At 35.3% G+C, this 57,671-nt stretch carries 51 protein-coding genes, 3 pseudogenes and 2 riboswitches (2 of these 56 cut by a window edge); of the genes and pseudogenes, 35 read left to right on the top strand and 19 right to left on the bottom strand.

Features of this window, described 5'->3' with window-relative positions; genetic code table 11:
- Both gabD and PQF83_RS23105 read left to right on the top strand, forming a co-directional pair.
- A protein-coding gene (gene gabD / locus PQF83_RS23110) for an NADP-dependent succinate-semialdehyde dehydrogenase (protein ID WP_000358101.1) crosses the window boundary here: on the top strand, positions 1–789 show its 3' portion. Its footprint begins 663 nt before the window's first position; the window shows 789 of its 1,452 coding nt (coding positions 664–1,452); its start codon lies beyond the left edge, outside the window; it ends in the stop codon at positions 787–789.
- A 47-nt stretch (positions 790–836) separates the two neighbouring features.
- Positions 837–1,160: a DMT family transporter gene (locus PQF83_RS23105; RefSeq protein ID WP_000263254.1), complete on the top strand. Its 324-nt coding sequence runs from the start codon at positions 837–839 to the stop codon at positions 1,158–1,160.
- A 40-nt stretch (positions 1,161–1,200) separates the two neighbouring features.
- On the opposite strand, the gene PQF83_RS23100 is transcribed toward PQF83_RS23105, so the two are convergent.
- Positions 1,201–2,430 carry an aminopeptidase gene (locus tag PQF83_RS23100; protein ID WP_000007360.1) on the bottom strand — a complete coding sequence of 410 codons (1,230 nt, stop codon included), beginning with the start codon at positions 2,428–2,430 and terminating at the stop codon, positions 1,201–1,203.
- Positions 2,431–2,546: 116 nt separating this feature from the next.
- Positions 2,547–3,629 (bottom strand): polysaccharide deacetylase family protein, encoded by a 1,083-nt coding sequence (locus PQF83_RS23095; protein ID WP_001233722.1) that lies wholly within the window; start codon positions 3,627–3,629, stop codon positions 2,547–2,549.
- A 536-nt stretch (positions 3,630–4,165) separates the two neighbouring features.
- Here PQF83_RS23095 and PQF83_RS23090 point away from each other — a divergent pair.
- Positions 4,166–4,873: a hypothetical protein gene (locus tag PQF83_RS23090; protein WP_000875618.1), complete on the top strand. Its 708-nt coding sequence runs from the start codon at positions 4,166–4,168 to the stop codon at positions 4,871–4,873.
- A 52-nt stretch (positions 4,874–4,925) separates the two neighbouring features.
- Here the strand turns inward: PQF83_RS23090 and PQF83_RS23085 are convergent, their stop codons facing one another.
- Positions 4,926–6,122, bottom strand: coding sequence for a NupC/NupG family nucleoside CNT transporter (locus PQF83_RS23085; protein ID WP_001200499.1), 1,197 nt, complete (start codon positions 6,120–6,122; stop codon positions 4,926–4,928).
- A 201-nt stretch (positions 6,123–6,323) separates the two neighbouring features.
- A riboswitch (purine riboswitch) is annotated at positions 6,324–6,425 on the bottom strand.
- A 121-nt stretch (positions 6,426–6,546) separates the two neighbouring features.
- Between PQF83_RS23085 and rlmD the strand changes: the two genes are divergently transcribed.
- The 5 genes from rlmD (at position 6,547) to PQF83_RS23060 (ending at position 12,741) form a co-directional block, all read left to right on the top strand.
- The gene (gene rlmD / locus PQF83_RS23080) at positions 6,547–7,923 is read left to right on the top strand and encodes a 23S rRNA (uracil(1939)-C(5))-methyltransferase RlmD (RefSeq protein WP_000105049.1); all 1,377 of its coding nucleotides are present in this window, start codon (positions 6,547–6,549) and stop codon (positions 7,921–7,923) included.
- A gap of 96 nt (positions 7,924–8,019) precedes the next feature.
- Complete coding sequence (locus PQF83_RS23075) at positions 8,020–9,009, top strand: tRNA dihydrouridine synthase (protein WP_000566689.1); 990 nt, start codon at positions 8,020–8,022, stop codon at positions 9,007–9,009.
- Positions 9,010–9,323: 314 nt separating this feature from the next.
- Entirely contained in the window at positions 9,324–11,342 is a 2,019-nt protein-coding gene (locus PQF83_RS23070) for a GAF domain-containing sensor histidine kinase (RefSeq protein WP_000947565.1), read from the top strand.
- Positions 11,343–11,419: 77 nt separating this feature from the next.
- On the top strand, positions 11,420–11,938 hold the full coding sequence (locus PQF83_RS23065; protein ID WP_001251709.1) for a DUF1456 family protein: 519 nt from the start codon (positions 11,420–11,422) through the stop codon (positions 11,936–11,938).
- Positions 11,939–12,033: 95 nt separating this feature from the next.
- On the top strand, positions 12,034–12,741 hold the full coding sequence (locus tag PQF83_RS23060; RefSeq protein ID WP_000233732.1) for a M48 family metallopeptidase: 708 nt from the start codon (positions 12,034–12,036) through the stop codon (positions 12,739–12,741).
- A gap of 224 nt (positions 12,742–12,965) precedes the next feature.
- Here PQF83_RS23060 and PQF83_RS23055 read toward each other — a convergent pair whose 3' ends face one another.
- Together PQF83_RS23055 and PQF83_RS23050 are read right to left on the bottom strand one after the other, a co-directional pair.
- Positions 12,966–13,661: a GNAT family N-acetyltransferase gene (locus PQF83_RS23055; protein WP_000217569.1), complete on the bottom strand. Its 696-nt coding sequence runs from the start codon at positions 13,659–13,661 to the stop codon at positions 12,966–12,968.
- Positions 13,662–13,675: 14 nt separating this feature from the next.
- Positions 13,676–14,785: a mandelate racemase/muconate lactonizing enzyme family protein gene (locus PQF83_RS23050; protein ID WP_000704455.1), complete on the bottom strand. Its 1,110-nt coding sequence runs from the start codon at positions 14,783–14,785 to the stop codon at positions 13,676–13,678.
- Positions 14,786–14,877: 92 nt separating this feature from the next.
- On the opposite strand from PQF83_RS23050, the gene PQF83_RS23045 reads away from it, so the two are divergent.
- A complete protein-coding gene (locus PQF83_RS23045; protein ID WP_000972842.1) occupies positions 14,878–16,149 on the top strand; it encodes a hypothetical protein in 1,272 nt (423 codons plus the stop codon).
- Here the strand turns inward: PQF83_RS23045 and nhaC are convergent.
- On the bottom strand, positions 16,138–17,559 hold the full coding sequence (nhaC, locus tag PQF83_RS23040) for a Na+/H+ antiporter NhaC (RefSeq protein ID WP_000711545.1): 1,422 nt from the start codon (positions 17,557–17,559) through the stop codon (positions 16,138–16,140). The genes PQF83_RS23045 and nhaC overlap by 12 nt on opposite strands.
- A gap of 293 nt (positions 17,560–17,852) precedes the next feature.
- On the opposite strand from nhaC, the gene PQF83_RS23035 reads away from it, so the two are divergent.
- Together PQF83_RS23035 and PQF83_RS23030 are read left to right on the top strand one after the other, a co-directional pair.
- Positions 17,853–18,968, top strand: coding sequence for a M20 peptidase aminoacylase family protein (locus PQF83_RS23035; RefSeq protein ID WP_000853525.1), 1,116 nt, complete (start codon positions 17,853–17,855; stop codon positions 18,966–18,968).
- 213 nt (positions 18,969–19,181) lie between these two features.
- Positions 19,182–19,790, top strand: a complete 609-nt coding sequence (locus tag PQF83_RS23030) for an SAM-dependent methyltransferase (protein WP_001005629.1) — start codon at positions 19,182–19,184, stop codon at positions 19,788–19,790.
- A 47-nt stretch (positions 19,791–19,837) separates the two neighbouring features.
- Here PQF83_RS23030 and ahpF read toward each other — a convergent pair whose 3' ends face one another.
- Positions 19,838–21,364 carry an alkyl hydroperoxide reductase subunit F gene (gene ahpF / locus PQF83_RS23025; RefSeq protein WP_000599492.1) on the bottom strand — a complete coding sequence of 509 codons (1,527 nt, stop codon included), beginning with the start codon at positions 21,362–21,364 and terminating at the stop codon, positions 19,838–19,840.
- A gap of 14 nt (positions 21,365–21,378) precedes the next feature.
- On the bottom strand, positions 21,379–21,942 hold the full coding sequence (gene ahpC, locus PQF83_RS23020; RefSeq protein WP_000924422.1) for an alkyl hydroperoxide reductase subunit C: 564 nt from the start codon (positions 21,940–21,942) through the stop codon (positions 21,379–21,381).
- A gap of 588 nt (positions 21,943–22,530) precedes the next feature.
- Here ahpC and mtnK point away from each other — a divergent pair.
- The 5 genes from mtnK (at position 22,531) to PQF83_RS22995 (ending at position 28,576) form a co-directional block, all read left to right on the top strand.
- Positions 22,531–23,760 carry an S-methyl-5-thioribose kinase gene (gene mtnK, locus PQF83_RS23015; protein WP_000033261.1) on the top strand — a complete coding sequence of 410 codons (1,230 nt, stop codon included), beginning with the start codon at positions 22,531–22,533 and terminating at the stop codon, positions 23,758–23,760.
- A 12-nt stretch (positions 23,761–23,772) separates the two neighbouring features.
- Positions 23,773–24,816, top strand: a complete 1,044-nt coding sequence (mtnA, locus tag PQF83_RS23010; RefSeq protein ID WP_000392482.1) for an S-methyl-5-thioribose-1-phosphate isomerase — start codon at positions 23,773–23,775, stop codon at positions 24,814–24,816.
- A gap of 52 nt (positions 24,817–24,868) precedes the next feature.
- Positions 24,869–25,510 carry an L-fuculose-phosphate aldolase gene (locus PQF83_RS23005; RefSeq protein ID WP_000926545.1) on the top strand — a complete coding sequence of 214 codons (642 nt, stop codon included), beginning with the start codon at positions 24,869–24,871 and terminating at the stop codon, positions 25,508–25,510.
- A gap of 253 nt (positions 25,511–25,763) precedes the next feature.
- Positions 25,764–26,351, top strand: a complete 588-nt coding sequence (locus PQF83_RS23000; protein WP_000928931.1) for a hypothetical protein — start codon at positions 25,764–25,766, stop codon at positions 26,349–26,351.
- Positions 26,348–28,576: a hypothetical protein gene (locus tag PQF83_RS22995; protein ID WP_000120377.1), complete on the top strand. Its 2,229-nt coding sequence runs from the start codon at positions 26,348–26,350 to the stop codon at positions 28,574–28,576. The genes PQF83_RS23000 and PQF83_RS22995 overlap by 4 nt, the downstream gene beginning before the upstream one ends.
- 49 nt (positions 28,577–28,625) lie before the next feature.
- Here PQF83_RS22995 and PQF83_RS22990 read toward each other — a convergent pair whose 3' ends face one another.
- The 3 genes from PQF83_RS22990 to PQF83_RS22980 are packed head-to-tail and all read right to left on the bottom strand — an operon-like array spanning position 28,626 to position 31,636.
- Positions 28,626–29,633, bottom strand: a complete 1,008-nt coding sequence (locus PQF83_RS22990; protein WP_000613088.1) for a FecCD family ABC transporter permease — start codon at positions 29,631–29,633, stop codon at positions 28,626–28,628.
- Positions 29,630–30,670 (bottom strand): FecCD family ABC transporter permease, encoded by a 1,041-nt coding sequence (locus PQF83_RS22985; RefSeq protein ID WP_000823048.1) that lies wholly within the window; start codon positions 30,668–30,670, stop codon positions 29,630–29,632. Before PQF83_RS22985 ends, PQF83_RS22990 begins: the two co-directional genes overlap by 4 nt.
- Before the next feature lie 48 nt (positions 30,671–30,718).
- The gene (locus tag PQF83_RS22980) at positions 30,719–31,636 is read right to left on the bottom strand and encodes an iron-hydroxamate ABC transporter substrate-binding protein (protein WP_000732578.1); all 918 of its coding nucleotides are present in this window, start codon (positions 31,634–31,636) and stop codon (positions 30,719–30,721) included.
- 331 nt (positions 31,637–31,967) lie between these two features.
- Between PQF83_RS22980 and PQF83_RS22975 the strand changes: the two genes are divergently transcribed.
- Positions 31,968–33,017: an NAD(P)/FAD-dependent oxidoreductase gene (locus PQF83_RS22975; protein ID WP_272792345.1), complete on the top strand. Its 1,050-nt coding sequence runs from the start codon at positions 31,968–31,970 to the stop codon at positions 33,015–33,017.
- 195 nt (positions 33,018–33,212) lie between these two features.
- Here the strand turns inward: PQF83_RS22975 and PQF83_RS22970 are convergent, their stop codons facing one another.
- Complete coding sequence (locus PQF83_RS22970) at positions 33,213–33,581, bottom strand: hypothetical protein (RefSeq protein ID WP_000235473.1); 369 nt, start codon at positions 33,579–33,581, stop codon at positions 33,213–33,215.
- A 181-nt stretch (positions 33,582–33,762) separates the two neighbouring features.
- Between PQF83_RS22970 and PQF83_RS22965 the strand changes: the two genes are divergently transcribed.
- From PQF83_RS22965 to PQF83_RS22940, 6 genes are all read left to right on the top strand, one after another.
- Positions 33,763–34,002: a helix-turn-helix domain-containing protein gene (locus PQF83_RS22965; protein WP_001004507.1), complete on the top strand. Its 240-nt coding sequence runs from the start codon at positions 33,763–33,765 to the stop codon at positions 34,000–34,002.
- A 236-nt stretch (positions 34,003–34,238) separates the two neighbouring features.
- Positions 34,239–34,754 carry a hypothetical protein gene (locus PQF83_RS22960; RefSeq protein WP_000051521.1) on the top strand — a complete coding sequence of 172 codons (516 nt, stop codon included), beginning with the start codon at positions 34,239–34,241 and terminating at the stop codon, positions 34,752–34,754.
- 20 nt (positions 34,755–34,774) lie between these two features.
- Entirely contained in the window at positions 34,775–35,224 is a 450-nt protein-coding gene (locus PQF83_RS22955; RefSeq protein ID WP_000432501.1) for a spore coat protein, read from the top strand.
- Positions 35,225–35,386: 162 nt separating this feature from the next.
- Positions 35,387–36,055: a hypothetical protein gene (locus PQF83_RS22950; protein WP_001004282.1), complete on the top strand. Its 669-nt coding sequence runs from the start codon at positions 35,387–35,389 to the stop codon at positions 36,053–36,055.
- 237 nt (positions 36,056–36,292) lie between these two features.
- Complete coding sequence (locus PQF83_RS22945; RefSeq protein WP_000434741.1) at positions 36,293–37,558, top strand: hypothetical protein; 1,266 nt, start codon at positions 36,293–36,295, stop codon at positions 37,556–37,558.
- Positions 37,559–37,983: 425 nt separating this feature from the next.
- Positions 37,984–38,364: a hypothetical protein gene (locus PQF83_RS22940; protein ID WP_000424100.1), complete on the top strand. Its 381-nt coding sequence runs from the start codon at positions 37,984–37,986 to the stop codon at positions 38,362–38,364.
- A gap of 27 nt (positions 38,365–38,391) precedes the next feature.
- On the opposite strand, the gene PQF83_RS22935 is transcribed toward PQF83_RS22940, so the two are convergent.
- A complete protein-coding gene (locus tag PQF83_RS22935; RefSeq protein ID WP_000862960.1) occupies positions 38,392–39,024 on the bottom strand; it encodes a cyclase family protein in 633 nt (210 codons plus the stop codon).
- Positions 39,025–39,110: 86 nt separating this feature from the next.
- Positions 39,111–39,223, bottom strand: a riboswitch (SAM riboswitch).
- Between the two features lie 149 nt (positions 39,224–39,372).
- Between PQF83_RS22935 and PQF83_RS22930 the strand changes: the two genes are divergently transcribed.
- Positions 39,373–40,482: a PRK06851 family protein gene (locus PQF83_RS22930; RefSeq protein ID WP_000147495.1), complete on the top strand. Its 1,110-nt coding sequence runs from the start codon at positions 39,373–39,375 to the stop codon at positions 40,480–40,482.
- A gap of 121 nt (positions 40,483–40,603) precedes the next feature.
- A complete protein-coding gene (locus PQF83_RS22925) occupies positions 40,604–41,386 on the top strand; it encodes a nucleotidyltransferase domain-containing protein (protein WP_001208934.1) in 783 nt (260 codons plus the stop codon).
- 13 nt (positions 41,387–41,399) lie between these two features.
- On the opposite strand, the gene PQF83_RS22920 is transcribed toward PQF83_RS22925, so the two are convergent.
- A complete protein-coding gene (locus PQF83_RS22920) occupies positions 41,400–42,701 on the bottom strand; it encodes an MFS transporter (protein ID WP_001183120.1) in 1,302 nt (433 codons plus the stop codon).
- Positions 42,702–42,844: 143 nt separating this feature from the next.
- Complete coding sequence (locus PQF83_RS22915) at positions 42,845–44,371, bottom strand: FAD-dependent oxidoreductase (protein WP_000199956.1); 1,527 nt, start codon at positions 44,369–44,371, stop codon at positions 42,845–42,847.
- Positions 44,372–44,952: 581 nt separating this feature from the next.
- Between PQF83_RS22915 and PQF83_RS22910 the strand changes: the two genes are divergently transcribed.
- Positions 44,953–46,038 (top strand): fatty acid desaturase family protein, encoded by a 1,086-nt coding sequence (locus PQF83_RS22910; protein ID WP_000661225.1) that lies wholly within the window; start codon positions 44,953–44,955, stop codon positions 46,036–46,038.
- A 51-nt stretch (positions 46,039–46,089) separates the two neighbouring features.
- Here PQF83_RS22910 and PQF83_RS22905 read toward each other — a convergent pair whose 3' ends face one another.
- The 3 genes from PQF83_RS22905 to PQF83_RS22895 all read right to left on the bottom strand — a co-directional run bounded on the left by PQF83_RS22905 (position 46,090) and on the right by PQF83_RS22895 (position 48,512).
- Positions 46,090–46,782: an amino acid ABC transporter permease gene (locus PQF83_RS22905; protein ID WP_000461541.1), complete on the bottom strand. Its 693-nt coding sequence runs from the start codon at positions 46,780–46,782 to the stop codon at positions 46,090–46,092.
- 91 nt (positions 46,783–46,873) lie between these two features.
- Positions 46,874–47,668, bottom strand: coding sequence for an ABC transporter substrate-binding protein (locus tag PQF83_RS22900; protein ID WP_000823738.1), 795 nt, complete (start codon positions 47,666–47,668; stop codon positions 46,874–46,876).
- A 121-nt stretch (positions 47,669–47,789) separates the two neighbouring features.
- Complete coding sequence (locus PQF83_RS22895; RefSeq protein ID WP_000616944.1) at positions 47,790–48,512, bottom strand: amino acid ABC transporter ATP-binding protein; 723 nt, start codon at positions 48,510–48,512, stop codon at positions 47,790–47,792.
- Positions 48,513–48,722: 210 nt separating this feature from the next.
- On the opposite strand from PQF83_RS22895, the pseudogene PQF83_RS28620 reads away from it, so the two are divergent.
- The 9 genes and pseudogenes from PQF83_RS28620 to PQF83_RS22855 all read left to right on the top strand — a co-directional run.
- A pseudogene (locus tag PQF83_RS28620) lies at positions 48,723–49,073 on the top strand (HAMP domain-containing protein); the annotation flags it as partial.
- On the top strand, positions 49,065–50,015 hold the full coding sequence (locus tag PQF83_RS22890) for a methyl-accepting chemotaxis protein (RefSeq protein WP_404978333.1): 951 nt from the start codon (positions 49,065–49,067) through the stop codon (positions 50,013–50,015). The pseudogene PQF83_RS28620 and the gene PQF83_RS22890, both read left to right, overlap by 9 nt.
- 153 nt (positions 50,016–50,168) lie before the next feature.
- A pseudogene (gene argR, locus PQF83_RS22885) lies at positions 50,169–50,617 on the top strand (arginine repressor).
- Between the two features lie 268 nt (positions 50,618–50,885).
- On the top strand, positions 50,886–52,118 hold the full coding sequence (gene arcA / locus PQF83_RS22880; protein ID WP_000682336.1) for an arginine deiminase: 1,233 nt from the start codon (positions 50,886–50,888) through the stop codon (positions 52,116–52,118).
- Between the two features lie 30 nt (positions 52,119–52,148).
- Positions 52,149–53,147 (top strand): ornithine carbamoyltransferase, encoded by a 999-nt coding sequence (gene argF, locus PQF83_RS22875; RefSeq protein ID WP_002163765.1) that lies wholly within the window; start codon positions 52,149–52,151, stop codon positions 53,145–53,147.
- Positions 53,148–53,246: 99 nt separating this feature from the next.
- The gene (gene arcD / locus PQF83_RS22870; protein ID WP_000503407.1) at positions 53,247–54,662 is read left to right on the top strand and encodes an arginine-ornithine antiporter; all 1,416 of its coding nucleotides are present in this window, start codon (positions 53,247–53,249) and stop codon (positions 54,660–54,662) included.
- A gap of 37 nt (positions 54,663–54,699) precedes the next feature.
- Positions 54,700–55,662 (top strand): carbamate kinase, encoded by a 963-nt coding sequence (gene arcC / locus PQF83_RS22865; RefSeq protein WP_000113961.1) that lies wholly within the window; start codon positions 54,700–54,702, stop codon positions 55,660–55,662.
- A gap of 201 nt (positions 55,663–55,863) precedes the next feature.
- Positions 55,864–56,553, top strand: coding sequence for a Crp/Fnr family transcriptional regulator (locus tag PQF83_RS22860; protein ID WP_001081907.1), 690 nt, complete (start codon positions 55,864–55,866; stop codon positions 56,551–56,553).
- A gap of 155 nt (positions 56,554–56,708) precedes the next feature.
- Positions 56,709–57,392: pseudogene (locus tag PQF83_RS22855) on the top strand (ABC transporter permease).
- 122 nt (positions 57,393–57,514) lie between these two features.
- On the opposite strand, the gene PQF83_RS22850 reads toward PQF83_RS22855, so the two are convergent.
- Positions 57,515–57,671 carry the final stretch of an FAD-binding oxidoreductase gene (locus PQF83_RS22850; RefSeq protein ID WP_000814875.1) on the bottom strand. The gene runs 1,178 nt beyond the window's last position, so the window shows 157 of its 1,335 coding nt (coding positions 1,179–1,335); its start codon lies off the right edge, out of view — the gene reads right to left on this strand; its stop codon occupies positions 57,515–57,517.

Genomic DNA, 57,671 nt, shown 5'->3' with positions numbered 1-57,671 from the left:
GAAGATGGGCGTGTTCGAAAAGTGTCCTTTACAGGATCAACGGAAATTGGGAAAGAGTTAATGGCTAGTGCGGCACAAACGATGAAAAAGGTTTCACTTGAGTTAGGTGGTCACGCACCGTTTATTGTTATGAATGATGCAGACTTAGATAAAGCAGTAGAGGCAGTAATCGGTTCGAAATTCCGTAACGCAGGACAAACGTGTATATGTACAAACCGAGTATTTGTTCAGGAAGAAGTGTATGAAGCGTTTGTAGAGAAGTTTCAAAAGGCAGTAGGGCAGTTAAAAGTAGGGGACGGTTTCAGTGACGGAACGACTGTAGGACCACTTATTGACGAGAATGCAGTTTCAAAAGTACAAGAACATATTGAAGATGCTATTCAAAAAGGTGGAACAGTTTTATATGGTGGCCAAAAGGTTACAGAGCTAGATGGACACTTTATTCAACCAACTGTAATTGGATTAGCGAATGATACGATGCTTTGTATGAATGAAGAAACATTTGGACCAGTTGCACCTGTTGCGAAATTTAAAACGGTTGAAGAAGTAATTGAACGTGCAAACAATACGCCATACGGTTTAGCAGCGTACATTTTCACGAAAGACATTAGCCAAGCATTCCAAATTAGTGAAGCACTAGAGTATGGTATTATCGGTTTAAATGATGGCCTCCCATCAGTTGCACAAGCGCCGTTCGGTGGCTTTAAAGAGAGTGGCATTGGTCGTGAAGGAGGTCATTTCGGTATCGAGGAATATTTAGAAATTAAATATATTTCATTAGGACTATAAGTAGTATACTAGAATCTCTATAAGGTAACAGAGAAGGAGATTCTAGTATGGTATATTGGCTATTATTACTTGTAACAATTATTTTTGAAGTAGCTGGAACAATTGCGATGAAGTTATCAAACGGTTTAACAAAGCTCATTCCAAGTGTACTTATTTTTGTATTTTACGGAATTTGTTTCAGCGTGTTCGCCATCGTTGTAAAAAAGATTCATTTAAGTATTGCTTATGCAATTTGGTCTGGTGTTGGGACGTTACTTATTACGATTATTAGTGTGTACTTTTTTAAAGAGCACATTAGCCTATTCCAAGCATTTTGTATTCTTTTCATCGTGTTAGGAGTAATTGGGCTTAAGGTTTCATCTGCATCATAAAAGGCTATCTTCCAGTGTGGAAGATAGCCTTTTGCTTTTATTAAAACGCCCAATTACCTTTACGGAAGATTGGTTCATGTCTGCCATCAGCTGTAATGCCGTCGATATCAAGCTCAGCTGATCCAATCATGAAATCTTCGTGTGTAATACTAGCGTTTGCGCCATTTTCAGCAAGTTCTTCTTTAGACATCGTTTTTCCGCCAACTAAGTTAAATGCATAAGCATTTCCGATTGCAAGGTGGCAAGATGCGTTTTCATCAAATAGCGTGTTGTAGAATAAAATATTTGTGTTTGAAATTGGTGAATCATGAGGTACTAAAGCTACTTCTCCTAAGAAGTGAGAACCTTCATCTGTTTCTACTAAATGTTTTAAAGCTTCTTCTCCAACTTCAGCTTTATAATCTACGATACGTCCGTTTTCAAATGTTAACGTGAAATTATCGATAATGTTACCTGCAAATGCTAACGGTTTTGTACTAGATACTTGGCCATTTACACCTGTTTTAAGTGGCATTGTAAACACTTCTTCAGTTGGAATGTTCGCCATAAATGGTACGTTCTTTTCATTTAAGCTACCAGCACCAGCCCATACATGTTTTTCTGGAAGTTCGATCGTTAAATCTGTTCCAGGACCTGTATAGTGAAGAGCTTTATAATGCTTTTCGTTTAAGTAATCAACTTTTGTATGTAATGTTTTATCGTGTTCTTTCCATGCTTCCACAGGATTTTCTAAATCAGCACGAGTAGCTTTGAAAATAGCATCCCATAGTTTTGCTTCTTGTTCTTCTGGTGCAACGTCAGGGAATACTTTCGCAGCCCATTCTTTCGTAGGAACAGAAATGACACACCAGCTTACTTTATCAGCTTGTACGTAATCACGGTATACTTTCATTGCTTCACCAGCTACTTTATGAGCTGTTGCGATACGCGTTGGTTCTACACCTTTTAATAAATCAGGGTTTTCTGCATAAATAGACATAAATGCAGCGCCTTCTTTTGCTAATTCTTCACGAGCGTGTGCTTTCCAAGATGGGAACTCAGCGAATGCTTCTTCAGGAGCTAGATCGAACTTTAAGCGTGTTAACGTCTCATCATTCCAATCCACATATACGTGTTTTGCACCAGATTTATATGCTTTTTCTGTAACGAGGCGTACAAATTGTACAGCTTCAAGAGGTGCGCTAATTGATAATGTTTGTCCTGGTTGAATATTAACACCAACATTGACTGCAAGGGCAGCATATTTCTCTAACGTTTGTTCAAATGACATATGTATAATCTCCTTTAATTTGAAAGATTTCTTACTATATATAATACAAGAAAATTCAAAAAATATATATAAATATAGCGTAAAAAGAGAGCTCAAAATATATTGAGCCCTCATCGTTATTTAATCGAAGAAGCAAACTGTTCTACGGTCGTCGTATGGTGTATGCGAACACGCTTCATTTTTAACAATTCATCGGGTTCACCTTTTGTAATGAATTTTCCGGGTTTTGTTGTCGTCGCAAATTGATAATATTTCTTCGTTTCTGCAACGACTTTATCATCTACATGACCGAATGGATAAGCAACTGCGATAACGGGCTTACCTGTTATTTTTTCTAGCTTTTCTTTCGATTCCTTTAATTCTTCTTCATAGTTTGTAATCTTCGGCAAGTCTGCATGTGTAGCAGTATGAGATTGCACTGAGAAAATGCCGGAATCGACCATTTCTTTTATTTCAGAAGTAGACAGTGATCCTTCTCCATCAACGTTATCAACAATCATATATTCTGTTGCCGCCGGTTTAAATGTATCGTCTTTTAGCTTTTGTAAAACATGGAATGCATTCATATTATTTTTCATACCGTCATCAAATGTAACAAAGATAGGTTTATTTACTTTATTAATATCACCCCAACGTTCAAAAGTTAGTAATGTATAGCCGTTGTCTTTTAAATATTTCATTTGGGCTTCAAAGTTAGCAGGTGAGACGAATAAATCTTTAATGCCTTGTCCGTGATAATCATCGATTGCATGATACATAAGAACGGGAACCTTTTGTTCGAAAGTAATAGCAGCTTTTGTGAGTGGGATGCTTTTCCCATCTTCTTTTATTCCTATTGCTTCAATTTGGAACTCACCGCGTTTTCCTTCAAATTCTTTTATGTCAAAAGGAAGTGAAAATTGCTTCTCCTTTTCTTTAGAAGAAAAAGATTTAGCAATTTCCTTCCCATCAGCTGTTCGCCAAATTTTATATTGTACTTCACTTAAAGTATCTTTTATATCTGTCATATGAATAGTAGTATTTGTAGATTCGTGTGTAATGGGCTGATAAGAAATTTTACCTTGTTCTTGCACAGTTTCTGTTTGTTTCTTAACTTCTTGAACCCTTTTCTCTTTTTTAGGTTCCTGGTTTACATTGCTAGTATTACAACCTGCTAGAATGGCAGATGTGCATAAAGCGATTGCTGCATATTTTCTCATAAAATCACCTTCTATTGTGTATTATGTTACATATTTATATTTAAAATCCCCACCGCTGTAAGAGAGGTGGGGACATACCCTTGTTCATCATAGCATTTGGAGAAAATGAGGGGAATATGAATTTTAGGAGGCTATTAAGGTAATAGATTAGTGACTTTGAATAGAGGTATTTTTTTGTTTCTTATTAGAATTAATAATAATATAACCTACTACAAAGATAAGAGGAATAATGAAGACATAGATAGGCATTCCCCATACATAATAGCTTTTTAGGGTTAAGACTAGTAAATGTAATAAATCGGCAAGTGCGTGAATTTTCATAAGGTCCTCCAATTAGTTTTTTTACAAATTATAACATTCGAAGTTTATTATTTGTATAATTTGGAAAGTAATTTAAGCTAATTTTAAAGTAATAAGACTTATGAATATGCAATTTTGTATATTGTTAATGAATTTTATTGAAATATAAGAATTTTAGACTATAATAAGAACGCTATAAAATTAAGTAAGAATGATGTACGGAGTGGAGAACAGAAATGAAATATAAAAAAATAGTATATATCCTTTTCATATCGCTATTTATAGTCGGTTGTCAAAGTGAAGTAAGTAAAGCAAACAGTGTGGAAGAGTATATTCCAGCGCATCTTATGAACGCGGAAGTTACGGCGGATATTATGACGCTAGAGATGGATCCAGATACTTTTAAAAAGGTAGGGAATATTGGTCAAAGAATGAGAGAGCATCTAGTGAATAATATGGAATGGTATTTAAAATACGTAGAAGAGCATGCAGAGAAAAAAAGTTTTCCATATCATCCTAATTTCGGTGTTACAAAAGAAGAGTATGAGTTTGTACTGAATGCAATTGATCAAAGTAAATTGGTTAATACAAAGGATGGAAAGCTGAAATTCAAGAAAAAAAGTGATCATGAAGTAGAGATTTTCTCAAATGAAAGTATAAAGCTTCTTAAATATATAGTTATTGATATGGAGAAGAATACAGTAAAAACATCTCTAGGCGAATGTGAATATTTTGGAGAAATATTGGCATCGCCAGAACAGAAGTTAACTGGTCCTTGGCACGGAAAACAATGGATGTTAAAAAAAGATGACTTAATATATATTTTTTCTTTAGGGAAAATGGAGACAAGAAATAAATCCATTATTGATATTTCGGTGAAAGGTAAATATAAGGGAGAAATTATTAATAAGGAAGAGGCATTAGAGTTTTCTTCAGTTTCTTAAATGATGATAATAAAAAATCACCTTGCTGTCTAAGCGAAGGTGATTTTTTTTATTAAATAAACAATCCAGCGATTGTCGCAGATAAAATAGAAGCAAGTGTTGATGCAAATAGCATTTTCCAACCAAATTTAGAAACAACGCTTCCTTGTTTTTCAGAAAGGGCACGGATTGTACCAACGATTGCACCAATTTGGCTAATACTTGCGAAGCTAATTAAGAATACTGTAACGATTCCAACTGTACGTGGAGATAATGTTGATGCAACACCTTTTAAATCAAGTATTGCTACAAACTCGTTTAATACAATCTTCGTACCCATAATACCACCAGCTGGGATAATATCTTGAGTTGGAATACCCATTAAGAACGCGAATGGAGCAAGTATATAACCGAAGATTTGTTGTAACGTAACAGCATATCCCATTGCACCTGAAGCGGCACTAATTACGTAGTTTACAACTTCCATCACACCGATGAAGGCGATCATTAATGCGGCAACGATACCAGCTACTTTTAAACCGTCAAGTGCACCGTTAATCATTGCACCGATAAAGCTGTCTCCGAATAAAGTACGATCAAATTTCTGAACTACTTCGTCTTCTTTTTTCGTATCAACAGGTGTTAATAACGAACAAACGATTAAGCTTGAGAATAAGTTTAACGGAAGAGCTGCTAGTACATATTTCGCATCTAACATCATTACGTATGATGCTGTAACAGAGGCAGAAACTGAACTCATTGCAGAACAACAAATGATAAACATACGGTTTTTATTGAAATGTTGTAAATCATTTTTAATAACGATTAACGCTTCACTTGAACCAAAGAATACAGAGTTTACTGCGTGGAATGATTCAACGCGTGGTAAACCAGTGATTTTTGAAATGGCACCGCCGACAACGCGAACGATGAATGGTAAAACCCCTAAGTAACTAAAGATAGAAAGTAGTGCTGAGAAAAATACGATAATTAATAGTACGTTTAAGAAAAAGACAAAATCTCTTTGAATCCCATTAAAGAGAAAATCGACACCTGTCGTACCAAGTTTAATTAGTTTGTTGAAAACTTTACCAATGAAAATAATGATTTGTTGACCAATCTTTGTGCCAAACATAAACCAACCGATTAAAATTTGAAAACCAATCATAATAGCAATTGCACGGAAGTTGATTTTACTTTTGTTGTTTGACAAAGCAAAACATAAACCTAAAACGACAAGAATACCGATAATGCTCATTACATATTGCATGTAGTTGCCCCTTTCAGAAGTTCGTATAAAGTTTGTACATAAAACGCTCGTTATATTACTAAAAATAAAACAAGGAGGTTTTATGTCATACGTAAGATGTCTGACCTTTTAGAAAAATAAAAATAAAAAAAGACCCATATGGATTCACTTTCATCTATGAGAGAAAGCTAATCAATATGAGTCCTTTTTGCACATGGGCTAATATTCATTAGTTTTCCCCATAGTCCAGCAATTTAAGGTTGCCGGGTAGAAACTCTCGATCCATATTATCGAGTATATATGAGGTAACATCGTCCGTATTAAATTAGTAGTAGCGTAACATTAACGGAGAACTATCGTCAATAGCTTTTTTTCTTCCAATAGAAATAGACCATATAAGTATGATAAAATGTAACGCAGTGTTATGAAAAAGAGAGGTCGGAAAATGAGTACAAAAATGACGCCACCAGTTGAAAAAAACGAGTTTATAGATGTAGTATTTGAAGATTTAACACATGATGGTGCCGGTGTTGCGAAAGTAAAAGGCTATCCTATTTTCGTTAAAAACGGATTACCAGGTGAAGAAGCACAAATTAAAATTATTAAAGTAAAGAAAAACTTCGCATTCGGTCGTTTAATGAAGCTTCATACAAAGAGCCCATATCGTAAAGATGCAGAATGCCCAGTGTACAATCAGTGCGGCGGTTGTCAGCTTCAGCATTTAACATATGAAGGACAATTACAAGCGAAAGAAAAACAAGTACGCGACGTTATGCAGCGCATCGGCGGATTAAGTGATGTTCCTGTTCATCCTGTACTTGGCATGAAGAATCCGTGGGTATACCGTAACAAAGCACAAGTACCAATTGGAGAACGTGAAGGTGGACTTGTAGCTGGATTCTATCGTCAAGGAACGCATGACATCATTAATATGGAATCGTGTTTAATTCAAGCAGAAGAAAACGATACATTAATTCAAGAAGTAAAACGTATTTGTGAAAAACACGGGATTTCAGCGTACAATGAAGAGCGTAACAAAGGAACACTTCGCCACGTAATGGCTCGTTACGGACAAGTAACAGGGGAAATTATGCTTGTCTTCATTACTCGTACAGCAGAATTGCCAAACAAGAAAGCAATCATTGAAGAAATTGCAGCGAAATTCCCTGAAGTAAAATCGATTGTTCAAAACGTAAACACGAAACGTACAAACGTAATCTTCGGAGACAAAACGACAGTACTGTACGGATCAGAATATATTTATGACTTTATCGGTGACATTAAATTTGCGATTTCAGCACGTTCATTCTATCAAGTAAACCCAGAACAAACGAAAGTGCTGTACGATAAAACGTTAGAATACGCAAAATTAGATGGTAACGAAACAGTAATTGATGCCTATTGTGGAATTGGATCAATCTCCTTATTCCTAGCACAAAAAGCGAAAAAAGTGTACGGCGTTGAAATCGTCCCGGAAGCGATCGAAGACGCAAAGCGTAACGCAGCACTAAACAACATGACAAACGCTGAATTTGGTGTAGGAGAAGCAGAAGTAGTTATTCCAAAATGGTATAAAGAAGGCGTAATCGCTGACACAATGGTCGTAGATCCACCGCGTAAAGGTTGTGATGAGGCACTACTTAACACAATCATCGACATGAAACCAAAACGCGTTGTATACGTATCATGTAACCCAGCAACATTAGCACGTGACTTAAAAGTACTAGAAGAAGGCGGATATAAAACGCAGGAAGTACAACCTGTTGATATGTTCCCGCATACGACTCATGTAGAGTGTGTAGCTTGGCTTAAGTTGGTATAATAGGAAAGCAGTTGATATAGGAAAATCTATACCATCTGCTTTTTGGTTTATTGAGAGTTTGAAATTGTATTCATAGTGAGAGGATTTGAATTTGAAATGATAGATAATTTTTGGCGTGATTTACCACGACCATTTTTCGTACTTGCACCAATGGAAGATGTGACAGACGTTGTTTTCCGTCACGTAGTAAGTGAAGCTGGTCGTCCAGATGTATTCTTCACAGAGTTCACAAACTCAGATAGCTATTGTCATCCAGAAGGTATGAAAAGCGTACGTGGTCGTTTAATTTTTACAGAAGATGAACAGCCAATGGTGGCACATATTTGGGGAGATAATCCTGAATATTTCCGTCAAATGAGTATTGGTATGGCAGAGTTAGGATTTAAAGGTATTGATATTAATATGGGTTGCCCTGTGCCAAACGTAGCATCAAGAGGAAAAGGTAGTGGCCTTATCTTGCGTCCAGACGTTGCGGCAGAACTTATTCAAGCCGCAAAAGCGGGCGGATTACCTGTCAGCGTAAAAACAAGACTTGGCTTTAAAGAGTTAAGCGAGTGGGAAGATTGGTTAACGCACATTTTCAAACAAGATATTGCAAACCTTTCTATTCACTTACGTACAAGAGAAGAGATGAGCCAAGTAGATGCACACTGGGAGCTAATTCCGGAGATTAAAAAATTACGTGATCGTATTGCACCAAATACGCTCCTAACGATAAACGGAGACATTCCTGACCGTAAAACTGGGCTGGAACTTGCTGAAAAATACGGCATTGATGGCGTAATGATTGGACGAGGAATCTTTAAAAATCCATTTGCTTTCGAAAAAGAACCAAGAGAGCATAGCAGTAAAGAACATCTAGATCTTTTAAGACTACAACTTGATCTTCAAGATCAATATGCAGAAGTATTACCAAGATCCATAACAGGATTACATCGCTTCTTCAAAATTTATGTAAAAGGCTTCCCTGGGGCTGCTGAACTACGAAATCAATTGATGAGCACGAAGTCAACGGATGAAGTACGCGCATTGCTTAATAAGTTTGAGGCGAGTGTTAGTGAGACACAGGGTAGTGAAACGGTGTAACTTTTGAAAGTTAGAGGGATGGAGTGTAGTAATTTTATTAGTGTAAGGTGAACCGTATCAGAAGTAAGTGAGGTATTCTATATAAAACAAGGGTAAGAAAAGAATACAGGAGAAAATGGTAGGTTGATCTTGATTTTCACTGATATTAGCATGTTTATTTTATCCCGCTATTTGCAGGCAGTAAAACTCCCACCTCAAAATTCTGCTAGTGCAAAGGGGTTAGGTTGGATTCAGGCTGATAATAAGTGGGGGATGAATCACCCCTCACTTATTAAAGTTGCACTTTATTACGCCTATAATTGGAGGCTATGCAAATGTTAAGTGATCAAACGAGATATTCTAGGCTCGCGAATATAACCAAAATAATAAATACAAAATTAGAACTACGTGAAGTATTGCAGCGTGTAACAATGGCGATATCAGAGGAGATTGTTAGGTGTGACGCTGTTGGAATTTATTTACCTGAAGAAGATGGAACATTTAGAGGGTTTGCAGGAAAACCAGAGACCATAAATGGCGTAATGCTCGATACTCAAGTAATTGACCCTGAAGTAGACTTACTGGCAAAAGAAGTTATTGAAACTAAAAAAACCATCTATATTCCTGATACCTCAAAGGATCATCGACCGGATCCGAGACCAGTCGATGCGTTCAAAATTAAGTCTTTATTAGCTCTGCCTATCTCATTTGGGCAAGAGTTATTTGGTCTTGTTTTTTTATTTGATTATGGAGTTCCAATGAACTTAACAGATTCAGAAATTCAAAGTGTTGAAGCTTATGTAAACATGGCGGCGGTCGCCATTCAAAACGCAAAAAATTTAACCCAAAAAGAAAATCTTATTGCCGAGAAGCAGCTGTTACTAAATGTTACCCGTGATTTATCAATGTGTTCCTCAATACAGGAGAGTTTTGATAAATGCTTTTTTTACTTAGGACAGATTTTAGAGAGTAAAAACATGGCTGCCCACCTTTTAGATCCGCTAGACAAAACAACGATTAAGACAACGAAGTTAAGCTCGGGCTGTGATTGGATAGAAGCAGATTGGATGGAGAAAAGCTATGAAGCCAAGATTCAAGAGATTATTCGAACAAAACATATAGATAGTAAGGGTTTACTGATGATGCCATTGGTTTCAATGGGAGAAGTATTAGGGGTAATCGTCGTTGGCAAAGAGGAAAAAACTCATAATTACGATGATTCCCGAATTCAACTGGCAAAATCTATCGTTGATGCCACAGCTCCTACGTTTTCAAACTTGTTATATATGGATCAACTTGAAAGCATGGTGGAAGAACGAACGAGAGAACTGGCTGCTGCTAATGAAAAAGTCACAAGTGTGATTGAAAGTATTACGGATGGATTCTTGACTTTGAATAATAAATGGGAATTTACTTATGTAAATAAACATCAACATTTCCCACAAAGAAAAACAGCAAAAGACGTATTAGGTAAGAATATATGGGAGGTCTTCCCAAGTAGCGTAGATACAGTTATATATAAGGAGCTTCATCGTGTAATGTCAGAGCGAACTACAGTTCATTTTGAATTTTTTTCTACCTCTGATGAATATTGGCATGAAGTTATTGCATATCCGTATGATGATGGTATTTGTTGTATTTGTAAAAACATAACAGAAAAAAAACAATATGAGCAGGAATTGAAAAGGTTATCCAACATAGAGTTAATAGGGCAAATGGCGGCAGGTATCAGCCACGAGATTAGAAATCCAATGACAACAATACGAGGATTTTTGCAGTTATTAAAAGAAGAGAATAACTATGAGAAACATAATAACTACTTTAATTTAATGGTTGAAGAACTTGACCGTGCCAATTCTATTATTACTGAATTTCTCTCAATAGGTAATACAAAGAAATCAGATTTGCAGATGTTAGATTTAAACTCAATTATCCACGATATTATTCCTTTAATAAAGATAGATACGCATAATCAAAATAAATATATTCAAGTCGATACAAATGACGTTCCAGCATTACTTTTAAATCGTAATGAGATACGGCAATTATTAATGAACCTATACCGTAATGGCTTAGAAGCGATGAGTACAGGGAAAACTCTAACCATTAGCACCTATAAGGAAGGGCAAAATTGTGTGGTGCTTGCAGTGCGGGATGAAGGGAAAGGTATCAGCCCTGAAGTATTAGAGAAACTGGGGACTCCATTTTACACAACCAAAGATAATGGAACTGGATTGGGATTAGGCGTATGTTATGCCATTGCTACCCGTCATAATGCAAAAATAGAAATTCAAACAGGATCGGAAGGCACTACCTTTTTTGTTAAATTTAATTATGAAAATAATAAAAAATAATCTTATTTAGATTAGTTACGGTAAACTGTATTACAAATAAAAAGTTAAAAATAATCAACATTTCAGGAGGAAACCCAATGGCAATGAGCAACAACGATATATTAAAAAGAGTAAGATATGCTTTAGATATAAAAGATATAGATATGGTAGAAATTTTTAAACTTGGCGGAATGGAAGTAACGAAAGAAGACGTAGTTGATATGCTTACAAAAATAAAGAGAGCGCCTCAGCACGAACCTGAAAACCCTGATGTGGAAGAAGATGAGTACGTAAAAACATGCGATATGATGATGTTAGAGGCATTTTTAAATGGATTTATTACTTTAAAAAGAGGTAAGCAAGATCCGAAACCAGGGCAACCGGCACCTGTACAAAGCAAAGAAAGTGCGAATAACCTTCTTCTAAAGAAAATGAAAATAGCACTATCTTTAACGAGTGAGGATGTACTTGATATATTAGATAGCGTAGGCGTTACGGTGACTAAGGGAGAACTAGGCGCTCTATTAAGAAAAAAAGGCCATAAAAATTACAAAGAGTGCGGCGATAGATACGCAAGGAATTTCATTAAAGGATTAGCTGTAAAGTATAGAGGATAATGATTCCGTTAAAGCGGTAAATGATATAATAGGTAGAGTAGGACGTTTGTATCCTACTCCTTTTTATTTGTAAAAATAATATGCTAGGTGAGGAAATGGTACATACATATTTAGGCGAAACAATTAATTTTCATATAACTTATAAAAAGAAAAAATCGGTGCGTTTTTTGGTGGATTCTTACGGGAATGTTGAGGTGCAAGCTCCAAAAGGGACACCTGTTGAATATTTAGTCCAGTTGCTAGAAGAGAAGTGGGATTGGATTCAGACAACACGTAAGGAAATGGCGGAGCGAGCGCGTGGACCACAGGAAAAGGATTATGATCAAGGAGAAGGCTTTTTGTATTTAGGAAGTACGTATCCGATACAGATTTCCCAAGATGCAAGCATTGAGCAAGACAATGCAATTTTTGAAGGGGATAAGCTACATATTTATGTGAAAGAGCTAAAGGATGAGAAAATACAACAAGCTTTAAAGCGATTTTACTATAAACAGTGTAAGTCATTAGTAGAGAAGAGTATTAAAGCACATCAAAGTAACTTTAAAACAAAACCGCGTTCTATTCGTATTACAGATAGTAGTCGTACGTGGGGCACTTGCGATTCAAATTTACAGCTAACATTCAATTGGAAGCTAGCGATGGCACCACAGCGAGTAATTGATTATGTAGTTGTTCATGAAATGTGTCATATGGTTCATTTAAATCATGATCGCTCTTTTTGGCGTCTTGTCGGGAAAATCATGCCTGATTATAAGGAAATGGAGAACTGGTTAGCGTTATCTAGTTGGAAGATGACGGTTTAGTGGTGCACTTATTGTCAATCTTTGTCGGTAAGTCGATATATTTTGGAAATCGCTGATATATTTGGAGTTGCGCCGATATATTTTGGAAATCGCTGATATATTTGGAGTTGCGCCGATATATTTTGGAAATCGCTGATATATTTGAAGTTGCAATCGATATGTTCAAGGAAGAGAAAGCAAAAGGAGATGTCACAGCAGACATCTCCTTTTTTCTAGCGTAGCAATTATCGCCCAAACTTCACAACAAAATCTCCATCCACCTTCTCCATCTCATACCCGCGATACCCCTCCGAAAGCAACGCCTGCTGTCCACCAGCATTGGTCATTGGAATGCTCTTAATATCGGTCCAATCCCTTTCATTGTTCCCACTTAATTCCTTCACAAAAACATACCGCAGACTCCCACCATACTTTTCCTTCAGCGCAGCAATCTCCATCCCTTGCGCAAACTTATCCTTCAAACTTGGAATGTTAAAAGGGGCAACGGTGCAGCACACATAATCATATTTGCTGTTTTCTTTTTGTAATTCGTCCATGATGACTGTTGCTAATATTTTTTGTATCCCATTTCCGCGGTAGTTCGGATGAACGTTTGAGATTTCTTGATAGATGACGCGGTGTAGTTCACTTTCTGGTAAGCCGATATCAAGTCCTAAATGTTCATCGTCGATAGGAGGGACGAGTAGGGCGCGAAATGCGATGAGTTCGTTTTTGATAAAAGCACCGATCATCATGCCATTTCCTTCTAGAATGTATTGAAATTCTTCTTGTGAAAGTGGTTGTAAACGGCTTTTATCTTCTAGTGCTTCAACTACAATGTTCTGTAGTAATAAAATTTGTTCGATGTGCTCTTTGGATAGTAATGTAACATGAAATGGATCGTTATTTTGTTTTAATGATCCTTTGTATAGAACTGTCATGCATTAGTCCTCCTTTAGCGTACAACGTCTTGAAATACAGTTAGTTCTTGTAGTGTATCTTCGTTTATTTCAATGCCGAGTCCTGGCTTTTCGTTTAAGCGAATAAATGGTACATCGTAATGTAAGTTTCCGATGTCTTTCGTGAACTTTAACGGACCTGTAAGTTCAACGCTCGTAATGATTTTCTTTGAGAAAGCGACATGGAATCCTGCGGAAGAGGCAACAGATGATTCGACCATTGATCCCACTTGGCATTCAATGCCGGCCATTTCTGCTTGATGAGCGAGTTTTACAGCGGGATATATGCCGCCGCATTTCATTAGTTTTATATTTACTTTATCAGCCGCGTCTAATTTAATGATTTGGCGCATTTCACGAGAACCTTTTAATCCTTCATCAATCATAAGCGGAAGGTCTGTTTTCGAACGAATGTGAGCCATTGCGTCAATATCGTCTGCGATGACAGGCTGTTCAATCCAGTCGATGTTTACATGACTTAATGAACGAAGTGCTGTTAATGTGTTTGCACTATTTTTCCACCCCTGGTTTACATCAACACGAATTGCGATGTTATTTCCTACACGCTCACGTACTGCTTCAATTCGTTTTACATCTTCTTTTACATTTGTACCGACTTTCATTTTGAAAGATTGGTAACCATTCTGAATCATAGAGGCAGCTTCTTCAGCCATTTCTTCTGGATCTGCGATACTTAATACGTGAGTGATAGGAAATTCTTCATGGTATCGTCCACCAATTAATTGATATACAGGTTGATTTAATTTTTTACCCATTATATCGAAACAAGCGATATCAATGGCAGCTTTCGCAGTAGGAACACCGTAAATTGTGTTATCCATCATATCGTGTATTTTCTCGATATACATTGGATTTTTCCCGATAAGAGCAGGAGCTAGTGTATGCTTTAAAGTATGGAAAGTACTTTCCCAAGATTCGCCTGTAACGTGATCATCAGCGACGCCTTCACCGTAACCGATAATGCCTTCGTCTGTTTCCATTTTGACAATAATAGAAGGCATATCAGAATAAGAACCGTAACTAATAACAAACGGATCGCGAAGCGGTAAACGAATTGCATAAAGATGAATAGCTGTAATTTTCATTAGGTAGAGACCCCTTCCTGTTTACAATGGTTTTGTACATTTGATATAGTTGACGTTAAATAGTCGTTAATTAATGATAAGGAGTTAGAGAAATGATGATAAAAATTGCAGTTGTCGGTTCAAAAGAGTTTATGGAGACACTTTTACCTATTGCTCATAAACTAGAAGAAATAGAAATTGATCCATATGTTTACCTTCATCCGGCAGAATCTTCTGAACTATTAAAGCGTTTAAAGCCTTGTGATTTCATCTTTTTCTCAGGTGCTTTACCTTATTATATGGCAAAAGAAATAAGAGAACAATTACGAATTCCAAGTACGTACTTACAGCAAGACGAGACGACTGTCGCATCTTCTATTCTTTCTGTCATGTATCACCAAGGGGTTCAACCACATAACATTTCAATTGATTTAGTAGACCGTTCATTCATTATAAATGTGTTCCATGATATTGGCATAAAAGAAAGTCCACAAGTGTTTGATTATGAAAATATGCTGTGGAGTAAAGATGAAATAAATAGAGTTATTGATTTTCATGTAGCTAAATATCAATCTGGAGAAGCTCATTTAGCTTTAACTAGTATTCACGCTGTCTATGATGAACTTCAAAAAATAGGTATTCCTTCAGAACGTATGATAGATCCGAAGCAATCTATTATACATGGGCTAAAAGATGCAAAAATAAAAGCTGAGTTAGCAAGAAGCCATTCAGCTACTGTTGGTGCTTGTATTATTTCTTCTTTAGAATTACGAGATGGTTTGCTTGAGCAATTAGATGTTATTTCAAAAGAACTACGTGGTTCATTTAAAACAATTGATGAAATGACGTTCATTTTATATACGACTCGTGGTGATATTGAATCCATTATAAAAACAAATACGATGAATAATTTATTTGCGAGTATAGAAGGAACGATAGCTATTGGATTTGGTTACGGAAAAACTGTGAAAGAAGCGGAGCAAAATGCTAAAATCGCCCAAGGTTTCGCGAAGAATAATCCAATAGACCACTGTTTTTATATACTAACAAGTGATAAAGAACTATTTGGTCCGTTCCCGAAAGAACAGAGAGTACAAAGTTTGAAAAATGATAATCCGGAACTAATGAAAATAGCGAAGGAAACGAAACTTAGCCCAGCAAATTTATCAAAAATCATTCAATTTAGTCAATCGCATCCGTCATTAAAGTTTACAGCAGCTGACCTTTCTGAGTACTTACAAGTGACTCGAAGATCGACAGAAAGGTTGTTAAAGAAATTAGTTGATTACGGGTATGCTCATATTTGCGGCGAGGAAATGCCTTATCAACAAGGGCGTCCTCGCGCAATATATGAACTGAATTTACCGTTATCTTTAAGCTTCTAATTGAGTGTTTTGTTTTTTTAGTAGTTCTGCTTTTTCAATGTCAGATAGTTTCGTAATTGTGAGACCAGTTATACCGTAAATGATCGAGATAATAGGTACGATGAAATTCAATATAGCATAAGGAGCATATTCGAAGGCACCTACGCCAAGTGTTGCGAGTATAAATACGCCGCATGTATTCCAAGGTACGAAAACAGAAGTTAATGTTCCGCCATCTTCTAATGCTCTGGATAAATTTTTAGAATGTAGTCCTTTTTCTGTGTATGCATTCGCGTACATTCTTGAAGGAACAACAATCGAAATATATTGTTCAGAGCAAGTAAGATTTGTTGCAAAGCAAGATGCGATAGTTGAAGCGATAAGTCCTTTTGCTGATGTCGCTAATTTTAAAATTTGATTTACAATGGAGCGAAGAATACCTGTATGTTCTAATACTCCTCCGAAAGTCATAGCGACAATTGTCATAGAGACGGTATTCATCATAGAGCTTAAACCACCACGATTAAATAGCTCGTCTACTAGCTTGTTGCCAGTGTCTATGACAAATCCACTTTGGAGTGCAGCGACAGCTGATGAGACAGAACCACCTTGAATAAAGACTTGTGATAAAAATCCTAAAATAATACCTACGAGAATAGCTGGTATAGCAGGAACTTTTTTAGCGACCAATACCATAACAACTACAGGTATGATTAATAGGAAAGGTGAGATAACAAAGTTTTGTTGCAATACTTGTAATGTTTGCTCGATGCTTTTTGCATCGATATTGTTAGCACCGAAGCTTCTTCCTAAGAACGCGTAAACGATAAGAGTAATAATTAAACCTGGAATTGTAGTAAATAACATATGACGAATATGTGTGAATAAATCTGTATTTGTTAATCCTGCGGCTAAGTTTGTTGTGTCTGAAAGCGGTGACATTTTATCGCCGAAATAAGAACCGGAAATGATAGCACCGGCAACCATCGGAGCTGGGATTCCCATACTTAGGCCAATACCCATTCCTGCAACACCAATTGTTCCCATTGTAGACCAAGAGCTACCAATAGCTAATGCAACAATAGAACAAATAATTGTAATTGAAACTAAAAATAGTGATGGTGTTAATAGATTTAAACCGTAATAAATCATTGTTGCGACGATTCCACCACCAATCCAAGCACCGATCGTTAAACCTACTAGAATAATGATAACGATAGCGGGTAATGCGAGGCGAATTCCTTTATACATTGCTTCTTCAATGTCGTTCCATTTGTAACCGTAACGCCAAGCGACGATGGAAGCAACGGTTGTACCGATAATAAGTGGGACGTGAGGGCTTTGTTTTAATACAACAATTGTGACCATCATAACTGCAACTGTAATGATAATAGGGATCATGGCTACACCAAAAGGTATTTCTTTTTTCATAAATGTCCTCCTTGTTATGTATGTTTGTTTGTATTTTTAGAATTGTCGTAAAATAGACGTTTATTAGGTTATGATAACTAAAAATATATGTAAGCGTCAACATAAAAGACAGAAAATAAGTAATATTCTAGTTGTTTGTTTAGTTTGTAATATAGATGTAGAGTAAGCTTTTTTAGTGTTTAAAAATAAACAATTGACTTTTTTCTTAAAATTCAATATGTTCATAAAAACATCTGTTTTTCATAAGTATAATTAACCTGAATGGTTTGGAATTTGGGAAGGAGAATGTAGCTTTGAAAACATTAGAACTACAAGAGCGTTTAACTGAAATTTTTCAGCATTTACATGAAAACCCTGAAGTGAGTTGGAAAGAGTATGAAACGACAGCGTATATTACTAACTTTTTAAAAGAAGAAGGAATTTCATATAAAATATTTGATGATTGCCCAGGGGTGATTGCTGAAATTGGAAGCGGAAATCCTGTTATTGCAATTCGCGCTGATATGGATGCACTTTGGCAAGAAGTGAATGGAGAATTTAAAGCGAATCATTCGTGTGGTCACGATGCTCATATGACGATTGTAATGGGACTTATTTTACAATTAAAGAATATGAGATGGAAAAGTGGTACAGTTAGATTTATTTTTCAGCCAGCAGAAGAGAAAGGGAATGGCGCTTTAAAAATGGTAGAGAAAGGTGCTGTGGATGATGCGGATTTCCTATTCGGTGTTCATTTGCGCCCGATTGAAGAACTATCTTTGAAACAAGCTGCCCCATCAATTCGTCACGGAGCAGCAGGATTTTTAGAGGGTACGATTCATGGAGAAGATGCACATGGAGCACGCCCACATCAAGGGATAAATGCGATTGATGTTATTTCCATGATTAATATCGGTTTGAAAAACATATGGCTACCACCGCAAAGTTCCTATTCAGTAAAGATGACGAGGTGCCAAGCTGGTGGTGATAATTTAAATATTATTCCGGGTAACGGGCATTTTAGTTTAGATGTCAGAGCGGAGGGTAATACATTATTAGAAGAATTGAAGAAAAAAATAGAGCATGTCATAGAATCAGCTGCATCGATGGGATCGAAAACTTCATATGAGTGGATTGATCTCGCGCCAGGAGCTGAAGTTTCAGAAGAAGCTGAGCGATTTATGCGTAAAGGCATTCTTGAAGTGTATGGGGAAGATAAATGTACGGGACCACTTTATACGACAGGAAGCGATGATTTCCATTACTACACAGTGAAGAGACCACATTTAAAAGCTGTCATGCTTGGATTAGGAGCAGACCTACAACCTGGATTACACCATCCGTATATGAAGTTCGATCATAGTTGCATTATGGATGGGGTAGAAATATTAAAACAAACTGTATTGAAAGTGTTAGAAGACAGGGGCTAGGGAGCTCCTGTTTTTTGTAGAAATTTGTCGTTAAGTCGATATCCTTTGTCGAAACGTCGATATATTGAAAAAATCGTTGATATATTTGAAATTACGATAGATATATTGAGAAAATCGTCGATATAATTTCACGTACCTATTAATTTGATGAAAAATGAGCATCCAGTACATGGTGTATAATAATAAGTACCATTTCTTAATAGGAGAAAACGAATGAACGAACAATATTACGATGCAGTTTTACATATAAAAACAGTCGGTGAGCAAAAAGGATTTAACAAGTCTATGCATTATCATCGTTATGAACCGACGCCGTATAGCGGATTAGATGAGTTATTGAATCAATATGAAATACGAAGTAGCGACCGAATTGTAGACTTTGGATGCGGAAAAGGGCGATTAAACTTTTATATGCATCATAAATGTGGTGCTTCAGCAGTTGGAATTGAAATGAATGAAGAGTTTTATAAAGAAGCGATGGATAATCGAGATCGTTATGCACGAAAGGCACGAAACAGTAAGGGGAAAATTCAATTCCAATGTTGTTTAGCGCAGGAATATGAAATTGATCCACGCGATAACCGTTTTTATTTCTTTAATCCATTTTCTGTACAAGTGTTTATGAATGTAGTAAATAACATTTTGCTTTCAGTAGAAGAAACGGGGAGAGAAGTGGATATTATTTTGTATTATCCTTCTGAGGACTATATTTTCTTCTTAGAAAATCAGACTGCGTTTGAGCTGAAGAAAGAAGTTAGATTGCCAGGTGCTTATGAGAAGAATGGGAATGAGAGATTTTTAATTTATACATTAAGATTATAAAAAAGCAGGTGCCAAGGCACCCGCTTTTTTTACTCACGTCTATATAATTAGTTACGGATTAAGTAATCAAATGCACCTAAAGCTGCGTTTGCACCTGAACCCATAGAGATGATGATTTGTTTGTACGGATTATTTGTACAGTCACCTGCAGCAAACACTCCTGGTACGTTTGTAGCGCCGTGCTTGTCTGTTACGATTTCACCGCGAACGCGTTCAACTGTTTCGCCTAACCAGTCTGTGTTTGGAACAAGACCGATTTGTACGAATACACCTTGTAATTCAACGTGATGAACTTCTTCAGTTTCACGATCGATGTAAGAAATACCGTTTACTTTATCAGTACCAGTAATTTCTTTTGTTTGAACGTTTTTCAGAACAGTTACGTTTGGTAAGCTGTTAAGACGTTCTTGTAATACAGCATCAGCTTTTAATTCTGGCATGAATTCAAGAACAGTTACGTGCTTAACAATACCTGCTAAGTCGATAGCTGCTTCAATACCAGAGTTACCTCCACCGATAACTGCTACGTCTTTTCCAGTGAATAATGGACCGTCACAGTGTGGGCAGTATGCTACACCTTTATTTTTGAACTCAGCTTCACCTGGTACGCCAACATTACGCCAGCGAGCACCTGTTGAAACGATTACGCTCTTACTTTTCAGAATAGCGCCGTTTTCAAGTTCCACTTCAATAAGTTCTTTTTTCTCTAAACGTTTCGCACGTTGTAGATTCATTACATCGATGTCGTATTCTTTAACGTGCTCTTCAAGACTTGCTACTAGCTTAGGACCTTCAGTGCGTTTTACGCTGATGAAGTTCTCAATGCCCATAGTATCCATTACTTGACCGCCGAAGCGCTCAGCAACGATACCAGTGCGGATTCCTTTACGTGCTGCATAAATTGCTGCACTTGCACCAGCAGGGCCGCCACCAACAACAAGAACATCGTATGGATCTTTATCAGAAAGCTCTGATGCATCTGGACCGTTACCCATTTTAGCTAAAATTTCTTCAAGTGTCATACGACCGCTGCCGAAAGATTCGCCGTTTAGGAAAACTGTTGGTACTGCCATGATGTCTTTGCTTTCTACTTCCTCTTTGAATGCAGCGCCATCAATCATAGTATGTGTAATACCAGAGTTAAGAACGCTCATTACGTTAAGAGCTTGTACAACATCAGGACAGTTATGACAACTTAGGCTGATATAAGATTCAAAATGATATTCGCCTTGAATGTTTTTAATTTGATCGATTAATTTTTGTTCAACTTTTGGAGCGCGTCCACTTACTTGTAGTAAAGCTAACACTAATGAAGTAAATTCGTGTCCTAATGGAATACCAGCGAATACGACACCAGTGTCTTCACCAGGGCGGTTTACGCTAAAGCTTGGTGTTCTCTCTAATTCAACTTTTTCTACTGTAATCTTAGATGACATAGTAGCTAATTCGTCTACTAGAGCTAACATATCTTTAGATACGTCATCGTCTCCTGCGCTTACTTTAAGTAAAATATCGTTCTCCATTAATTGAAGATATTGGGATAGTTGTGTTTTTATATCTGCATCTAGTATCATTTTGATCGAACTCCTTAGATTTTGCCTACAAGGTCAAGGCTTGGTTTAAGTGTAGCAGAACCCTCTTGCCATTTAGCTGGGCAAACTTCACCTGGGTTGTTACGTACGTATTGAGCTGCTTTAATTTTGTTAACAAGAATGCTTGCGTCACGGCCGATACCGTCAGCATTGATTTCCATAGATTGGATAACGCCGTCTGGATCGATGATGAATGTACCACGAGCAGCAAGACCTTCTTCTTCCATTAAAACGTTGAAGTTTGTAGTGATTGTGCGAGTTGGGTCACCAATCATGATGTACTCGATTTTACCGATAGTTTCTGAGCTATCATGCCATGCTTTGTGAGTGAAGTGAGTGTCTGTAGATACAGAGTATACTTCAACGCCTAACTCTTTAAGAGTTGCATATTGGTTTTGTAAGTCTTCAAGTTCAGTTGGGCAAACGAATGTGAAGTCAGCTGGGTAGAAACAAACTACACTCCATTTTCCTTTTAAACTTTCGTCAGTAACTTGGATAAATTCTCCATTATGGTAAGCATTAGCTTTAAACGGTTTTACTTCTGTGCCGATTAATAACATATTAAAATTCCTCCTAAATGTTGGTTTTGAGCATCAAAAAATAGTGTGCTCATAAAATATATTTTTTAATTAACTATAATAATTCTAATTCGATATTAATTATCATATAGAAGTGGTTATTTTGTCAAGCGAATAAACGAACTTTATATCAATTTAATTAATATTTATTCTCAATTAAGGATAACAGGGAATGGAAAGGTAATTTTAAGTTTATAAATTTTCAATGAGTGCTTGAATGAGTAGTGTGTATGTTAGAGATATGATGTAAGTATAAATTCTTAGGAAGGAAATATTTCTTAGAAGTTGTCTTTTTGAAAAGGAACTGCGTATTTCTATTTTACAAAGAATTGTGTGATAAATAAAATAAAATGAACTAGAATCTTTTTGAACAATTTTTGTCCTCTCAAATATATAATTAGGAAGCATATTGCAATGATATAGAAACATTGACTCAAGATATTAACAAGATATAATAAAACCTAGATATACATTTCAAAAAGAAGAACATATATTATAGGATGAAAGATTTAATCCTATTATTTTTTATAGCTTTTAGAAAACGCTTACAATTAGTGTGGAGGGGAAACCATGTCTAAGTTCACGAAGTATTTTTTAATGGAAGCTAGCGATGTGATTGTATATGTGAAAGAGAAATTATGTAAGTTTGAACATGCAAAGGGGTTACAGTGTAAAGAAATAGGCGATGGTAATTTAAATTATGTATTCCGCGTTTGGGATGAACAGAAGAACATTTCTGTCATTGTAAAGCAAGCTGGGGATACAGCACGTATTTCAGATGAGTTTAAGTTGTCGACGAATCGTATTCGTATAGAATCAGATGTTTTGCAGTTAGAGGAAGAGTTAGCACCTGGACTTGTTCCGAAGGTGTATTTGTTTGATAGTGTGATGAATTGTTGCGTAATGGAGGATTTATCGGATCACACAATATTACGTACAGCACTTATAAATCATGAAATATTTCCGAGGCTTGCGGATGATTTAACTACCTTTATGGTAAATACACTCTTATTAACATCGGATGTTGTAATGAATCATAAAGAGAAGAAGGAGCTTGTGAAGAATTATATAAATCCTGAGTTATGTGAGATTACAGAAGAACTCGTATACGCTGAGCCATTTACAAATCATAATAAGCGTAATGAGTTATTTCCGTTAAATGATGGATGGATTAGAGAACATATTTATAGTGATAAAGAGCTCCGTATAGAAGTAGCTAAACTTAAGTTTTCTTTTATGACGAATGCACAGGCGCTTATTCACGGTGATTTGCATACTGGTTCTGTTTTTGTAAAAAATGATTCCACAAAGGTAATCGATCCTGAGTTTGCCTTTTATGGACCAATGGGATATGACGTTGGGAATGTAATGGCGAATTTAATGTTTGCTTGGGTAAATGCAGATGCAATGATGTCAGCTGGAGCTGAGAAAGATACGTATATGGATTGGTTACAATCGACAATAATAGAGGTAATTGATTTATTTAAGAAGAAGTTTTTAGACGCTTGGGATATTCATGTGACAGAGATTATGGCGAAGGAAGAAGGCTTTAACGAAATCTATTTACAATCTGTATTAGAGGATACGGCTGCGGTGACGGGACTTGAGTTAATTCGTCGTATTGTTGGGCTAGCAAAAGTAAAAGACATTACTTGTATTGAGAATGAGGAAGCACGTGCTAGAGCGGAACGTATTTGTCTTCAAGTAGCGAAGAAATTTATTTTACGAGCGAATCAATATAAAACAGGTACAAGCTTTGTAGAAACGTTAAAAGAACAGTCAATGCACTACGCGAAGTAAGGGGAGAAGATGATGGAAGAGCAATTAATACCAATCCAGTGGAAAGATGATGCTTTAGTTTTATTAGATCAAACATTATTACCGAATGAGGTTGTCTATGAATCTTTTAAAACAGCTGAAGGTGTGTGGGATGCCATTCAAGTAATGAAAGTAAGAGGTGCGCCAGCGATTGGTGTTTCAGCAGCTTACGGGGTGTATTTAGGAGCCAAGGAAGTTACTCAAAATACGGTGGAAGAATTGATAGAGGAAGTAAAAAAGGTATGTGCATACTTAGCAACATCAAGACCGACAGCAGTAAACTTATTTTGGGCACTTGAAAGAATGGAGGCAGTCGCGACAGAGAACGCACACTTATCAATCGCCCAGTTGAAAGATAGATTACTAGAAGAGGCAAAAGAGATTCATAGAGAAGATGAAGAAATTAACCGTCACATTGGAGAACATGCACTAACATTATTCCATGATGGAATGGGAGTATTAACACATTGTAATGCAGGTGCGTTAGCGACGACTAAGTATGGTACTGCGACAGCTCCAATGTACTTAGCGAAAGAAAAAGGATGGGACTTGAAAATCTATTCAGATGAGACACGTCCTAGATTACAAGGTTCAACGTTAACAGCATTAGAATTGCAGCGAGCGGGAATTGACGTCACTGTCATTACAGATAATATGGCAGCTATGGTTATGTCACAAGGGAAGATTGATGCGGTAATCGTTGGATGCGACCGTGTGGCAGCAAATGGTGATATAGCAAATAAAATTGGGACATTAGGCGTATCTATTTTAGCGAAATACTACAACATTCCGTTTTATGTAGCAGCACCAACACCGACAATCGACTTAAAAACACCGACAGGAAAAGAAATTCCGATCGAGGAAAGGGATGCTTCTGAAGTGATTAATCGCTTTGGGCAATATTCTGCTCCGAAAGAAAGTAAAGTATATAATCCAGCATTTGACGTCACGCCACATGAAAATGTAACAGCGATTATTACGGAAAAAGGGATTGTAAAAGCACCGTTTACGGAAAACTTAAAAAAGCTATTTCAATAAGTAGATAGATACAAAGTCAGTCATCATAAGCTTCATACTTAGGGGGATGTATATGTTATTACAAAAAGAGAGAGAAGAAATTGTAGCGTATGGAAAGAAAATGATTTCTAGCGGTTTAACAAAGGGGACAGGCGGTAATATTAGTATTTTCAATCGGGAGCAAGGTCTTGTTGCCATTAGCCCAAGTGGTTTAGATTATTATGAAACGAAGCCTGAAGATGTAGTTATATTAAACTTAGATGGCGATGTAGTAGAGGGAGAGAGAAAACCATCAAGCGAACTTGATATGCATCTTATTTATTATAGAAAGCGTGAAGATATAAATGCGCTTGTGCATACACATTCTCCTTATGCAAAGACGATTGCATCATTAGGATGGGAACTGCCCGCAGTATCGTATTTAATTGCTTTCGCAGGCCCAAATGTTCGTTGTGCACCGTATGAAACATTTGGTACGAAGCAATTAGCAGAGGCTGCTTTTGAAGGGATGATTGATCGCCGTGCCGTTTTACTTGCGAACCACGGTTTAATTGCAGGTGCAAATCATATAAAAATGGCATTTACCGTTGCGGAAGAAATTGAGTTTTGTGCGCAAATTTATTATCAAACGAAAAGCATTGGGGAACCGAAGCTATTGCCAGAAGACGAGATGGAGAATTTGGCGAAGAAGTTTGAAGGGTATGGGCAGCAGTAGTTAGCTATGGAGTGTTTTGTCTATTGCGATAGATTCGGAAAAGGATCTATTGCAGTAGATTTTTTTATAAATATTAAATCCTTTTAAGGGAATAATTTAATTTAATGATATAATGAGGTAAATATTGTAACTTTTATTAAGGATAGAGAAGCATAAAATATAAGTAGTTTAGAAAAGTATATACATATTTTGGGGAGAATAACTGATAAAGTGAAGAGAATGAAGGGATGGATAAGGTTTGGGGAATAGTGAAATGTTAATGAATCAATTATTTCAGGGAATACAGTCTACTAATGATAGTTTGGAAGAAAAGATTATTTTACCGAATTTGACTGGCGGATATGATTTGAAAAGCAGAAGCGGAGAAGTAGTCGCGGAGTATCAGCCGTCTCCTGTTGAAGGTGGTGGCGTTATAATGGATGGTCATGGAGAAACAATTGCTCGTGTTCAAGAGAATGCGTATGATGGAACGACCTTTGATTTTGGAGGTGGACATACCGTTTCTTCTAGCCAAAATATGTATGGTGGGGAAACTTTTCATGATAATGTTGAAGGGATAATAGGGTACTCACAGCCTAATAGTTCGGGTGGCTTAACAATGAATACAGCTACGGGAGAAAAATTATATGATATGAACTCGAATCCACTAGGGGAAGGGATGACAATTGATACAAGTCCAGAATTCATATCCCCGAATATAGATATAGATGTGATTGATACTACTCATTTGGACGCTTTAGATGTAGTGAATAGTGTTGTGGATATAACGGATGCGGGTTCTATTTTGTCTACGTCTGTAGATGGATTAGATATTTTAGATTTGTTGGGGAATCTGTTTTGAGTTATATAAAAGAAAAAGAGCAAGCTGATAATCCAGTAGAGCTGTATTTAGAAACCAAAAAACAATTATATGAGCAACTTACTCATAATGTAGCAGAAGAAATTGAATCTTTTGTCGAGAGAGTAGGAGAGGCACTTTTCCAAAAAATTCATGAAAGTATTGAAAAACGGAATAAAATGCTAGAAGAAGAAGTCTTTAAGCCTTTACAAAATCCAGATAATAAAGAAATGTATTCACAATATATTACCCGTTTTTTTCAATTAACTCAGGTGGGCGAAATTAGAGATGAGCTGAAGGGGATACTAAATTTTCCATATTTAGGGAAAGTGTATTATGAATTTCTTGAAGAAATATCAAAAAATCAACATGGACATTTATTTAAAAAATTATATTTTACAGGTAATGTTTTTGAGGGGTTAAAGAAAAGAATGAACCTTTCAATGGATACCACGATTAAAAACTTTCAAAATTACTATGAGGCATATGGTCAATATACAGAATTATTAAGAGATATACAAAGTAGGCTTCCAGGGAAAAAATTTGTGCAGCTTGTATCACAAATAATGGCATCGTTAATTATGGGGTTTGGAGGCTCCTTCTTAGTTAAAGGACTTGCAAAATTATTAGACCCAGATGCTTTAAAAATAGTAAACGCGCAAGAGAATGTACGACAAATGTGGGATAAATATAATGAACAGTTGAAGGTGGATCTGGAACAATTAAAAACCCATTATAAGTATGTTCAATTGAGTTTATATGGTGGCGCATTTGTAACTGTTAATAAGCAGCTGAAAAAGAGTGGCATAGAATTTCAAAAGTTATATTTGCAAGATAACGTTTATAAATTGCAATTAATTAAAGGTGAGCAAGGACAGGTAGTAACATGGGCAATAGAAACGATTTCTCATATACAATCTTTATTACAGAAAAAAGAAATTGACAAAGCAGTCCAAGTATCTAACCAGTTTTATCAACACGTTAGCAAGTATCCAATTATGGAACGAACAATTATAAAGAATGGGAAAAGTATTAAATATTATGCGAACTTATTAAAATTTGCAGCGCTTATGTGCAAATCGTTAGAACTATGCGAAAAAGAAAAGGATACTTTTATCACCTTTACTGCAGAGTTATTTAAACAATTACCGATGGTAGTTCATGATCATGATCTTAGGAATTTAGGTTTGATGACAAAGACTGAGTTTACAATGAAATTTTTGCATCATGGTTTGAAAGAGAATCAAAAATTAAATCTGATTTTGGACTATGAAATGCGTATGGTTAAACGAAAAGATGAGCATGATTTATATCCTGGTGAAGAATTAAAAGAGTTTAGCTCTTCTCAATACCTTGCTACTTTACTTGCTCGATTTATGAAATCGAAGCGTCAGAAAGTAAATTCTTTTTACCGAATATCACAAAATAAAGAGGTACCATTCGCTGTTATGATTAGTTTGAAAAGATTGTATAAAAAGACACAGGGATGGGATTCTTTCTATAAATATTTACTCGCTTGTACAACTAATGAAAGACTTTCAAAGACCTTCAATAAGGTGAAAGGTGTACTACAGGTTATAAAAAAAGATAAAAGAATCTATATTCCACTTGGCATGGTTATATTGATGCTATTTGGTATAAGTGGAATGTACTTGATGAAAGAGGACAATAACAGTGCTTGGCATGGAGAGAAAATAGTATGGCGTAGTAATGGAGAGAAGAGTTCTTCTCAAGAAAATACTACTCTTGCAAAAGAATCGGATGCAGATAAGTCAATTCCATCAATATCGGTGAATGATAGCGCTGGTTCTTCTTATAATTTTAAAGTTAAAACAAAGCAAGAACTAAAACAGGTTCTAGAAACAGCTTTAATTGACGGGAATTTGGGACCATTTGGATTGAATGTGATTGGACAAGAACAATCTGCAGTGAAACAAGAATTTGGTACACCTGATGCTTTACAGGAAGCAAAGTGTACAGCTTGTGATGCAGCTAATACTGTTACTTATGGTGATTATAACCTGGATATGTTTCCTTCAAAAGTTAAAAAAATTTGGTTACATATGAATATTCCTGTAAATGAGTTAAAGAGTTGGTTAGGTGAGCCGTATGGAATAGAAGAAGGGATAGATAGTGATGCCCTTGTATACCGCAAGGAGGGCTACGCTATCTATTTCAGTGTCGCTGATGGTTTTGTAAAACGCGTTGATATGTATAAAGGTGAATAAAATGCTGGAGATAAAAATACCCTCAAGATTTCATTCTTGAGGGTGTTTTTTACGCCTTCTTAAGCAACAAATACATAAAGTAAGGAGCACCAATTAAAGCGACAACAATACCTGCTGGGATACCGTTAGGTTCAACGATATTTCGTCCGATTGTGTCTGCTAATAGTAATAGCCATCCGCCGATTAAAAGGGCGATAGGCATGAAGATTTGATGCCTTGGACCTACTAAAGATTTTGCAATGTGAGGAGCCATTAGTCCAATAAAGCTAATTCCTCCTGTTACGGAAACAGCTGCAGCTGCAAGCGCAACGGCCGCCACTAATAAGTATCTGCGTTCTTTTTCAATTTCAATTCCAACGCCAATTGCGACTGGTTCGTTTAATGCTAGAATGTTTAATCGGTTTGCTTTATAGAAAACGAACGGAATGAATACGATTAACCATGGGAGCATTGCTAAAACGAAGATCCAGTCATCTCCCCAAATATTTCCGGCAATCCATTTGGCGATAAAGTCCACTTTCATACGATCTGCGGATGAAATAAGGACGATCATCATTCCAGATAGTGCAAATGCAAAACCGATACCGGTTAATGTTAATCGCACCGGCTGAAGTCCAGTTGATTTACTATATGAAAATACGTAGATTAGAACAGCTGTCAGAAACGCTCCGATAAATCCAACGATAGGTAGTAAGTAAAGAAATGAACCTACATCTATTGGAAAGTATAAGAAGAAAATAGCAACAGCAACACCGGCCCCAGAGTTGATTCCGAGAATACCAGGTTCAGCTAAATCATTTCGGGTAATTCCTTGCAGAATAGCTCCTGATAAAGCGAGAGCCATACCAGCTAATAATGTAATGATAATTCTAGGTAGCCTTAAAGAGTATAAAACGAACTCCTCTTTAAAAGTTCCTTGTCCCATTAACGTTGGGAGTAGTCGATCATAAGATAAAGATGCTGAACCGAGCCCCATTCCAATTACAATAGTTGTAATGGTTAGTATAAGTAAAGCGAGTATGATAAGACGTTGTTTTCTTAGAATAGATGGTATCATGAGAACATTTTTCCTCCTTTACGTACAATGAATAGGAAGAATGGTAATCCTACAATTGCGACAATAGCAGCAACTGGTGTTTCGTACGGAGCGTTAATGGTACGTCCGATTGTATCTGCAAGTAGCATAAAGGAAGCCCCAGCAATTGCTGACATCGGTATAACAAATCGGTAATCTGGACCGACAATTGGGCGTACCATGTGAGGTACCATTAAACCGATAAATGCCATATTTCCGACAAGTGCTACAGACGCACCTGCAAGTAAGATAATAATGATAAATAGAATGGTTTTAATAACAATAATTTTTTGACCGAGTCCAATAGCCACTTCTTCACTGAAACTAAGAACTGTCAATTTTTTTGCTAGTAAGATAGCGATAAAGATACTAATTGAAATGACTGGAATAATAACTTTCAATTGGCTCCAAGTAGTTCCAATTACGCCTCCAGCAGTCCAAAGTGATACATCTTGTGAAATTTTGAAGTAAATGCCGACTCCTTCTGAAATTGCGAGTAGAAATGCTGAAACGGCAGCACCAGCTAATACAATTCGAAGAGGGGAGAGACCGCCTTTTTTCACCATACCAATTCCAAATACCATAATTGCACCAACTGCAGCACCGATAAAGCAAGCTAATGTTAAGTAAAGATAGCTGATGGAAGGATTGAAAGCAAGTGTTAGTGCAAGCGCAGCATTTGCTCCACCAGATAGCCCGAGTAATCCAGGATCTGCAAGTGGATTTCTTGTTAATCCTTGCATAATTGCTCCAGAAACAGCAAGCCCAGCTCCTACAAAAATAGCGGCAACTTCACGGGGCAAACGTATTTCGCGAATGATAGATATTTTATCCCCTTTAGCGGAGGAAGTGAGTGCTGACCATACGTCTTTTATTGAAGTATCTGCAGCACCTAATACCATTGCTACCATAAAAATAAGAAAGAATGCAATTATGCTTAAAATTAATTTGTATGTAAAAGCTATAGAACGTGTATTGTCATGTTCTTTTGTCATTCGTTTCACATCTTTTCTTTTCATAGAATAAAGGAAGAGGAATTCTTAAAATAAGAATTCCTCATGTTTGTATTATTTACCAAGAAAGCTCTTCTTGAAGAAGTCTAGTTGGAAATCTAATGTAAGTGGATCGTTGAAATAGAATTCCATCATGTTTGCTTCGTATACACGATTATTTTTTACTGCTGGGATGTTTTTATATGATTCTGTCTCTTGGAATGAGTTATCAGTATCTTTGTTTTTACTTACGATTAAGTAATCACCAGCAAACTCAGGTAATACCTCAGTAGATAATGCGTAGTAACCTTCTTTTAATGCTTTTTCTTTTACTTTTTCAGGCATTTTTAATTTCATTTCTTGGTACAGAATTTCTGTTCCGCGGCCCCAGTTCTCGCCGTATACATAAAGCTGTTTGTTGAAGTTTTCTACAACAGAAACTGTAGCATCTTCACCGATTTTTGCTTTAATTTCTTTACCAGCTTCTTGTGCACGTTTCTTGAAGTCATCAACCCAAGTTTTTGCTTCTTTTTCTTTGTTTAATAACTTACCAATTTCTAAATGCTGTGTTAAGTAATCAACTTTTCCGTAAGTGTATGTTACAGTAGGAGCGATTTTCTTTAACTTATCAACATTTTTAATATTTGATAAACCGATGATTAAATCTGGATTTAGTTCAGCGATTTTTTCAACATTTTCATCTGATACTTCAGCAACGTCTTTAAGTTTGCTATCAAAACGTGGGTTTTGTTTAGACCATGAATCTACCCCAACAAGATTTACACCTAATGACATTACGTTACCAGCGAATGATGATAAAACAACAACGCGTTTTGGATTTGCAGGAACTTCTACTTTACCATTTTCAGATTGGTATGTAATGGTTTCTGATTTACTACCTTTTGCATCGTTCTTTTTGTCTGTAGAGCCATTGCTACAAGCGCTCATAACAAGGACGAAAAGAACTGTTAGTGAAATAAATAACTTTTTCATCGTCTGTCTCCTTTAAATAGATGATATGTGTATACAATAATTTGTTTAACTGCAATCTTTTTGAAAGAGTAGTGGTAATACAAAATGTTTATTAAAAATTTTGAATGTGAGATGTCACAATATAGTATTAACCATACTAATAAAAGAAGATGTAATCTCAAATTTTCTAATTATTAACAAATTGATAATGATTATCACTATTGATTCATTAAATAATATAATTTTATCTAGTTGTATTGTCAATAGTAATTTTAATTGTAAATTTTGCGGAAACAGGTTATATTTTATTGAGAATGATAATCAATGATTAGTAGCTGAGGAGTGAGCACGAATGAATCGAGAAGAATTGTTTGATGTAACTGTGATAGGCGGAGGACCTGCAGGGCTTTATTCAGCTTTTTATAGTGGACTCAGAGAAATGAAAACGAAAATAATAGAATTTCAACCACAGCTAGGTGGAAAAATACATGTTTATCCAGAGAAGATGATTTGGGATGTAGGAGGACTATTACCAGTTACAGGTGATAAATTAATTGAGCAACTTGTACAACAAGGGTTAACATTTCAGCCGGAAGTTGTATTAAATACAAAAGTAGAATCGATTATTCGTAATAAAGGTGGCACTTTTACGTTAAAAGCAAACGATGGAAAAGAACACTTTTCAAAAACAGTTATTGTGGCAACTGGAAGTGGTATATTGAAACCACAAAAGTTATCAATTGAAGGTGCTGAGCGATTTGAAGTATCGAATTTAAATTATACAGTGAAGTCTTTAAAGCGTTTCAAAGATAAAACGATCATTATTTCCGGCGGAGGAAATTCTGCCGTTGATTGGGCAAATGAATTAGAACCAATCGCGAAAAAAGTATATGTAACATATAGAAAAGAAGAATTATCTGGTCATGAAGCACAAGTGAAGCAACTGCTGAACAGCTCAGCTGAGTGTTTCTTTCATACATCGATTACAAAATTAATTGCTGGTGATAGTCATGAAGCGATTGAATATGTAGAATTAACGAATCATGAGACAGGTGAAGTTTCTCATTTACCTATTGATGAAGTTATTATTAATCATGGATATGAACGTGACATTACATTATTAGAAAATAGTGAGTTAGACGTTGCGATTATAGATAATTTTTATATTGCAGGGAATGCAAATAGTGAGTCTTCAGTAGACGGATTATATGCTGCTGGGGATATTTTAAAGCATGAAGGAAAATTACACTTAATTGCGGGAGCATTCCAAGATGCTGGAAATGCTGTGAATAAAGCGAAACAATTTATTCAGCCAGATGCAAGTGAGTATGGAATGGTTTCTTCGCATAATGAGGTATTTAAGAAGAGAAATCGAGAATTGATTAAGCAGATGATGAAATAGTAAAGGAACAAGTATACCCCCATTTACTTCTCTATTCGAATGACGAGAGAGGTAAATGGGGGTTTTCCTGTTTACTATATTTTCAATCATTATAATGACACCGGTTTCATCAGTTCATGTGACATGAACGTTTTATTTATAAATCTCCCTAGAAAATAATGAATCTATGTTTTGCTGACGCAGAACTGTATTACATTATGCTGTTCCTTTAGCTCGTTCGTTAGGAAATGGCATGTTTAATATAGAAGCAATGTACTGTTTTCCATGCATTCGAGCTAATGATTCTAATATTTGGCGAACACGTTTTGTAAGATGACCTTGTTTTTTTATTTCCTCACAATATGCGTCATAGAAAACGTATTTAGCCCAAAGGAAATCATCTTGTTGGAATAAGAAATGATTTTTGTACCATTCTCCAATTGTATGGTAACAATTGTTTTCCTGTATTGCTACGCTTTGAGAAAGAATACGATCAGATAAAGATGCAGTTAAATGAGAAATTGTGTTTTCTGTTTCAATTTGTAATGTTTTTTCTAACATTGTAATGATGTGACGAGTAGCCATATGTTAACTCTCCTTTGTGTAAATGGGTAATACCATTCTATATTTAAAAAATTCTTACTATATACTATTATACAATATATGGAATGCATCTACCTGCTTTTTAGGTTGCATTTACAAAATCTTTTTTATTTGTTTACAAAAATAAAGTAAGATACAGTATATAGGAAAAAATAATAAAGGAATGAACGAGTTGTATATAACAGTAGAAGAAGCTGCGGAGTATTTGAATTTACCAAAGTCGTATATTGAAGAGTTAATTCAGCAAAAGAAAATTCGTGCACTATTTGATGGAGAGCAATATTTATTAAATAAAGAACAATTCAATACACATTTAGAACAAATGGAGAAATATAAGCAATTAGTGGAAGAAATATTGAACGAACCAATTCCAGAAGATATGGATGTTAAAGACGAAGATTAAACTATGGGAAATCCCTTATGAAGATATGCAGAAATGTATCTTCATAAGGGATTTTTTTGTTTAAAGATATTAAAAGCATAAGGAGTTCTTAGCCTTTCCTCAAATTTTGATAGGTAGTAGTCTACCATGTTAAAAGCATATTTTTTTCTAGCTAGGACAAACATAGAGAACGTAACCTGTACAGATACATATACTATCAGTGCAAAAGCTTATAAATTAATGGAAGGGGTTTTCTCGTGAGTTTATTTCATTGTGATTTTTTGAAAGACTTAATTGGATCTTTTGTGAGAGTAAACAGGGGTGGTCCAGAATCTCAAAAAGGAACAATAATATCAGTATGTCCGGACTACTTCGTATTGCAGAATGAAAAAGGTGAACTTTATTACTATCAACTTAAACATCTAAAGAGTATCACAAAAAATGCGAAAGAATGTGGATCAAGTGATTGCGAGTGGGAAGATTGCGCCTGTGCAGAAGACTTTGAAGAACTGCTTGAAAGTTTCAAATATTGCTGGGTGAAAATTAATCGCGGTGGTCCAGAGAAAGTGGAAGGCATTTTACAAGATGTTTCTTGTGACTTCGTAACATTAATCGTAAAAGAAGAAATTATCTTAATTGCAATAAAGCATATTAAAAGTGTTAACTATAATGCTTTAGCTTGTGGAGAGAGCGATGAGAGCGACGATAGTAAGGAAAGTAGCAATAATTCAGGTCGTGCTCGTGCACAAAGACAATCAAGTAGAGGAAGATAATAAGAAAGGGGGATACGAAATTGGAGAATGTATTATGTTGTGACCAAATTAAATGTTTAGTTGGTGAGACTGTCAAAGTAAACCTTCGCGGACCAGAAAGTCGAGTTGGTGAGCTTGTATCGTTAGGCAAAGATTATCTAACGTTACAATTACCACATGGTGAATTAGTATATTATCACTTGAAGCATGTGAAGAGTCTAGTTAAGAAAGTAAAAGAAAGTAAATGTGGTGATTGCTATAGTTCATGTTTCTGCTCTGATGAGGATACTTTTCTAGATATATTAAAAGACTTGAAGTATAAGTGGGTAAAAATTAATCGTGGTGGTCCAGAATGTGTGGAAGGTTTGTTAAGTGAGGTACACCATGGCTGCATTACACTAGTAAACTGCGATGAAGTGATTTATGTAGTTAAGTCTCATATTAAGAGTGTGAGTCAAGTAGTTAAATGTAAAAAGAATGAAGATGAATAATGTTTAATAAATAAGAGGGGCATTATGAGGGAAAGAGAAGAACAATTTCTTATTTCAATAGTATGAAAAGGAATTACTTACTATTAAAACAGAACTTTGCCCTGATTATTTTTTTAGAAATGAAAGACAGGAAAGAAGAAATTCATAGGAAGGAGGATATAGATGAATGAGTTAAACAAAAGTATTGGAGAAAATATATATGTTAAATTAATTGGTGAAAAAAGGTTTAAAGGTGTATTAATAGACGTAGGAAATGATATCGTTGTTCTTTACAATGGACAAGACTACGTATATATATCTTTATACCATGTACAATATTATAAATTTTTACGATCACATGATGAAGAAATCTTAAAACCAGATGTGGATTCTGTAATTAAGAGAGAGTCACCTTCAATTTCTTTGAGGAAAGTATTAAGTACTTCCAAAGGGATTTTTACGGAAATTTATGTAGCAGGAAATGCTCCAATACATGGGTATGTTACAAGTGTAATGAATGATTATATTGTTTTTTATAGTCCAGTTTATAAAACTGTATATATATCTTTAAAACACTTGAAATGGTTAATTCCGTATAAAGAAAATCAAGTGCCTTACGCCCTCAATAAAAATGAACTCCCCGTGAATCCCTTAAATATTACGTTAGCTCGAACGTTTGAAGAACAACTTATTAAAATGTCTGGAAAAATTATGGTGTTCGATTTAGGTGAGGAATATAATAAAATCGGAAAGATGGCGAAGATTGATGAAGGGCATATTGAAATATTAAAAGCGCGTGATGCGAAAATGTATGTAAATATTCAACATGTAAAATCTGTCCATTGTCCGTAAGTTAATTGAAAGGGCTGGCTTTTTCTTTTATATGCAGAAGAAAAGGTCGAGCCTATTTGTTTAGCTTGATCTGAATATGAGGGGAAAAATGAATTGAATATAAATATGTTAGTATGGCTGTTGAAGAGGAAATTTTGTACTAAATTATAAAGAATATGTACGAGCTATCTTTTGATGTATTCAATTTATTTTTTTGAGGGAGAACTGCTTAACTAATATATTAAAGGGGTTTTGTTGGTGGAGCAGTTTCCAAATTCGTTATCGATTACATTACTTGGTAGTGCTGGTGGAGCAGCAAAAGCAGTTTTAGCGATTTTAAATCAAGCGATAGTAAATGAAAAAGACCCGATTTATGAAGTGATAAAGAATGTTACATTTTATTTGGTTGATATAAAACAAAAAGATAGGACGTATTATGACGAGTTGTTTCCAAATTTGGAAGATCAATTGTTTTTATCCGAAATAGATCTCCAAGATGTAGTGACATTTAAAAAACATTTAAAAGAAAGTAGTACGAGCGTTGTGATTGATGTTTCAGGGGCAGATACGATCAGAGTATTAAGCTGTTGTAATGAACTTGGAATTTGTTATATTAATTCAGCTTTGGAAAACGAGGCAGTAGATCAGGACGATAGTTTAATCGGCTTTCAGCTTACGGAAAGATATACGAGATTTGAGAAGGAAAAAGATAAATTTAAAAATACAAAAGCAATTATAGGCTCAGGTATGAATCCAGGTGTCGTTCAATGGATGGTTGTTGAACTTATGAAGGAACGCCCGAATGAAAAGCCAAGAGCATGCTATATAGTAGAACATGATACGTCATTTTTGAATGATACAGCACTTATAAAGCCTCATACACTGTATGCTTCATGGGCAGTAGAGCGATTTCTAGATGAAGCGATATGGAGTTATCCGATGTATATGAGTCATCATCGTCCTCTTTACTTTTATGAAGATGTATATGCTTCAGAGTATAAAGTAAAGTTGGGAGAGAAAGAATTTTATGGTTGTTTGATGCCGCATGAGGAAGTTTTAATTTTAGGGAAAAACTTTAACATGGAAGTAGGGTTTCTTTACCGAATTAACGAGTATACAACAAATATAATTAGACAGAACTTAGATAAGGTAGAAGATCTATGGAATTGGAATCGTAAAGTATTTAATCCAGCCGAAGAAGAGATTGCGGGCGAGGATCTAGTCGGTGTATTACTCGTTTATGAAAATAGCGAGACCTATATGTATAACGTGATGAATAGCAGTCAAGTTTTTCATAAATATAAAACGAATGCGACATACTTCCAAGTAGGATGTGGCATTTATGCTGGCTTGTGTAGTTTACTGTTCGATAACTTTAAACAAGGTGCCTATTATGTAGAGGAATTATTATTAAATACAGAAAGTAAGTACGGAGAATATTTGAATTTATATATGAATGATTTTGTAGTTGGTGGAAATGACTTTACGGATGGATTGCTACATGATCGAGTAAGGTGGATATAAATTGTGATGAAAAGGAAGGGGAAATCTCCTTCCTTTTCTCGTTATAAGGTTACAGATTGCTCTGAAAGTAATTTCCTTATCATTTAATGAGATAATATGTAGAGTTTTTGTATTGATCATGAGGAGTAGCAAGGAAGTATTGCGATTCAAAGTAGCGGAGAGCTAGGAATGAAGGTGGAGATTTTTTTACCGATAGCATAATGCGCTAGAAGAAAATATTTTTCAGAAAAGTGTTCTTGTTGCGTAAATATAAACATTTTATAAAATGTTTCGAGAAGGGTTTTTTTTATAAAATACTTCGTTTATAATGGAGGAAAATATCGACATGAGATTTGTTATTCATGTAACGGTTCGGTAGTGTTAGAAAAAGAAGGGGTGCACGCGCATCCTTTTTTCTATGCAGATATTATGAAAGAGGTGGTATGATGGAATTAACATTAAATTCGACTGTATGCTTACACGCGATTCAATTTCGAAAAGAGCAAAAGAATTATATTGTAAAAGATACAATTACAGGAGAAAAATATGAAATGCCGCCACTTTGGATTGATGCATTGGCAATGATGCGTGACGGTTTTTTATTAGGGGAAATTGAGGAGAAATTAAAGGAAGAGTATCCGGAAGAAGAAATAAATATGTTAGCATTTACGAGGCAACTGTTAGAGCTAGAACTTGTCGGAATGGTCGATGGGGAAGAAATAGCTTGTACAAAGAAGAAAGAGAAAGATTATTTAGCTTGGTTACGTCCTCGCGTTGAGCAATTCTTTCTTAGTTTAAATAAAAGAAATAGAAGCAAAGGTCAATGATGATCTTTGCTTTTTTGTATAGTTTGTTTAAAAAATTACAGCGAATGCTCTTGCGAAAGCACCGTCGCTATTTTTAATTTTTAAAGGTGCCGCTGAGAAAAAGAAACGTTTCGCATTAATGGCATCTAAGTTTGTTAAGTTTTCGATTAAATAAATATTATTCCCAAGTAGTATGTGATGGATTGGCGATGTTTCTGTCGTTACCTCGTCAGGAGAAATGAAATCTAAACCGACAGATTTTACTTTTAATTGAACTAATTCTTCAGCTAATTCTTCGGAAAGATAAAAGGCTTCTTGTTCATACGCTTCTGTATTCCATTTATTAGATAGGTTGGAATGAAAAATGACAATATCACCTTCTTTTATGTCAGCATTGTGTAATACTTCTTTAGGTAGTTTTCGTTCTTGTACATGAGTTACGTCGATAAGAACAGCTTCACCTACAAATTGGTCTAGGGGCAATTGATCAATAGTCGTTGCGCCTGAAATGAAATGAGCAGGAGCATCACAATGTGTACCAACATGAACGACAGAATGAAAATCTGTAACTTGATAACCTGTTTCTTCAACGCTTGTAATGGCTTCTAAATTGATTTTTGGTGTTCCAGGAAATTGAGACATATTGTTTTCAAATGTTTGGGATAGGTCAATTACTTTCACTTTAAATACCTCCAAGTATATATTTTGAAATATAAAAAACTCACCTTTCATAATCAAGAAAGATGAGTTTTGCACACAATAGTTACGTTTTATCTTTCAAAATGCAATGCATTTTGCAGGAATTAGCACCTATTCAGTTTGTATAAACTGAGGTTGCTGGGCTTCAAAGGGCCGGTCCCTCTGCCTCTCTTGATAAAGGTATATTCAATTTAAAGTTCGGAATTTTCGTGATAATAAAATTGTAATTCATTTCCTTTTTCTGTGCAACACAAAATAGGTATTCACCCAAATAAAGTTGCTCGCATATTGTAGCTTATGTAAATAGAATGCTGCGAAGGAGTGAGTGCAGTGACAGGGAATGTATTGAATTATTATGCTGGTGGAAATACAGCTAGAGGATTTCATAATTTATATGAAGAGAATTTAAAAGGACTAAACAGATTATTTATTTTAAAGGGTGGACCTGGAACGGGAAAATCTTCTTTAATTAAGGTAATAGGTCGTGAATGGGTTGAAAAGGGATATGATATTGAATTTTTACACTGTTCTTCTGATAATAAATCGGTTGATGGTGTCATTATCCCGAAGTTAAAAGTAGGAATTGTTGATGGAACATCACCGCATGTTATTGAGCCAAAAATGCCAGGAGTTGTCGAGGAGTATATTAATTTAGGAATTGCTTGGGATTCAGATAAGTTAAGAAAGCAGAAAGTGGAAATTGAACGATTTGTTTCAGAAGCAAGCAAAGCTTTTCAAGCTGCTTACGCTCGTTTTAACGAGGCATTAGTTATACATGATGAGTGGGAGAAAATATATATTAGTAATATTGATTTTAATAAAGCGAACGAACTAACCGAGCAGCTCATTCAGAAATTATTTACAGATAAAGTTGGGAAACAATCGCTTGTGAAACATCGGTTTTTAGGAGCAGCTACACCGAAAGGAGCAGTTGATTTTGTTCCTAATTTAACAGAAGGATTACCACATCGTTATTTTATAAAAGGACGCCCAGGTTCTGGAAAATCAACAATGCTCAAAAAATTAGCTAAGGCAGCAGAAGAAAAAGGATTTGAAGTTGAAGTATATCATTGTGGGTTTGATCCAAATAGTCTTGATATGGTGATCGTAAGAGAATTAGGGTTTGCGATTTTCGATAGCACGGCACCACATGAATATTTTCCGAGCCGCGAAGGTGATGAAATTATAGATATGTATGCCCTTATTGTAACACCAGGGACGGATGAGAAGTACGCGGAGGAAATTCGTGACGTCTCTATTCAATATAAAGCAAAAATGAATGAGGCGATGTCTTTTTTAGCGAAAGCGAAATCAGTTCGTGATAAATTAGAACGAATTTATATTGCTGCTATGGACTTTTCAAAAGTAGATGCATACAAAGAGGAGATCCAAAAAGAGTTTGAACGAATTGCGGTTAGTGTAACTGAAAAGAACAAGTAAAAAATAACGAATTTTGACAGGCTGTCGGGAATTTTCTGACAGCTATTTTAGTATGTAGTAAACTTAGTAATATATTTGTCGAATTTCCAAGGAAATAATCAAAAAATGGAGAGGGTATGAAATGAGAGAGAATATTAAGTTGGAGTTAGAACGAATTGAGAAAGAAAATGATGTGAAAATTTTATTCGCTGTGGAGTCAGGGAGTCGTGCATGGGGATTTCCATCAAAAGATAGTGATTATGATGTTAGATTCGTTTATATGCACCCGGTAGAATGGTATTTATCCATTCATGATAAACGAGATGTAATTGAGTATCCGATTAGTGATGATTTAGATATAAGCGGATGGGATATTAAAAAAGCGTTACAACTATTTGCAAAGTCAAACCCAGCTTTACTCGAATGGATTCGATCACCCATTTTTTATTCGAAAAACTCTAATTTTCCAGAACAGCTTCAGCAAATGAGTGAAAAGAACTTCGATCCGAAAGCAACGATATATCATTACTTACATATGGCTTCAAAAAATTATCGTGAATTTTTGCAAGGTGAGAATGTAAAATTAAAAAAGTACTTTTATGTATTGCGTCCTATTTTGGCTTGTAAGTGGCTAGAGGAGAAAACAACTTTGCCTCCTGTAGAATTCGATCGATTAATTACAGAATTATCATTGGAGCGTAGCGTATTAGATGAAATTGAACAGTTGTTAATAAAGAAAAAGGCAGGTACTGAATTAGATGTTGGATTAAAAATTGATGTGTTGAATCAATTTTTAGAAGAACAAATTCATTACTATCAGCAATATGTAAAAGGAATTGAAAAGGGATCAGGGATCGATATTGAGAGTTTAAATACATTGTTTCGAGATATGTTGTTTGCGGTATACGAAAAAGAGCACAAGTAAGTTTGTGCTCTTTTTATTTTGTAGGAATAAAGAAAACAGATATAGCTGCAAGAAGACCTGCAAATGAGAATAAGTAAAAATTCCATACTAAGTCATATTGCATTGTCATAATAATACCGACAAGAATAGGACCAGTAATTGCGCCAACTCGGCCAAGTCCAAGTCCCCAGCCTAAGGAAGTAGCTCGGATATGGGATGGGAAGTATTGTGTCACATATGCATTTAATATTTGAGTAATACCGACCGATCCAATTCCAGCAAGACCAATTAAAAGATAAATGATTGTAACAGATGGTTTAATTGTTAATAGTCCAATACATACAGCTGCCATAAGATAGGAAATGCTAATAACAATTTTGGCTCCTATACGATCTGCGATTGCTCCAGCAAATAATGCACCGATAGCGGCGGTAATATTTAGCATAAGTAGAAATGATAAACTAGATCCAAGAGGATATCCTGCCTGTCGCATCATCTGAGGTAACCAAGTATTTAAACCGTATATTAAAAACATCCCCATTATATAAGTGATCCAAAAAAGCAGCGTTGCTTTTATGTATTCTTTTGAGAATAAAGTAAGAAATCCATTTTTCTTTCGTATATTAGATGGGGGTTGATGAGTTTTCTCTTTTGCATGGAATTCAATTTGAAAACGATTAAGAATTTTATCCACTTCTTCTTGGCGGTTACGTGATAACAAAAATTGAATGGATTCAGGTAAATAACGAATAATGAAAGGAATGAGGAGTAGTGGAATCATTCCGATGCCAAACATAATTCTCCATCCGAAGTCTTCTAACATAAACATGGACAAAATAGCGCCTAACACGATACCTAAAGGATAGCCAGTAAACATAAGAGCATAAATAAAAGATTGTCGCTTTTTGGGTGAATATTCAACAGTAAGTGCGGAAGCTGTTGGAATGACACCGCCTAGTCCAATTCCTCCGATAAATCGCCATAGTCCAAATAATTCAGGAGAAGGAGCAAGTGCAGCTAGGCCCATTGTAGTAGAAAAAAGTGCTAAACAGCATATAAGTGTCCATTTTCGTCCAATTAGATCTGTAATAGTTCCAACTAGAATAGCGCCAATAAACATTCCAAACAAAGCATAGCTGGCAATTGTACCAGCATGAGCTGGTGATAGTGCCCAGCTGTTGTCTTCCAGTAGCTTAGGCAGAACGGCCCCGTAAATACCTAAATCATAGCCGTCAGCTAGAATGGCTAGCCAACAAATAAAAACAACAAGCTTTGTAATAGAGTTCGAAAAGATAGTTTTTGTAGATTCTGGATGAGGTGGAGCTGAAGGTTGCATAATGTTCACCCCTTTTGATTTGTAGATGAATATATTATTTCATTTGATGTTAATATTTCCCCTCTTATGTCGGAATTTATATGAAAAAGTTTTATAGCAAATAAAGAAGTTCAACAGTCATTCTGTTGAACTTCTTTATTTATTTACTCATTATCAACTCGTTTTAACGGTTGATCTGCCGGACCTTCAATAACATCTCCTTCAATTGAAAAACGGGAACCGTGGCAAGGGCAGTCCCAAGTACAATCACCATTATTCCATTCCACTTCGCAGCCGAGATGTGTACAAGTTGTATCGACAATATGTAATTTTCCATCTTTGTCCTTATAAGCACCTGCTCGTTTCCCGTTAACATGTACGACAGATCCTTCACCAACTTCGAGATCTTCTGGCTTACGTAATGCAGTTTCAATCTTTCCTTCAATTAAATGTTTCGCAACATCAATGTTTTGGGAGAAGAACGTTTTTATATCTGGATTTGCATGAAAGCGTGAAGGTGCATATAGTTCTTTATATGGACTATCTACTTTTAGAATGGAATCCTTCAGTAAATGAGCAGCAGCAGTTCCAGTTGTCATCCCCCATTTACGATATCCAGTTGCAACAAATATATTTGGATTGCTCTCGTTAATATGTCCGATATAAGGGACCTTATCTAGCGTGATTAAATCTTGTGCTGACCATCTATAAGGAACCTCATCTACCCCAAACGTTGCTTCTGCAAAAGAATACAGTGCTTCATAATGAAGCATCGTGTTTATTCCTTGGCCTGTTTTATGACTTTCTCCGCCAATTAAAATTAATTTTTCCCCATTGCTTGTTGTGTAGCGTAAGGAGCGTTTTGGGTCATCAATACTTAAATACATGCCACCTGGATAATCTGTTTTTGTTTTAATAGCAAGAGCATAAGAGCGTTCTGCGTACATTCGCGTAAAGAAAAAGCTATTCGCATCATAAAAAGGAAAGTGTGAACAAGAGACAACATATTCACACGTAATGCGATGTCCGTCCTTTGTAATGACTTGTGGAGAATCTCCTTTTTCTACATCCATAGCAGTCGTTTGTTCATAAACTTTTCCACCCATCTCCACAAACTTTTCTAAAAGCGTTTTCAAATAAAGAAGGGGATGAAACTGGGCTTGATTTTTCATGACAAGTGCAGATTGTACTGGAATTGGAATCGATAGAGATTGAACATAGTCACAAGGTATATTTAATTTTTGATAAGCTTCATATTCTTTCGATAAATTTCTTAATCCCTTATCAGTAGTTGTATATAAATATGAATCTTCATTTGAGAAATTACAGTCGATTTTATATGTTTGCAAAGTTTCATTAATAAATTGTAGGGCATGATTATTTGATTCATAGTAAAGCCCGGCCTTTTCCATACCGAAATGGTTTATTAATTCATCATAAATAAGATCATGTTGCGCTGTTATCTTCGCTGTTGTATGTCCAGTCGTCCCGTTTAAAATAAGACCAGAATCAATTAATACAACATCGATGCCTTCTTTTGCAAGTAAATAGGCAGTAGTAATACCTGTAATACCAGCACCTATAATAGCGACTTTTGTCTTTATATTTTCAGATAAAGGGGGAAAAGCAGGGAGTTGAGTAGATTCAATCCAATAAGATGATGGGAATTGTGGAAATGTATCGCTTGTCATTAAGGAAACCTCCTGATTTAGAACAATTTTCCTTTTAATATTTCCATATGAGATGAAATTCATGTGTGCTGTTTTAGAGGAAGGCTATTTTTATTTAAAAGAAAGATAAAATTATTTCAGTATAATTATTAGGTCTTGTTGGTATGAAGAGGTAGAAGTTGTGTAAAGCTTAAATTTAAGTGAGTGTATTTGTTGTTTACACAGAGAGTTCTTGAATAAGATAGAGTCTATAGCATGTCAAGGTACGTATATGTATAATAGATGAAACCTTATAAAATATGTGTTTTTTCTTTATTGAAATAAAGTATAATTATAAAAATATAACCAACTTTTATTACTAGGTCATAAAAGTTATTGACAATGTAGAAATTCTATTGATATGATTCATCATGTGGAAAGGTTGATAGAGAGTAAAAAGATAAATGTTTTTCATTGATAATAAAAGCGAAAAATAAGTGACGATAGAGTGAGTATATTTTCCTTATACTAGATGCTTTTTAATCACCTAGTAAAATCAATCTGGAAGCAAGAATTGATATATGTAAGTTGCGCAAGGCGCGGCATAAGAAAGGGGCAAAAGGATGAAGGAGCTTCATACGTTTGGGTGGTATGCAGCACGTGTATCACCACATTTGCCGAAAAAAGCATTTAAACCAGTTCCTACTCGTTTATTTGGCGGACTGGCTTATTTACTTGTGGCATTGGCGGGGTTAATATCGATTGGTGTATTTGAATTGAATGTGTGGGCTAATCTAGGAATTGCGATCGTTCTTGGATTATGTTTTGCTTCACTTGGTTTTTTAGGGCATGAAATTTTACATGGAACTGTTGTAAGAAAGGCATGGCTTCGTGATTTCTTAGGAGCGATTGCATTTATGCCATTATCAACAGGTCCTAAACTTTGGCGAAAGTGGCATAATGCAACGCATCACGTTCATACACAACATGAAGAGAATGATCCAGATGCATGGCCTACACTTGAGAAGCTTAAAAAGAGTAAGTTTTTGAGCTGGGTATATCGCATGCCTCTTCATGTACGTTCATTCTTTAGTTTTCTGTCACTAACAATTCAATTTACATTGCATTCGACTCGAATGTTCTTTCATTTTATAAAAGAGTTTAAGTCATCCAATCAAAAATCTGTATGGCTTCAACTTCTTTTGCCTTGGACTGTTTGGATTAGTTTATTGTTTATTATGGGACCTGGAAAATGGTTATTTGCATATGTGATTCCATTGTTAATTGCTAACTTTATTGTAATGGCATATATCGCAACAAATCACCGCTTAAATCCAATTGTTCCAGTAAATGATCCGTTAGCAAACTGTTTATCAGTAACAGTGCCGCGTTGGGTAGACGTTTTACATTTCAATTTCTCATATCATACAGAACATCATTTGTTCCCTGCTATGAGCTCTAAATACTACCCGTTAGTAAAAGAGAAAATTAAAGAAATGTGGCCGGAACGCTATCATGAGATGCCGATGACAAAAGCTTTGGCAGCGCTATGGAATACACCACGTGTGTATTATCAAGGAAGTGAATTAGTGGATCCGCATAGAGAGCATTTCTATGGTTCTTTAGGAAATGGACTAGATCCTCATAATATTTCATATCGTGAGGAACATATAGAGGAAGAAGAGAGTATTAAAAAAGTAAATCAATAAAAATAGATATATGTTGCAGTGAAAAAGCAAGCCATCTCAGGCTTGCTTTTTTTATAAAGAAACTTCCTTTTTGTTCTTTGTATGGAATTGGACGGAGTTAGTTTCTTTTCGCTGTAATCGTTTTTCTAAAAGATTAACAAGGTAAGTGAATAGGAGAACGAGCACGAGATAATATAAACCAACGATTATATATGTATCTAATTGTTGGAAGTTCCCTGCAGCAATGGATAAACCTGATCCCCATAATTCGGACAATCCTACGTAAGCAACGAGGGAAGAGTCCTTTAATCCAATAATAAACTGATTTCCTAAAGGAGGAATAGATTGACGAAATGCTTGCGGTAATACAATACGGCGCATCGCTAAAGGATATGGCATACCTAGAGAGCGAGCTGCTTCCATTTGTCCACGATCGACAGATTGGATAGAGCCTCGGAAAATTTCAGTAATATATGCACCGTTGTGGATTGCTAAAGCAATGGCTCCTGCCCAAAAAGGAGTAAAAACAACAACGGATGTAATCCCAAAATAGAGAATGGCGATTTGAACAATTAAAGGTGTACCACGAATAATGGCGATGTATACGTGAGCGATACTATTTAAAACTTTATTGTTAGAGATTCGAAAGAAAGCGAATAGTAATCCAATTAGTGAACCGAGTAATAGGGATGTTAGTGTTAATTGTAATGTGACAATAGTAGCTTTTAAGAGTGTGGGATAGGTAGAGATAAAAATTTCAAACATGCGTTTCACCTCATATTGTATAGATTTTAGTAGAGAATGAAATGCCCCACACAAAGTGGGGCATGATTTATGGAAACTTTGAAGGGCTAAATTACTTTGTTTTTTCCTCTTCACCAAGAATATTACGCCCAAACCATTTTTTACTGATCTTTTCATACGTACCATCTTTAATAATTTCATCTAAAGCTTTATTTACTTTCTCGACCATTTCTTTATCATCTTTACGAATAGCAATTCCCATTTCATCAAGGTTTAGTGGTTTTCCAGCTTCTTTTATATTTGATTTACCTTCTTTGATCATGCGTAAACCAACCATTTGATCTGTAATTACTGCGTCGATACGTCCAGGCTCTAAGTCCATAAGTGCAGTAATATCGCTATCGTATTCTGTAATTTGATCTGTATATTTTGCAACGAGGTCTTTAAAGGTACTAGCTTTTACAACACCAATTTTCTTACCCTTTAAATCTTCTGGAGAAGAGATAGATGTATTCTTTTTAGCTACAAAAATTTGGGCACCAGAACGATAATAAGGATTTGAGAAATTAACAGCTTTTAAGCGTTCTTCTGTAATTGCCATACTGCCCAGTATTACATCATACTTTTTCGCTTTGAGACCTTGGATTAGCGTTTCCCATGGATTTGTAATAGGGGTTGGTTTCATATTCATTTTTTTCGCAAGTGCTTCACCTAGTTCTACATCAAAACCGACAAGTTTTCCGTCATTTTCTTTATAGTTAAAAGGCTTATATAAGCCACTCATCGCATAACGAAATTCTTTTTCACCATTTGAAGAAGTAGTAGCACTTTCCTTACTACAGGCTCCTAGTATAAAGGATGTGCATAATGTAATACTCGCAACAATGGTTAATAGTTTTCTTTTCATAAAACCCCTCCTATATATTGATCATACGGATGGTTTTAAGTATGTTATTGAAATATTTTATTTAGATGATTAGTTGTGCACCGTATGAATGTATTTCTTTTCGTTTGAAACAGAAGTTATATTATAAAACGTTACGTAAAAATTGTTTCGCTCGTTCATGTGATGGAGCTGAAAAGAATTGTGCTGGCGGAGCATCTTCTACAATTTTTCCATCATCCATAAAAATGACGCGATCAGCTACATCTCTTGCGAAATTCATTTCATGAGTAACAATAACCATGGTCATTCCTTCTTCAGCAAGTTCTTTCATAACTTGCAATACTTCTCCAACAAGTTCAGGGTCTAAAGCTGAGGTAGGTTCATCAAATAGCATAATTTTAGGATTCATAGCAAGAGCTCGTGCAATAGCAATACGCTGTTTTTGACCACCTGATAGGAGATGGGGCGTTACATCTGCTTTATCTTGTAGGCCGACTTTTTGCAGAAGCTGATTTCCGATTTCTTTTGCATTTGCTGCTTCTAATTTTTTTACATGAATAGGTGCTTCTATGATGTTTTCTAGTGAGGTCATATGAGGAAAGAGGTTAAAGTGCTGAAAAACCATACCGACATTTTCGCGGACTTTGTTTAAATTTGAATGCTTTGGATCAATTCGTTCACCTTGTAAGTGAATTTCACCTTCATCGTACATTTCTAAAAAGTTAAGACAGCGAAGTAATGTACTTTTACCGGAACCACTGGCACCAATTAAAACGACAACTTCTTTTTCTTGTACTTCTAAATCAATTCCTTTTAAAACGTCAAGTGAGCCAAATGATTTTACTAGATTTCGAACCTGAATCATACAAAACCCCCAGTCAAAAATATATTTTACAAATGTTGCCCCTTATTTCTGTTATTAGTCACAAATTGTCAGAATCCTTTATTTTTTTCGTGGATTTGATATTAAAGGAAATAATAATTTTTTGAAATCTCTATATCCTTCTATAATGAAAATATGGATAATAATATATAGGTAGTACTTATATTACTTATACAAAGGGGGAAAGAAGAGATGGAAAAAGAAAGGAAGACATTTTCCTTTGGCTTACGTACACAACTTATGCTATTCACTACAGTTTTAGCTTTAATTACATATTCAACAAGTATATTTTTTATTTATGTGATATATGATTATTTTCAAAGTTATGTAAGTCAAACTGCATATAATATTATCGTTATGTTATTAGGGGTAGTATGGTCTGGAATTTTAGCATATGGAGCAGCCATATTTTTAATTAAACCGCTTCGAAAGTTAGAGGAGGCGGCGAGAAAAGCGGCTGAAGGAGACATTCGTGAAGATGTTCCGTTACCGAAGACTGATGATGAAATTAAATCTTTAAGTGTTGCATTTAATATGATGCTAGGGAACTTAAGGGGCATGGTAAAAAATATTGATACAACATTTTCGTATACAAACAATCAAGTACAGCAAATTAGAAAACAAACAGGCGAAGCAACGAAACAAGCACAAGGTGTTTCTGAAACACTTGCAGAGATTTCTTCTGGCGCTGAGCAATCAGCGGCATCCATTCAGGCAATTGTTTCTGCTGTTGATACAACAACTTCTATTGCAAGTGAAGTAGAAGAGAAAGCGAAACAGTCTGATGAGTTGTCTTCAGAAATGGTTCAAGCTTTAGGGCATAGTACGCGTGTCTTTACGTCTTTAATTCAAGGTATTCAAACATTGGCGAAAGAAAATGAAGATTCAATGCAAAATGTACAGAAGTTAGAGGAAAGAATGAAACAAGTAGAACATATTGTATCTGTTGTGAGTGAGATTGCTAGCCAAACTAATTTATTAGCACTAAACGCTTCTATTGAGGCTGCTCGTGCAGGAGAGCATGGAAGAGGCTTTGCGGTTGTTGCGGAAGAAGTACGAAAACTTGCTGATGAAAGTGATCATTCTGCAAGAAACATATCGCAGTTATTACGAAATATGCAAGAGGAAGTACAACAAGTTGCAATGAAAATGACAGAACAAGTGAAAATAGCTAAAGAAGAGGCGAAACGTGGGGAGGCTACGGAATTAATTTTAAAAGAAATGTCATCAAGTGTTATGGAAGTAGCGGATGCAACGAAGCAAATTAGTGGTTATATGAATGAACAAGTGAACCACATTCATCAAACAGGAGCACAAACAAAGGCCGTAGCAGCAATTGCTGAAGAAACGTCAGCTGGTTCACAAGAAGTAGCACGTGTGACGTTGCAACAATCTAAAAATATGATAGCAATCGATCAATTATTAAAGGATCTAGAGAAACAAGCAACAGAATTGAAACAAACAATTAAACGATTTTCAATGTAAAAGAGAAGAACAGAATACTGTTCTTCTCTTTTTTTAGCTAGATTTAATATCTATAGTTAAAAGATAGAAACTATGAACGTTTCCGCAACATTCTTTTCTGTCCCTTTCGGATGAAATTTATAGCGAGCTATAATATTAAAAGGGGTGTCTTTTATGAAAAAAGAAAAAAGACAACGATTAATTAAACAATTTGTAAAAGAGTATGAAATAGAGAAGCAAGAAAGATTAGTAGAATTGTTAGCAAAAAAAGATGTATTAGTAACACAAGCTACGGTTTCTCGAGATATTCGTGAGTTAAACTTAACGAAGGTACCTTCTCAAGAAGGATTGATGATATATAAAATTTTCTCAGAAGAGCATTTACAAACTGATATAAAATTAAAGAAAAAATTACGAGAGGTTGTTGTGAAAATTGATTGTGTAGATCAATTAATGGTTATTAAAACATTACCTGGAAATGCACATGTTATTGGTGTTTTGTTTGATGAGTTAGATTGGAAAGAAAAATAGGATGTATATGTGGAAATGATACATGCCTTATAATTTCTCAGTCGAAATCAGATAGGGAGATTTTAGAAGAAAGATTAAATTTAATTCTTTAGATGCAAAATCCTGTTTTTAATTTTTATTAAAAACAGGATTTTTGTGTAAATACGGAAGTTAAATATTCAACATATATGCGTAATATATGTATTTTTTATTAAAAAATCGGGATGGATTATTATAAAAATACAAATTAATATGATTTTAAAAAAATAACTTGTTTAATATTTCACAATGATAATGTGGATGATTTCACAAAGGTGAAAGCGTGTAGCATTTATTATGTACTTGTAAGACATCAAACATATTTAAAAGGAGGTACAACAAATGAAGCATCCGATACATGTTACTTCAGAAATTGGGGAATTACAAACGGTTTTATTAAAACGACCGGGTAAAGAAGTGGAAAACTTAACACCAGATTATTTACAGCAATTATTATTTGACGATATTCCATACTTACCAATTATTCAAAAAGAGCATGATTATTTTGCACAAACGTTACGCAATCGGGGTGTTGAAGTTCTTTATTTAGAAAAACTAGCCGCTGAGGCGTTAGTAGATAAAAAACTTCGAGAAGAATTTGTTGATCGTATTTTAAAAGAAGGACAGGCCGACGTAAATGTTGCACATCAAACTTTAAAAGAATATTTACTTTCCTTTTCAAATGAAGAATTAATTCAAAAAATTATGGGCGGTGTACGGAAAAACGAAATTGAAACAAGTAAGAAGACACATTTATATGAATTAATGGAAGATCACTATCCGTTCTACTTAGATCCAATGCCTAATTTATATTTTACTCGTGATCCAGCAGCTAGCGTGGGCGATGGCTTAACGATAAATAAGATGAGAGAACCAGCGCGTAGACGTGAATCATTATTCATGGAGTACATCATTAAATATCATCCAAGATTTGAAAAACATAATGTACCAATCTGGTTAGATCGTGATTATAAATTTCCAATTGAAGGTGGCGACGAGCTAATTTTAAATGAAGAAACAATTGCGATTGGAGTATCTGCTCGTACTTCAGCTAAAGCAATTGAACGTTTAGCAAAAAATCTCTTTAGCCGACAAAATAAAATTAAGAAAGTGTTAGCAATAGAAATTCCAAAATGCCGAGCATTTATGCATTTAGATACAGTATTTACAATGGTTGATTATGACAAGTTTACAATTCACCCAGCTATTCAAGGGCCAAAAGGGAATATGAATATTTATATTTTAGAAAAAGGATTAGATGAGGAAACTCTTAAAATTACACATCGTACTTCTTTAATGGAAGCATTAAAAGAGGTATTAGGCTTAAGTGAATTAGTTCTTATTCCATGTGGAGGAGGAGATGTAATTGCTTCTGCTCGTGAACAATGGAATGATGGCTCGAACACATTAGCAATCGCGCCAGGTGTAGTTGTTACATATGATCGCAACTATGTATCCAATACGTTATTACGGGAACACGGTATAGAAGTGATTGAGGTGCTAAGTTCAGAATTATCTCGTGGTCGTGGGGGTCCACGTTGCATGAGTATGCCAATTGTTCGTAAAGATATTTAGTATAAATAACGGAGAAAGTAGGGATGAAGTATGTTAATGACTAGACCAAATTTAAAAGGAAGAAGCTTTCTAGCAGAAAAAGATTTTACACAAGAAGAATTGTTATATTTTCTAGATTTGGCAGCAGAATTAAAAGAGAAAAAGAAAAATGGTATCCCGCATCATTATTTAGAAGGTAAAAATGTAGCGCTCTTATTTGAAAAAACTTCTACTCGTACGCGTTGTGCATTTACAGTAGCATGTACAGATTTAGGGGCAAATCCTGAATATTTAGGGAAAGGTGATATTCAGCTTGGGAAAAAAGAATCTGTAGAGGATACAGCAAAAGTGTTAGGGCGTATGTTTGACGGAATTGAGTTTCGTGGATTTAATCATGAAACTGTAGAATCTTTAGCACAAAATTCTGGTGTGCCGGTTTGGAATGGATTAACAGATATGTGGCATCCAACACAAACACTAGCAGATTTATTAACAATTAGAGAACATGTAGGGAAACTGAAAAATGTGAAGCTCGTTTACGTTGGAGATGGACGAAATAATGTTGCTAATAGCTTACTAGTTGGTGGCGCAATCGTTGGAATGGATGTACGTATTTGTACACCGGAAACTTTATGGCCTGCACAAGAAGTAATAGATTTGGCAAAAAAATATAATGAACAGGTAATGATAACAAGTAATGTGGAAGAAGCAGTTGCGAATGCAGATGTAATTTATACAGATGTATGGGTGTCTATGGGGGAAGAAGAAAAATTTGCTGAACGTGTCAAGTTATTGAAACCTTATCAAGTAAATATGAAAATGATTAAAGAAACAGGGAATGAAAACGTGATTTTCTTACATTGTTTACCTGCATTTCATGATGTCGAAACGATGTATGGCGAAGAAGTTTATGAGAAATATGGGTTGAAAGAAATGGAGGTAACTGACGAAGTATTCCGCAGTAAACATTCAAAAGTATTTGATCAAGCTGAAAATAGAATGCATACAATTAAAGCGGTTATGGCAGCTACTTTAGGAAACATGGAGTAAAGAAGAAAGGGAGTGTTCCTTTCTTCTTTCTCCTCCTTTAGACACTATCATTCACTATTGCTTTTGTATTGTTATTGCAATTAAAGAGAGGTGAGTGGAATGGGTGAAGATAAGAAACTAGGGTTGTTTACATTAACGGCTCTTGTAGTGGGGTCTATGATTGGCGGTGGAGCCTTTAATTTAGCGAGTGATATGGCAAAAGGTGCTGGTGCTGGAGCCATTATTATTGGCTGGGTTATAACAGGAATTGGGATGATTGCACTTGGATTATCTTTTCAAAATCTAACTGTAAAACGGCCAGATTTAGATGGTGGTATTTTTAGCTATGCAAAAGCAGGGTTTGGTAATTTTATGGGGTTTAATAGTGCGTGGGGATACTGGCTATCTGCTTGGCTTGGGAATGTAGCTTACGGCACATTATTGTTTTCTTCATTAGGATATTTCTTCCCGATCTTTGAAGGCGGGCAAAACGTAGCGTCCATTGTTGGTGCAAGCGTATTATTATGGTGTGTTCACATGTTAATTTTACGTGGAGTTCAATCAGCAGCACTTGTGAATTTAGTAACTACAATCGCAAAATTAGTACCTGTATTTGTATTTATTGTCATAGGAATCTTCGCGTTTCATATTGATATGTTTTTAGATGGATTTTGGGGGCAAACTGGTTCTTTTTCATGGGGAGCAGTTGGCAGCCAAGTTAAAAGTACAATGCTTGTAACTTTATGGGTATTTATTGGGGTAGAAGGTGCTGTTGTTTTATCCAGTCGAGCAAAAAATAGAAGTGATGTAGGGAAAGCAACGGTTATTGGCTTAATTGGTACACTCATCATTTACATTTTAATCACATTATTGTCTCTTGGACTTATGCAACAAGCAGATATTGCTGGTTTGAAAAATCCGGCTATGGCTTATTTATTTGAAAGTGTTGTTGGAAAATGGGGTGCTATCTTTATTAATTTAGGTTTAGTCATCTCTGTATTAGGTGCTTGGTTAGGGTGGACTTTGCTCGCTTCTGAAATTCCATATTTAGCGGCTAAAGATGGAGTATTTCCAAAATGGTTCGCAAAAGAAAATAAAAATAAGGCTCCAGTAAATTCATTATGGATAACAAATGGTTTAATTCAAATGTTCTTGTTAACATTCGTCGTTTCTGATCAGGCGTATAACTTTGCATTCTCTTTAGCATCTTCAGCTATTTTAATTCCATATGCGTTTTCAGCATTTTATCAACTGAAGCATAGCTTAAATTCTGAGGAAGTAGATCGAAATAAAAATATAGTAATTGGCTTGATAGCAAGTATTTATGGCGTTTGGTTAGTTTATGCAGCTGGTTTAGAGTATCTATTATTAACAATGACTTTATATGCGCCAGGTATTTTTATTTTTTACAATGTTCAAAAGCAAAAGAGTTCGAAGCAAATATTTACTCGAGTGGAATTAGCATCATCCGTAGCAATTGGTGCTTTAGCATTTTTTGCGATTTATGGATTAATTACAGGCAGCATTACTTTATAGAGCTCTGTGAAAACGAAATGAACTGGAGGGCTGAAATATGGCACGAAGAAAAATTGTAGTTGCACTAGGGGGAAATGCGATACAGTCTGGAAAAGCTACTGCGGGGGCGCAGCAAGAAGCGTTGGAAAAAACGGCGGAACAACTTGTGAAAATAATGGAAAATGATGTAGATATAGTAATTGCACATGGAAATGGCCCACAAGTGGGGAATATTTTATTGCAGCAAAAAGCTGCAGAAACGGAAAAGACACCTGCAATGCCATTAGATACTTGTGGGGCAATGAGCCAAGGAATGATTGGATATTGGATGGAAAATGCGATTGAAAAGGCATTGAAAAAACGGAATATAAAAAAAGATGTAGCAACGGTTATAACACGCGTTGTTGTGGATAAAAAAGATGAGGCATTTAAAAATCCAACTAAACCAATTGGTCCTTTTTATACAGAAGAAGAGGCCAGAAGATTAATGGACGAAACAAAAGCAGTGTTTAAAGAAGATGCGGGTAGAGGGTGGAGACGTGTTGTTCCATCACCGAAGCCTGTAAGTATTCATGAACATAAAGTGATTAATTCTTTGGTCGAAGATGGAAATATAGTGATAGCTGTTGGCGGTGGTGGAATTCCAGTAATTGATTCTGAAGAAGGGCTAAAAGGAACTGAAGCGGTTATCGATAAAGATTTCGCTGCGCAGAAATTAGCAGAATTAGTAGATGCCGATACGCTCGTTATTTTAACTGCAGTTGATTATGTGTATGTAAATTATAATCAACCGAATCAAAAAAAATTAGCGCATATCACAGTGAATCAATTAGAAGAATATATTGAAGAACAACAATTTGCTGCGGGAAGCATGCTTCCAAAAATTGAAGCTGCTATTAATTTTGTTAATACAAATCCAAAAAGAAAAACAATTATTACGTCTTTAGAAAAAGTATATGAAGCACTAGAAGAAAAAGCCGGTACTATTATTTCAAAACAAAATGTATGCATGTATGTTTAAATCATTATGTACGCTACTTATTATTGAAAAAAGAATGAAGTTAGTAACTTCATTCTTTTTATTGATTCATATTTTTTATACGTATTGTTCATAAAGTTTTCATGATGAAATCTGAATATATAAGTTAGTTATGATAAAATTCAAATTGAATACGCTTTCTTGATTTTTCGCTCCAACATACAGCAAGAGAGAGGGAATTTTATGAATAGACGGAACGTAGTTAAGGATTTAAAGCAGTTCGAATTATTTGCTCATTTAACAGAAAAGAAATTGAAAGGTTTGACGGAGTTTGTCTATTGGCGAACTTATAAAAAGGGTCAATTTTTATTTTTAGAAGGGGATTCAAGAGAAAGAATTTACTTCATGTTAGATGGATTTGTAAAGTTAGAGCGGGTTAATCAAAATGGGAACTTATTATACGATGACTATGTAAAGCGGTATTCTATTTTTCCTTATGGTGGTATGTTTACAGACAGAGGATATAACTATACAGCAGAAGCAATGACGGATGTGGAGGTATATTATATTCCAACGGTAATCTTTGAAGATATGGTAAAATCCAGCAGAACGCAATTGATGTACGTTGTTCAGCAATTATCATCGATATTAAAACTAAACGAAAATCGAGTACAAAATATTACAATTCCTAATGCACAAGATCGGGTCATTCAAACATTAAATTATTTAATGCGGGATTTAGGAGAACAGAGTGGTGAAACAATTGTAATTTCCTGCCCACTTACAACAATTGAAATATCGAAAATATCTGGTACGTCTCGAGAGACGGTTAGTAGCGTATTAAAACAATTAAAAAATGATAGTATTGTTACAATTTTAGATAAAAAAATTACAATACATAATCCAACATATTTTGAGGAAATCTCTATGTGAAAATTGCATATTGATTTTTAATTCATACTGTATATTAATAAGGTTATTTATATATTTATAAGTAACTTTTTTACGTTTTCCTCTATGAAAAGATAGTATAGTATGGTAATAATAGCTAAAATCGATAATAAAAAACAAAGTGAAGGGGAGAAAGAATGCTTCGTATTGAGTATGATCGATTAGTAGCTATTTGTTACAGTATAGGGGTTTTGTTATTATTAAAAATTCCAAATGATAATGAATTAATTGGGGAAAAACTATTCAATGTCTATAAGGTTCCGATACATACGTATGTTTATATGGATTATAAAGTCTCAAATATATTGATTGTTTCTTTCATACTACATGTAATTGCATTTATATTATTTTTAAAATGGCTAGGAAAAAAGGAGTCTAGTACATTTAGAAAAATGAATAAGATAAAAGTAGTAGGCATTAGTATTTTGATTGTAATGATGTCGTTTATTTTAAATAACATCCTCCAGACATTAAATAAAACATGGTACTACGCAGGAAAAACAGGGGTAGAAGCAATAGAATATAAAAAAGAAGATAGCCAGTGTAGAATGGAGAAAAATGGAGAGGATATCGAACGAAAGTGTATTGTTACTTTAAAAAATTATCGTAATCATTCACAAGCATTAAAAGTTGTTTGATATGATAATGTAAACGAGAATTCAAAAAGTTATCTAGTACCGAAACCAGTCTATTTACAAAAACATGAGACAAAGCAATTCGAATTTCAAATTCCTGTTGCTTATAATAGCGGTGTTGAAAAAGATAAAGTACCAAATATTAAATTACATTTATTGCATGAAAATGATGCGAAATACAATTAATCTGTAATTGAAAGTTTATGAGTAGGGGCAATAATTTGAAACGATATAGAAAATCAACTTGAATCATCCAACATGCTGCAGGGTAACGGCATATTGGATGATTTTTTATTTTCTACCTTTTTTTACGTATGAAAGGGTGGAATACTTTGTTGAAAACGAAAAACATTGCAAGGATCATATATGGTTTTCACTTTACGTAATCTTTGAAAGTTAGGGCCATAATAACTAGTTTGCCAATTTTTAATGTCGATATCGGGCCAATTGACATAGTCACCTAGT

The organism is Bacillus sp. FF-1 (assembly GCF_028548245.1).
GTDB lineage: Bacteria > Bacillota > Bacilli > Bacillales > Bacillaceae_G > Bacillus_A > Bacillus_A paranthracis.
Note: the sequence above shows the minus strand (reverse complement) of the source record. Positions and strands in the feature narration are given on the sequence as shown.

Excerpts from the sequence above, each read along its gene's own strand:
- PQF83_RS23105 (WP_000263254.1), top strand. The coding sequence starts at position 837 with ATGGTATATTGGCTATTATTACTTGTAACAATTATTTTTGAAGTAGCT.
- PQF83_RS23100 (WP_000007360.1), bottom strand. The coding sequence starts at position 2,430 with ATGTCATTTGAACAAACGTTAGAGAAATATGCTGCCCTTGCAGTCAAT.
- PQF83_RS23095 (WP_001233722.1), bottom strand. The coding sequence starts at position 3,629 with ATGAGAAAATATGCAGCAATCGCTTTATGCACATCTGCCATTCTAGCA.
- PQF83_RS23090 (WP_000875618.1), top strand. The coding sequence starts at position 4,166 with ATGAAATATAAAAAAATAGTATATATCCTTTTCATATCGCTATTTATA.
- PQF83_RS23085 (WP_001200499.1), bottom strand. The coding sequence starts at position 6,122 with ATGCAATATGTAATGAGCATTATCGGTATTCTTGTCGTTTTAGGTTTA.
- rlmD (WP_000105049.1), top strand. The coding sequence starts at position 6,547 with ATGAGTACAAAAATGACGCCACCAGTTGAAAAAAACGAGTTTATAGAT.
- PQF83_RS23075 (WP_000566689.1), top strand. The coding sequence starts at position 8,020 with ATGATAGATAATTTTTGGCGTGATTTACCACGACCATTTTTCGTACTT.
- PQF83_RS23070 (WP_000947565.1), top strand. The coding sequence starts at position 9,324 with ATGTTAAGTGATCAAACGAGATATTCTAGGCTCGCGAATATAACCAAA.
- PQF83_RS23065 (WP_001251709.1), top strand. The coding sequence starts at position 11,420 with ATGGCAATGAGCAACAACGATATATTAAAAAGAGTAAGATATGCTTTA.
- PQF83_RS23060 (WP_000233732.1), top strand. The coding sequence starts at position 12,034 with ATGGTACATACATATTTAGGCGAAACAATTAATTTTCATATAACTTAT.
- PQF83_RS23055 (WP_000217569.1), bottom strand. The coding sequence starts at position 13,661 with ATGACAGTTCTATACAAAGGATCATTAAAACAAAATAACGATCCATTT.
- PQF83_RS23050 (WP_000704455.1), bottom strand. The coding sequence starts at position 14,785 with ATGAAAATTACAGCTATTCATCTTTATGCAATTCGTTTACCGCTTCGC.
- PQF83_RS23045 (WP_000972842.1), top strand. The coding sequence starts at position 14,878 with ATGATGATAAAAATTGCAGTTGTCGGTTCAAAAGAGTTTATGGAGACA.
- nhaC (WP_000711545.1), bottom strand. The coding sequence starts at position 17,559 with ATGAAAAAAGAAATACCTTTTGGTGTAGCCATGATCCCTATTATCATT.
- PQF83_RS23030 (WP_001005629.1), top strand. The coding sequence starts at position 19,182 with ATGAACGAACAATATTACGATGCAGTTTTACATATAAAAACAGTCGGT.
- ahpF (WP_000599492.1), bottom strand. The coding sequence starts at position 21,364 with ATGATACTAGATGCAGATATAAAAACACAACTATCCCAATATCTTCAA.
- ahpC (WP_000924422.1), bottom strand. The coding sequence starts at position 21,942 with ATGTTATTAATCGGCACAGAAGTAAAACCGTTTAAAGCTAATGCTTAC.
- mtnK (WP_000033261.1), top strand. The coding sequence starts at position 22,531 with ATGTCTAAGTTCACGAAGTATTTTTTAATGGAAGCTAGCGATGTGATT.
- mtnA (WP_000392482.1), top strand. The coding sequence starts at position 23,773 with ATGGAAGAGCAATTAATACCAATCCAGTGGAAAGATGATGCTTTAGTT.
- PQF83_RS23005 (WP_000926545.1), top strand. The coding sequence starts at position 24,869 with ATGTTATTACAAAAAGAGAGAGAAGAAATTGTAGCGTATGGAAAGAAA.
- PQF83_RS23000 (WP_000928931.1), top strand. The coding sequence starts at position 25,764 with ATGTTAATGAATCAATTATTTCAGGGAATACAGTCTACTAATGATAGT.
- PQF83_RS22990 (WP_000613088.1), bottom strand. The coding sequence starts at position 29,633 with ATGATACCATCTATTCTAAGAAAACAACGTCTTATCATACTCGCTTTA.
- PQF83_RS22985 (WP_000823048.1), bottom strand. The coding sequence starts at position 30,670 with ATGAAAAGAAAAGATGTGAAACGAATGACAAAAGAACATGACAATACA.
- PQF83_RS22980 (WP_000732578.1), bottom strand. The coding sequence starts at position 31,636 with ATGAAAAAGTTATTTATTTCACTAACAGTTCTTTTCGTCCTTGTTATG.
- PQF83_RS22975 (WP_272792345.1), top strand. The coding sequence starts at position 31,968 with ATGAATCGAGAAGAATTGTTTGATGTAACTGTGATAGGCGGAGGACCT.
- PQF83_RS22970 (WP_000235473.1), bottom strand. The coding sequence starts at position 33,581 with ATGGCTACTCGTCACATCATTACAATGTTAGAAAAAACATTACAAATT.
- PQF83_RS22965 (WP_001004507.1), top strand. The coding sequence starts at position 33,763 with ATGAACGAGTTGTATATAACAGTAGAAGAAGCTGCGGAGTATTTGAAT.
- PQF83_RS22950 (WP_001004282.1), top strand. The coding sequence starts at position 35,387 with ATGAATGAGTTAAACAAAAGTATTGGAGAAAATATATATGTTAAATTA.
- PQF83_RS22940 (WP_000424100.1), top strand. The coding sequence starts at position 37,984 with ATGGAATTAACATTAAATTCGACTGTATGCTTACACGCGATTCAATTT.
- PQF83_RS22925 (WP_001208934.1), top strand. The coding sequence starts at position 40,604 with ATGAGAGAGAATATTAAGTTGGAGTTAGAACGAATTGAGAAAGAAAAT.
- PQF83_RS22920 (WP_001183120.1), bottom strand. The coding sequence starts at position 42,701 with ATGCAACCTTCAGCTCCACCTCATCCAGAATCTACAAAAACTATCTTT.
- PQF83_RS22915 (WP_000199956.1), bottom strand. The coding sequence starts at position 44,371 with ATGACAAGCGATACATTTCCACAATTCCCATCATCTTATTGGATTGAA.
- PQF83_RS22910 (WP_000661225.1), top strand. The coding sequence starts at position 44,953 with ATGAAGGAGCTTCATACGTTTGGGTGGTATGCAGCACGTGTATCACCA.
- PQF83_RS22905 (WP_000461541.1), bottom strand. The coding sequence starts at position 46,782 with ATGTTTGAAATTTTTATCTCTACCTATCCCACACTCTTAAAAGCTACT.
- PQF83_RS22900 (WP_000823738.1), bottom strand. The coding sequence starts at position 47,668 with ATGAAAAGAAAACTATTAACCATTGTTGCGAGTATTACATTATGCACA.
- PQF83_RS22895 (WP_000616944.1), bottom strand. The coding sequence starts at position 48,512 with ATGATTCAGGTTCGAAATCTAGTAAAATCATTTGGCTCACTTGACGTT.
- PQF83_RS22890 (WP_404978333.1), top strand. The coding sequence starts at position 49,065 with ATGATGCTAGGGAACTTAAGGGGCATGGTAAAAAATATTGATACAACA.
- arcA (WP_000682336.1), top strand. The coding sequence starts at position 50,886 with ATGAAGCATCCGATACATGTTACTTCAGAAATTGGGGAATTACAAACG.
- argF (WP_002163765.1), top strand. The coding sequence starts at position 52,149 with ATGTTAATGACTAGACCAAATTTAAAAGGAAGAAGCTTTCTAGCAGAA.
- arcD (WP_000503407.1), top strand. The coding sequence starts at position 53,247 with ATGGGTGAAGATAAGAAACTAGGGTTGTTTACATTAACGGCTCTTGTA.
- arcC (WP_000113961.1), top strand. The coding sequence starts at position 54,700 with ATGGCACGAAGAAAAATTGTAGTTGCACTAGGGGGAAATGCGATACAG.
- PQF83_RS22860 (WP_001081907.1), top strand. The coding sequence starts at position 55,864 with ATGAATAGACGGAACGTAGTTAAGGATTTAAAGCAGTTCGAATTATTT.